Genomic DNA, 56321 nt, shown 5'->3' on the forward strand with positions numbered 1-56321 from the left:
GGGAAGTGTCGCTTCGTGCCATGCAAGCGGCTTCGCGCAGCCTGATGGTCTCACTCAACGATGTGCTCGATCACGCTAGGATGACGAGTGGTCGATTCGAACTCGATAGCACGGTCTTCGATATGGCCGAGGTGCTGCACGCCACAGCCGATCTGTTCCAGGCCAGCGCCAAGGACAAACAGCTGTTGCTGGAGCGTGAGGTTCACGGCGCTCTGGGCGTCATCGGTGATCCCGCAAGGCTGCAGCAGATCGTCTCGAATTTTCTCAGCAATGCGATCAAGTTCACCTCAAGTGGTTCAGTTCGGCTGTCGCTCAAGGAGGAGGCCGATGACCGATTGCTGATTGAGGTGAGTGACACAGGGATAGGCATTGCTCCCTCGGTTCAAGAGACTCTGTTTACTCCGTTTCAGCAGGCCGACCGTTCCATCTCGGGTCGCTTTGGGGGTACTGGATTAGGCTTGTCCATCTGCCGCCTGCTGGCAGAAGCCATGGGCGGTACGGTGGGAGTGGAGAGTCAGGTAGGGGTTGGCAGTCGCTTCTGGTTGCGCGTAACACTGGCAAGGACAGATCTTCCCCTGGTCGCACAACCCGATCTGTCACGTGCGGAGGTGCTACCACGCGTCGCGGGACGATCCCCGCATGTGCTGGTGGTGGATGACACTCAGACCAACCGTCTGGTGGCTGAAGGTTGCTTGAGGGCCATCGGCGCAACCACTGAGGAGGCGAGCAATGGTCTCGAGGCTCTTCAGAAGTTGTGTGCGACGACCTTCGATGCGGTGTTGATGGATAGCGCTATGCCGCTCGTTGACGGTGGCACCTGTCTTCGGCTGATGCGCCGACTGCCACATCCCTTCGCGCATGTACCGGTGTTGGGGTATAGCGCCGGATGTGAAGAAGGTGAGGTTGGTGTTCTCCCGGCAGTCGACGGGGTACTGGGCAAGCCACTCGAGCGCGAGCGCTTGCTGAATCTGCTGGCTCCGTTGCTCGAGTGTTGGGCGGGGGATCACGGCGTTGCTGATGTAAGACTTACGTTTGATGCGGCGGCGGCCTTCAGCCGGTGTCTGGACGCGCTGGGCCAAGCGTTGGTCGAGGAAGACAGACAACAGTCGCAGCAAGCCCTCGCAGAGCTGGCTCAGCTGTCGCAGTCGTCTCAACAAGTGGCGCTGCAGCAGTGGGTAGCGTTCATTGAACACTCCCTACAAGAGCTCGACGCTCCTCTGGTGCAGGTGTTGATGCCTTCCATCGAGCAGCTTCTGGTGCGCCTTCAAGAGGCAAATCGCGGCTTGAGTGGAGAGGTTAGCGCATGACCGGTTTCCCTTCAGACGCTGAGACAATCAGACGACTTGAGCGCCGTTTGCGGCGCTCTGAGGCGGCGCGGGAAGAGGCCGAGGCAATACTCGAACGTCGCAGCCGCGAGCTTCTCCAGGCCAACGAGCAGCTGATGCTGCGCGAAAGCGAGCTGCAGCGTCGCCTGGATCGAGACAGCCAGTTCCTGCTGCGCGCACAGCGTACGGCTCGCATTGCCAGCTTTCACCGAGATCGTGGCCGTCGCCTCGCGACCTCGCCAGAATTTCACCACCTGCTGGGGCTAGCTCCCGGGATCAAGCCCGACGAGCAGACGCTTATCAGCCATATTCATCCTCTGGATCGCGACCGGGTTAGACGTCAGGAAGCCGAATTTCATGGGTCGGCCGAACCTGGCATTGAGCATGGATATGAATTTCGCATCCTGCGCCATGGAGAGACGCGCTGGATGCGTTGGAACATCATTCGTGAAGATGATGAACATGGGCGCTTCAAGTCACTGCTTGGCACGGTGCAGGACATTACCGAGCAGCGCGCATCGGATCGACGGGCTCGCGCCTTGGCGCTGATTGCTGACCGTCGGGTTCGTCAGCTGGTGCGCCTGAGCAAAGAGCTTCAGGCAAGTCGACAGGCCGTGGAGGAGGCGTTCTATGCCAAGGCCGACTTCCTGGCGGCCATGAGTCACGATATCCGTACGCCGCTCAACGGGCTTTTAGGCATGATCGATCTGCTGTCGTTGGGCGAGCTGAACGAGGCTCAGGCCGAGCGCCTTGGCATGGCCCGAGAGGCCGCTCATCAGCTGCAACGTCATATCGAGCAGATCGTCGACATGGCTCACGCGGATGACGGTGGGCCCGTGGCATCGGCCCAGCCGGTCGAGCTGCGGCGTTATTTCGACACGCTCCTCCAGTTCTGGCGCTACGGTCATGAGCGTATTGGTCGGCGCCTGCGGCTGGAGCTTGATGGGTCGGTTCCGGAAGTGCTGACGACCGACCCGACCCGCCTGCGCCAACTGATGGACGCTTTTATCGAGCGACTCGGTGAGGGTGAGGCACCAATCAGCCTGCGCGTCACGGTCCAAGGCGACTGCCTCTGTATCGACATCGTCAGCACCGCTACAGGGCAGGTGCTACGCGAACGCAGGGATCGCCGCCGAGCGCTGCTCCAGCGCTGGGCTGCCGCTATCGAGGCAGACATCACGCCCTGCCAGGCTGAGGGTGTGTCAGGGTTCACGCTGCGTCTTCCTCTACGCCAGGAGGTATCTGACGCCCACTACTGTGTGCCAGCGGCTGAGCAGCAACTTCCTGACAGGGTGTTCAATGAGGAGAACAGACCGCGCTTACTGGTAGTGGATGACATCGAGACAAACCGGGTCGTGCTGTGCCAGATGTTGGAGGTGATTGGCTGTGACAGTGATATCGCGTGTGATGGCCGCGAAGCCGTTGACAAGGCGCTCAGCGAGCGCTTCGATGGCGTGCTGATGGATATCCTGATGCCGCGGATGTCGGGTCTCGAGGCTGTTGCCGAACTGAGGCGGCAGCCGGCAGTTGCCGCCTTGCCCGTCGTCGCGATCACCGCACACACCAATCGAGAAGAGCTCGGCGAACTGACGCGCCAGGGATTTTCCGCGGCCCTGGCCAAGCCGGTGAATCGCCAGCAGCTGGCCGCGATTCTGCTGGAGTTGCTGGACGGCGAGCGAAGGCGAGCCGAAGAACACTCCCCGGCTGTCACTGGCTCCTCAGTGACCAGCCTATCGCCGCCTGGCGTCGAAGCCATGCCATCCTCAGCCCCGGCCGTGGACGAGGAACATTTTCGGGCGATCTTCGCGTCACTTTCCCCGGCGCGGCGGCAGATGTTACTTCAGGCGGCGGTCGACGATATTGAGCGCCTCGTGGCGGAGGTGGTGTCGGCTCATCGTCGTGGCGAGCGAGAGCCGCTTCAGCGCGCGGCCCATAGCCTCAAGGGGGTCGCTGGAAATTTCGGCGCTTTCCCTTTGATGGCAACGGTCAACGCGCTTCGCCATGCTGAGGATGAGCGGACAGACGACTTGTTGAAGACCCTCCAGCAGCAGAGCACGGACGCTGTCACCAGCGCCCGCGAACTGTTTCAGTCCCTGTCGACGTAAGCGTCAGTAGGCGCCGCGACTCGTCAATACCGCAGGAATCGTGCGCAGCATCAGCGCCAGATCGTGAAAGAGAGATTTTCGGCCCAGATACTCGATGTCCATGGTCACTTGGCGTTCGAAGGGGATGTCGGCGCGTCCCGATACCTGCCACGTGCAAGTGATGCCCGGCTTGCCCGCCAGACGCTGCCAGCTACTGCCAGCATACGTCACTACCTCGTCGGGCAGTGCGGGGCGGGGCCCGACGAGAGACATGTCGCCGCGCAGTACGTTGACCAGTTGCGGCAGTTCATCCAGCGACGTCTTGCGCAGCCATGCGCCGATTCGCGTGATACGTGGGTCGCGTTTCATCTTGAAACATACGCCATCTCGCTCGCTCTTGGTCAGTAACTCAGCACGGCGGGCCTCGGCGTCCAGCACCATGGACCGGAATTTTAGCATCGTGAACGGTTTGCCTTGGGCGCCGATGCGCTGTTGCGTAAACAGCGCCGGGCCACCATCTTCGCCACGGATAGCCATAGCGATCAGGGCCAATAGGGGCGAGAGCAGTAGCAGAGCGCTGCCGGAGATAGCGATGTCCAGCACGCGCTTGCCGGCAGCATGGACGACGTGGGTAGGACGGTGCGCCGCGAGTCCTTGGCTGATGGCGTGGGCTATGAAGGCGACGTTGCCGAGGAGGTAGCGCCTTGCGAGTCGTCGCGGCTCTTGTGCCAGCCGCCAGGTCCACTCGCAGCCCAGGCGGCGAAACAGGACGGGAGCGCGAGAGACGTTGCCCGCGAAGTAGTCGAACAGACCACCGACGCCAAGCGCCACGGGAACAGCGAGGGTCGCGCGATGCTTGGCGATCCACTGCTCTTGAAGAGGCACACCGAAGCCGACGAACAGCAAGGCGGGTCGGGCTGAGTTGATCTGGTCTAGGACGCACGAGGTCTCTGAGGCGCCGAAGTACCCGTGCTGGGTGCCTGCGATGATCAACCCGGGATGGCGCCGCTGCATTTCCTCGGCAGCGCGGCGGGCGGTTCCGGGACGGCCTCCCAGGAGGTAGATGGGAAGCCCGTGTTTTGCAGCCTGTTCGCACAGCAGCGGGAAGAGGTCCGTGCCATTGAGATTATCGCCGAGGGAGGCACCTGTCAGCCGGGAAGCCATGCGTATACCCGCCCCATCGGGGAGCAACAGATCGGACTGCTGCAGGTGAGCGCGGTACTGGGCGTCGGCTCGGGCGACGTTGACACAGTGGGCGTTGACGAAGTTGACGATGGCGCGACTCGGTTGGGTGGCGAGCGCGATGATGCGAGACACCACCTGAGCGCGAGTAGCGTTCACCAATGGCAGCCCGAAGAGAGTAGTAGTGGCAGGGGCCTCCGGTGTGGGGCAGGCAAAGTCATCAACTCCAGTGTGAGCCGTGCGGATATCGAGATGGCGGATGGTGTCGGTCAGAAGGCTCATGATGGGCTCCAGCGCGTCGTGGTGTGGAATGCCTAATCCATGTCAAGAACCGTGCCAGTTTTTTTATCCCTTTATTATCATATGTTTATAATTTTTCTTGTGTTCTCGATTGAAGGTTTTTTGCAATTTGCAACAAAGAATGCGATGTCACGTCGCAATACGCGACCTTCGCAGAGATGCCATCCGGCAAGTTGCTGTGGTTTTTTATTAACGTATTGATTAAAGAGAAAAAGGAGAGGTTGGCCCGAAAATTGATAGGTAGGTTAGGCCCCTGACTCCCTGGAGAGAACCATGAACCTTGCTCACCTGATATCTCGCTGGCGCCGTGCCGATGTAGGGCAGCTGTTGAGAGGACTCGCCGCTTTCGGCGGCGCCGAGGTGGCAACGCGGCTTATCCGTATCCTTAGCGTTGTGGTCATCGCGCGGCAAGTATCGCCAACCATCATGGGCGTTGCGGCCTTGGCGCTTAGTCTGTTCGAGGTGGTGCGGGTGCTGGCCAACGCCGGTATTGGCCAGCGCATCATCGCTGAGTCCGAAGACCAACTGGCGGCGACCTGTAACACCGCCCATCGCCTCTTCTGGTTCTGGTGTTGTGGGGTAAGCCTTATTCAGCTGGCATTGGCGGCCTTACTACACTTCCTCGGTATGGGAGAGATTGCCGCGATGCTGGCCGTGCTCTCCGGGGTCTATCTTTTCATGCCAGCCGGACTGGTCCAGGTGTTCCTGCTGATGCGGGGCGGCTGCTTTGGCATCATCGCGCGGATCACCGCCACTCAAGCCATCGCCGATCAGCTGCTGACGCTAATCTTTGTGCTGCTGTGGCCCAGCGCCTGGGCCATTGTCCTGCCGAAGCTCGTCACTGCTCCACTGTGGCTGCTGCTGGTGCGCAGGGCAAAGGCCTGGCGACCTGTGCCGGCGTCGGGGTTGACGCCGTGGCGATCGTTTCTCGGTTTCGCCGCCGGCGTGCTCATTTCCGAACTAGTGAATGTCGCTCGCACGCAGCTGGACAAGCTGCTGGTCGGAGCCCTGTTCGGTGTGCAGGCGCTGGGTATCTACTACTTTTCATTTAACGCTGGGCTTGGCATTACCACATCCTTTATCACGGCCCTGGGGCAAGTGCTGTTCCCCTACATCAGCGCGGCAACGTCAGCCTCGAGCCGCGCCTGCCGATGCCGCCAGGGACTTTGGCTTGGGCTGGGGGCTTTCCTTCCCGTGCTGGTTCTACAGGTAGGCCTTGCGCCCTGGTATGTGCCGCTGGTCTTCGGGGAGCAGTGGCGAGGAGCAGCCCCCCTGGTGTCAGTGCTGGCGCTGGGGGCGGTGCCGATGATCTTCGCCGCTGTGGCCAGCGCCTGGCTCCGTGCTCACAACCGTCCCGCTGTCGAGGCGCTGCTTAACAGCATCGCGACGGCTGCGGCGCTGGGAGGGTTGACGCTGTTTGCGGGACTCGGGCTCATGGCTGCGGCGTGGGCCTACGTTGCCGGCTTGGCGCTGGCGCTGATACCCGCATCGATCCATCTCCTTTCGGGTCGTGAGGGCATCGCGACCCTGGCTGATTTCCAGAGGGTATCCGCATGAAAACGCCAAGGTTTTCCGTGATCATTCCTGTTTTTAATGGGGGGGAGGCAATAGAGGCCACCTTGGCCAGCGTAGTGAATCAGAGCGAGACAGACTTTGAGGTGTGGCTAGTCAACGACGGCTCGACAGATGACACCCTCGAAAGACTCACTCGCTGGCAGCGGAGCGACGCGCGGATACAGGTTATCCATCAGCCCAACGGCGGTGTGGCCCGCGCCCGCAATGTCGGTGCCGCGCACGCCCGTGGCGAGTTGATCGCCTTTCTTGATGCGGATGATCTGTGGGCGCCCGATAAGCTTGAGGCGCACGCAGCCTACCATCAAACGCATAGCGGAGCTGATATCAGCTATGCCCGAATCGCTTTCCTGCATCCGGATGACCACTGCCTGGACGCCGCCCAGACCCATTCGACGATTCCGGCCGGAGCGCTAGCGCTTGAGCAGGCGTTGGGAGAAAACCCGGTCTGCACCACGTCCAATCTGGTCGTCACCCGCGCCTTCTGGAATACGTGCGGGGGCTTTCGCGAGGGCATGCAGCACGCCGAGGATCAGGAATGGATCGCGCGCGCAGTGGCCGGTGGTGCGCGCGCATCGGGACTGGAGCGTGTGCTGGTGGGGTATCGGCTTTCCATAGATGGGCTATCGGCAGATCTTCCTGCCATGTATGCCGGCTGGCAGCAATTGAGCCGCGAGTACGCAGAGAGCTTTGACGTAGCGGGGGCTCGGGCGCTCTACTGCCGCTATCTTGCGCGCCGCGCACTGCGCGCAGGAGGCTCCTCCGCCCAGGCTTTACACTTCGCGCTTGAGGGGCTCAAGAGTTCTCCTGGAGCTTTCCTGAAAGATCGACGGCGGGGCGCTTTGACCGTAATGGGAGCGCTGGTCAGCCCAGTGCTTCCCAGGGCGGCGCGCATGCGTTTGTTCGCCTAGCTCGTGACCTCTTCAGGTCTGGACGCGGACGACCGTTGCACTTTGCAAAGACGTGACTCGGCTGATTGCAGTTTGCATTGCATTGTGCTGAAAACCCAGGCAATTAGCGGTCATGGTCAATCTTAAGATATTGATTTTAATATTAAAGTAAAGTTGGCACAGTTTTTGGAATAAAGAAGGAGAATCTCCCAGTTTTTCCCTTTTTAGGAGCCTTCCCATGAGCCATCCCATCTTCTCCGTAGTGATGCCGGTCTATCAGGTTGAAGCCTTCGTCGGTGAGGCCATCTCTTCCGTACTGGAACAAACCTTTGGTGATTTTGAGCTCATCATTGTCGACGACGGAGGAAGCGATGGCAGCATGGATATCTGCCGCGGTTTCAGCGATGAGCGGATCCGTATCGTCACCCAGAAGAACCGTGGGCTTGCGGGTGCACGCAACACGGGCATCGCTGCCTCCCGTGGTGACTTCATCGCCCTGCTGGACTCAGACGATCGCTGGCATCCCGCCAAGCTCGCGTTGCACTTTATCCATCTCAGAGCCAGTAGCGATGTCGACGTCAGTTACGCTGGCTCGCGATTGATCGATGCGGCGGGATGCTTCCTGGGAGTTGAGCAAAAGCCGCGCCTGACCGCGGTCAAGCCTCACCATGTGTTGATGAGAAATCCTGTGGGCAACGGCTCGGCGGCGGTGATTCGGCGCTCAGCGCTGGAGCGTGTTGCGTTCCCGCATCCCCGCGAGCCTGAGCGTACCTGCTGGTTCGACGAGAGTTTCCGGCAGTCCGAGGATATCGAACTATGGCTGCGGATGAGCGCTGGCGCAGGGTGCACATTCGAGGGTATCGAGGGATGTCTGACCGACTACCGCATTCTTGGTGGAGGTCTGTCGGCCAACATGGTGCGCCAGTTCGAAAGCTGGGAGCGGGCCATCGACAAGGCGCGCGTCTATGCGCCAGCCCTGTTGTCACGTTACGGCCGTCGCGCCAGAGCCTACCAGCTGCGTTATCTGGCACGCCGCGCCGTGCAGCTTGGCGATGGCGGCTTCGCCGTATCGTTGATCGGCCAGGCCTTCGCCGCCAGTCCCTCGATTTTGCTGCGGGAGCCGCGCAAGACGCTGGAAACCACTCTTGGGTCTTTGGCAGCGCGCTGGCTGCCGCGCCGCGCCTTCAAGGCGCTGGCGGCGCGGCGCCTGGGTGCGGGAGCGGTCGCATGAAGCCGCTCAGGGTGATACACCTGCTGGATGATGTCGCCCCAGGTGGGGTCATGCAGGCGCTGGCGATCTACGATCATCCGGGACTCACCGATCTACAGACATCGCGAGTTGTTCAGGTCATGCCTGACCGGCCCTGGGCACCGCGACTTGAGGCTGACGTCATTCTGACCCACTTTCCGCCGCGCTGGCGCGCTCTGCCGTTTCTCGCTGTGCTGCGAGCCCGCAACCCCCAAGCGCGTTTGATCCACGTCGAACACAGCTATACAGGGGCCTGGGAGGCACATTGTGTGCCACATCGTCGGCGCTTTCGAACCATGTTGCGACAGGCCTATCGGCTGTTCGACGATGTGGTAGCGGTCTCCCACGGACAGCGAGAGTGGCTGGAGCAGGCGGTGGGCATCTCGCGTCATCGTCTCAGGGTGATCTCCCCCTGGAGCGATGTACCTGACCTGGCGACCATCGCACCGTCGGATGGGGCTTGTCGTCGGCCTCTGGTGGTAGGAGCTTACGGGCGTTTTGCCGAGCAAAAAGGCTTCGATCGGTTGATCGAAGCCTTTCGCGAGCTTGATCCACAGCGCTACACGCTGCGGTTGGGTGGCTTTGGTCCCCAGGAAGCTGCACTGAGGGCTGCAGCGGCGGATTTGCCCCACGTTTGCTTTGTCGGCGCAGTATCAGATCGTGCGGCCTTCCTCGCCCAGTGCGACGTCATCGCAGTGCCGTCGCGGTGGGAGGCCTTCGGGCTGGTGGCTACCGAAGCACGCCAGGCCGCGCGGGCCCTGCTGGTGGCTAATGTGGATGGCCTCCCCGAACAGCTTGGCGAGGCGGGAGTGCGGGTAGACTTTTCCTCTCCATACGGGCTAAGGGATAGCCTGGCTGCATTGGATGAAGGGGCCTTGACGGAGCTGGGCAAGAAGGCTCGCGCCTCGGTTGTCGGGCTAACCGAGGCACGTCTAGAGGCATGGCGCCACCTGTTGAGCGGTGATGCTCGATGACACGACGTCAGGACACCGGTGTTGAATCTGCCTGGGCGGTAGCGGCGAGTTGGCGTTTGCGGGAGGCGGCGCGGGCGGCAGTGCCGACCAGCAGCAAGGCCGGCCAGTAGAGGTAACTCAGGATTTCGAGGTTTTCGCCGAAGCTGTAGAGCGTCAACAGTAGTAGCATCGATAGGGCGACACGACCAATGGGGTGAGTCAGCGAGAGTCGCGCCGCCATCCAAAGGCTTGCCAGCAAGGGAAGGAGGAGAGCGAACAGGCCGGTGATGCCCTTGACAAAAAGCAGGCCGAACCAACTGTGGTGGCTGCCAATAGGCATGTACTCGACGAGATGTGGGCCATTTTCCACTACGCCGTGACCGAACCAGGGCGCCTCGTTGCGCCAACGGTCAACCGCGATTCTTCCCAATGCAGCGCGCACCCGACTCGAGTCGGCCCGCGCACCCACGAAACGGGCAATTGCCTGATCCAGCAACATTTGCAGCTGCGGTGCGAACAGCCCCAGGCCAAGCACTGCAGGGGCGGCGGTAAACCAGGTCCAAGGCCTGCGCAGCTGGCTGATGCCGAAGGCCAGTGGCCAGACAATGGCAAGCGCGACCAATGCCAGCCGAGACTGACAGAGCAGCGCCATCATCAACCCTGCTCCGACCCCTGTCATTTTCCATCCCAGATGCTTGTCTTCCATGGCACAGAGAATGTGTACCACCGCGACCATGCCGGCAGCCGGGGCCCAGGGGGCGAAGAACTGCCAGCGCGGCACACCGGTGCCAGGCTCCAGAGTGTAGAGGATCACGGCGAAGTACTCAGGGCCCGAGCCGCCCACGATCTTCAGCGGCGACACGTACAGCAGGCCCGGCAGACCGATGAATGGCGCCACGAAAAATAGCGGGAGCAGAATGAGGGTCTGTAGTCCTAGCCGACACACTGCTCGGTAGATGATCTCTGGGCGGATGGCGAGTACCGCGCCGGCAAAGGGAAACAGGGCGATCAATGCCCAGCCCTTGGCCCAGCCGATGGAAGACTTGATCGTCTTGCCAAGCCCCAGCCCGTTGAGCACATGGCCGATGACCAGGATCAGCAGCATGGCGAGCATGCCAATCAGCCACAGGACGATGGCAGGATGCAACGGCGGGGGACGTTGGTGCTGGGGTAAGGCGGGCCCGAGATAGAGGGTGATAGCGGCCATCAACCCCAGGATCCAGGCCAGAGCGGGCCCGGCGATGTAAAGACCGCCGAGTGCCCAGAGCAACCAGGTGCTCTGAATGGCTACCGAGATCAGCTTTTCGGCAGCATTAGCTGGATAAGGGGTTGGCGAAGCCATAGCAGGAGGAAGCCCATGATGACAAGGATCGAGGCTACCACCGCGCCGGCCACGGCCAGCAGGGTGGATGGCGAGGAGGGAGACCGCGGCAGTGAGGGATACTCGAAGGTCTGCACCAGAGGATAGGAGGCGAAGGGATCTGCCTTGTTGGTGTCCAGGCGCGCCAATGCGGATGAGAAGACGGCCTCGGCAACACGCAGTTCGCGCAGCAGGTCCGTCAGATCTGCGGCCTGTTCGACCAGAGTATCGGTTTCGTTGCTCTGTTGAGAGATCTGCTCCCGGACCTCTGCAAGAGCTGCCTGGGCGCCTGCACCGTTGCCCGCTGTGCGCATTAGCTCGTCGAGCAGCCGCTCGCGGCCGTCGCTCACCGAGAGGTCGGCGAAGCCGAGCAGGATCTCCGCCGACAGCGGAGTCAGGGCCGTTCCACGCTGCACCAGCGACTGGCGCAAGGTTTGGCGCTGGGCACTCAGTTCGGTCAGCGTCAGGTGCTGCTCGCCCAGGGTGGCGCGAGCTTGGGTCCAGTCGGCCAGCACGCTGGCATAGCGTTGCAGCAATGACTGGAACAGCGGATCAGCGCGCAGCAGCTGGGCGCTGCGGGCTTCGTCAAGAGTAATATCGAGCATCTCGCCGAGCCTGTAGGCCTGGGCCTCACTGCGCCTTACTGCTTGGCGAAACTCGCGCTCACTGCCCTGCAGATCGTCGACCACGCTCAGGCGCTGATGGAACTGGTCCAGAGTCGCAAGCCCGGTCGTGCCCTGAAACTCGAGGACCCGGCGTTGAGCCTGCTTGAGTTTCTGCTCCAGCTCATCCAGTCGCGCCAGATCGGCGGCCTCTCGCTTTTCGGCCTCGTCTTGACGCAAGCGCTCTAGTCCGGACAGAAAGGCGAGCCTGAGGGCTTCCAGGCGAGCCTGTGCCTGCTCTGGACTGGCCCCGCGCATTGACACCATGATCAGGTTGGTCTGATCGACCAGCTTCACGGTCGGATCGGGCAGAATCTCATCATCCAGACCGGCCGCACCCTGGCGCAGGATCAGGTCTGCGCCTAACAGACGCTTATAGTTCTGTGTCGGGCTCAGAGAGGGGCTCGAGAAGGCCGAGGTGGTCTGCGACGTTGCCTGGCCGATGGATTCGAGATTGATGGAACCGCCCGCACCGGAGCCAGGCAGAACCAGCGTCATGGAGCTTTTGTAGCTGACGGGCGCGAGTATGAGGTAAAGCGCTACCAGACCCCAGATGACCACCAAGCAGGGTAGCAGAGAGCAGGTATAGCGCCGATATCGGCCAGCGGAGGGCAGACCATCCCGCACCAGGTACCAGAAGCGCTGCAGCCGACGAGGCTGTGTCGAGGTATCTACGCTCATTGTGCTAGATCATCAATGAGGATGGCCGTCGCAGCGGAGCCAAGTGCTTCGCCGAACAAGGTGATGGCGTCGCGAGCGTTCATGGCTCGACTGTCGTAGCAGGCGACGGCGTCATTGGGCATAAGGTAAGGGTTGATTCTGTCGCGCTGGGCATTTTCCAGCATCGCCTCGATATCGCGTTGAATCACGACGCTGCGACCGTTCAATGGGTTCTCGGAAATCAGCACGGCCTGACGATGCGCGTTCATCGCTGAGCCTCCCACACAGTTGGCAGAAGCGAGCCCCTGCAGCAGTCGCGTCCCGTAAGGTAGGCTGCTGGCCTCTTTGCCGATAGCGGAACTGGCATTATTGGCAGCGGGTCGAGATAGGTTTGACAGGTAGACACGTATGCCGGGGGGCGTAAGGGGGCTCGGGCGCACCAGTCGCTCATCGAAGCACTTCGTACTTGGCACGATAACGTTGTCGCCCTGAGAGAGCCGAAAGTCTCCCTGCCGCGTTCCGTCGAGCAGTCCACTGAGGTCAAGTTCGGTCCAGCGCTGGCCTCGCACCACTTGGATACGCGTCAGGTCGGCATCGGGCCGCACGCCACCGGCGGCGCGAATGGCAGCTGCTAAGCTTCGCTCTCTGTTGGCATCGCCGCTGGCGGGGCCTTCACGCTGGCCGACCAGCGTTTCCCTCTCGCGCTCGCCAATGCGCACCGTACCAGCCTGGAAGACAGCGCCGCTGACCGGTACCGAGATGCCGGCGCTTTCTAACAGCGACACGTCGACGACCCTGGGCAGCGGGCGAACCAGTCCCGCCGTTACCAGCCTGTCTCCCAGTGCCGTCTCGACCTGGCGGAGGGCCTTGCCTTGGGTGTCCAGTGGTGCGAGGCCTGGAAGCGTAAGCTGGAAGTAGTCATCAATCACGTAAACCTGTGACAGGTGACCGTCATCGCCCACCACTTGAATACGCAGTCTATCCCCGGGACCAAGCTGGTCCCGTTCCTGGCGAAGTTCAGCGGCCGAAACGTAGTTAATTGCCGGCTCTGCCAGGGTAGCGCTGTCGGGCACGCACTGTTGCTGTGACGCCTCAAGCTCCGCCTGCTGAGGCATCCAGCGAGCCTCTGCTTGGTTGTCAGGGGTCGGCGCCGAGGTACAGCCGGTGAGGACAAGACCGAGGATGATCGTGCCGAGGATCGCTCTAGCTTGGCAGACGCTATTGTCCATGAGCTTTCTCCCTCCATTAGAAGAATACTGTAGTAGATTGAATACAAGATTCGGGCCAAGAGTGAAGAAGTTTCTCCTCTTGTGTAGTTATCGACGCAGTGAAAGCGCGGTGGATGGAGAGGGGCGGTGGCATGGTCTGCAGAGTGGCAGGAACATGAAGCGCCAAGTGGGTCTGTTCGCTGTGCCATTGCATTTTGCAATAAAGCTCGTTGCAGAATGCATTCTTTTCGTTGCAGTTTGCGATAACTGAAGGCGATATTCCGGCATGGAGGGGTAATATGGCCTGGCATCTTTCTTGCTTAGTTAATGACATGTATCACGTCACCGGAGACAAGCGGGGCGTCGAGTGCCGCAGAGGCGCGGTGTGTACTCCAGTCTTTCCCGGTCGGTTTACCTGTTAAGCGAGCGACTGCCATGAAAGGAATGATCTTTGTCGAGCTGATGAACTTTATGGATGAGAGCTTCGGTCCAGACTTCACCGAGCGCGTCGTAGAGCAGGCCGACTTGCCCAATGAAGCTGCCTTCACAACAGTGGGCAACTATCCAAGCGAATACGCAGGAGCCCTCGTTGGCGCAGCCTCCACCCTCGCTGATGCAGACGCCGCCGGCATCTGTGAGGCGTTTGGACGTTACCTGTTCCAACGCTTCGAGGTGCGCTTCCCGCACCTGCTTAATCGTTACGCCTCTGCTCGGGAATTGCTTGATCACGTTCAAAGCCATATCCATGAGGAGGTAAAGGTCATTTATCCAGGCGCGACGCCTCCATCGGTCACAACCCATGAGTGCGAGGATGGATTTATCGTGGCGTATCGCTCCCACCGCGCCTTCGCACACATCGCCTTCGGCCTGGTTCAGCAGTGTATTGTTTTCTATAGTGAGAACAGTCGCGTGGAGTGGTGTGCTGACAACGTGTTGAATCAGGCTCGCTTCATCATTCGTCCAGGGACAGGCAGCGATGCGATATGAGTGAAGGTACGTATGTGCTGATCATCGAGGATACTGTGTCGCTGGCGCTGACGTTTGCGGGGCAGCTTGAAGCAGCAGGATGCACGGTGGAAATGGCCGACTCAGGGGCCGAGGCACGTCAGCAGCTGACGCGATCGCAGCGGCCTTTCGACGTTATTCTGTTAGATCTCAATTTGCCAGATGGGGATGGATTGGAGCTGCTGGAATCGACGCCGCAGATGGCGCGAGACTCCAGTGTTGTCGTAATCACTGCTGATGGTTCCATCAGTCGCGCGATTCAGGCCATGCGCTCAGGCGCCTATGATTTCCTGGTGAAACCGGTGGCACCGGAGCGTCTTACCACAACGGTGGTTCGCGCAGGCCAGCACCGAATGCTTGAGCGTGAAGTTCAGGTGGCTCGGCGGATCAAGAAGCGTGATCGCTTCCAGGGCTTTGTTGGCGGCTCCGATGCCATGCAGGTGGTGTATCGCGCCATTGAAAACGTGGCGAACTCCAAGGCCACGGTATTCGTCACCGGGGAAAGTGGCACCGGCAAGGAAGTAACGGCGGAGGCGATCCATGCCATCAGCCAGCGCAGCAAAGGCCACTTTGTGGCGATCAATTGCGGTGCCATTCCTGAAAACTTGCTTGAGTCAGAGCTCTTCGGCCATGTGAAGGGAGCCTTTACCGGAGCCCTGGACAACCGCGTAGGGGCGGCCAAGGAAGCTGATGGCGGCACGCTGTTTCTCGACGAAATTTGCGAAATGGAGCTGAAGCTTCAGGTCAAGCTATTGCGCTTCCTGCAGACGGGCATGATCCAGCGGGTTGGGAGTAGCCGTCCCGAGGCAGTCAACGTGCGAGTCATTTGTGCCACCAACCGCGACCCCATCGCTGAGGTGCAGGCCGGCCGCTTTCGTGAAGATCTGTTCTATCGGTTATCCGTGTTGCCGATCGAGCTGCCACCCCTGCGCGAGCGTGGCGATGACGTCGTGCTGTTGGCACAGGTGTTTCTTGATCGTTTTGCCGCCGAGGAGGGCAAGACGTTTGATCCTCTGGAGGCTGCCGCCATTCGACGACTCCAGCGCTACGGCTGGCCTGGCAACGTGCGGGAGCTGCAGAACATGATGCGGCGTGCAGTGGTCATGAGTCCTGGGCCGGACCTCTCGCTGGCACCACTGTTGCCTCAGGAAGTCAGCTCTGCTCCTCAGGCTTCCCCCCCTAGTCCGGTTGGGTATGGCGCCGCGCAGGCTGCCGAACCTCCTTCCCCAGGCGCGAAGCCCGTTGACGTCGAGGCCTCCTTCGATGGCATGACTCTGGCCCAGATCGAACGGCTGGTGATCGAGCGGGCGATTTCGCTAAACCACGGTAGCGTGCCCGGCGCTGCACGCGCCTTGGCTGTCAGTCCTTCCACCCTATACCGCAAGCTTGAACGCTGGTCGAGCGAGGCGACCGTGGATGGTTGAGTGGCGCGGGCAGTAAACCTTCGGCGCAGACGGGGGGAGTGATGCATGACGACGGAGCATAGCAGCAAGGCCAGAGTGCTGGTGGTGGGAGGAGCCGGCTACATCGGCTCGCACATGGTCAAACGGCTGAGGCGTTCGGGGTACGCTGTCACCGTGCTCGACAATCTCTCCAGAGGCCATCGCGATGCCGTGATGGACGCCGAACTGATGGTTGGAGACCTCGGCGACAGTGCGCTCCTCGACCGTCTTCTTGCATCGCAGGCCTTTGATGTTGTGATGCACTTCGCAGCGTTGATCGAGGTTGGTGAGTCTGTGCGCGATCCCGCCGCCTTCTACCACAACAACGTTATGAAGAGCCTAGTACTATTGGATGCCATGGTCAGGCACGACATTTCGCGCCTCGTCTTTTCTTCGACCGCCGCAGTCTATGGTGTGCCCGGAGAGGGAGATCTCGACGAGAGTCGTGACTGCAACCCGATCAACCCTTATGGCAATACCAAGCACCTCGTCGAAAGGGCACTCGAGGATTATCGGCTTGCCTATGGCATGCAGTCCATCTGTCTGCGCTACTTCAATGCTGCCGGCGCGGATCCCGAGGGTGTGTTGGGGGAGAGGCACGATCCGGAGACTCACCTTATTCCTCTGGTACTCCAGGCAGCCTCGGGGAGACGCTCGCAGATCCAGGTATTCGGCGACGACTATCCGACCGCTGACGGGTCCTGCATACGCGATTTTGTGCACGTAGAAGACCTCTGTCGTGCCCATGAGTTGGCCCTGGAGCGTCTGCTTGCGGGAGGGAGCAGTGAGACCTTCAATCTTGGCTGTGGTGTTGGCTACAGCGTATTCGAGCTGATTCGGACCGCAGAGGAGGTCAGTGGTCGCAAGATCGAGACATCGATCTGCCCCAGGCGCCCTGGCGATCCAGCCCGGCTGGTGGCCAGTATCTGCAAGGCCCAGGAAGTGCTCGGCTGGGCACCGACCTATGACTTGCGTGACATCCTGACCCACGCGTGGCGGTTCGAGAACCGCCACTTTCTGGGGCACCCGCCATAATAATCCCGCTGGACGGAAGAAGAGGAAATAGACACCAGGATGATGCACTAAAGGCCTGGTCGGCAGCGCAATCGTAAGATGTCGTTTTCGATGACGTGGCTTTCTTTTGCCATCCGCCCCGGTGAAAAAGGGGAAGTTCATACCCTTATCGGTGAGCCTTGACGAAGGTGTCACAGCCATAGCCCTGAACACGAACGGTCACCTCGGTCTTGAAGCCGGGTGGCCGTTCACGCTTTCTGCAGCGCTTTATGGCTGCTGGTTCAGCGCTCGGAGATCATTGCTCGGCGATGTCGAAATCGCCATTGGTACGCACGTAGAGCAGTGTCTCGCCGTCGGCACTGGTGGCGATGTCATGGGTGATCTCGCCCTGTGAACCGAAGTAGCTGCCGGTCGTCAGGTGCTGGCTGTCGTTCTTGCCTTCGGTCTCGTGGGTCAGGCCGCCCTTGATGACCACGGCGCGGAATTCGTCGGCGTGGCTTGTGATCTCAACCGAGACATCGGCTGGCAGTTTCACCAGACGGCCACTCATCTGTCCGGCGTCCGGGTTGCCCCACAGGAAAGCGGTCTTCGGGCCTTGTACGGCGTCGTCGCTGCCCGGGAGGCTGATCCAGCGAATGTCATTGGCATCCAGCCATACCAGGTTGTTTTCGGCGACATTCAGCGGCTCTTCATCGTTGTGGAAGGCCTCGGATTCTGGCTGTACCAGATAGGGCCCTTCATCGATCTCGATGTAGGCCATGTTGACCTCGTCACGGGCTGCGGTGATATGAGACTCCCCCGCCGGCTGGATCCAGAATGAGCCTGCGGGCAGCCACTGCTCGTCGGCGTTCTTGTCATCGTTGTGAACCTCGCCCTGGATGACCACACCACGATAGGTGATGTTGTGGATGTGAGGCGGTGAGGAGAAACCTTCATTGAACTTCACCAGGAAGCCGGAAGCGCCATCCTTGGTGCGGTCACCCCACAGGTCGCCTGCGGCCGGGCTCTGGTCACCGCGCAGCGGATTGAGATAGCCCCAGTGGATATCGGACTGCTGGACGACCTCGCTGGTTGGCGTGAGCGAGGACTGGCCATCGGCCTGAGCGGTGATGCTGGTAACGGCGATCGAGAGGCCAAGTAGAGCAAGGGAGAAAGGACGTTTCATGATGGCTGCCTGTCTGTCTGAGCGTTGAAAGGAAAGGCGCATCGCCGATGCGCTGGCAATTGACGCGGTGAATGTTGGAAGGCACAGGCGGCGTGATAAAGCGGCAAAGGGGGGAAACACTTTTCGTCAGAACACGATAATCTGGCGCTGATGCTGGGCGTGGTGCTGTGGGTCGACGCTAGGGTGAAGCCACGACATGCGTCGTTTCTTCTACCTAGAGTCGATGAGAATTCCTCGATAGGTCACGGCGGTGCGCCATCAACACCGTCTGGCATTGCGGGTGAAAGCTGGCCTGGGGCAGTTCCCCTATCTCTGGCTATTGGCTATTAGCGATGTGGCGAGATGGGGGAAGCCTTCGTCTCGACTATTGGATTTCCAGCGGATTAAGCGTCAGCGCGTGCTTTCTCACGACTTCCAGCATGGCGGTGGCAGCGGCGGACTGTAACGAGCGCGCTGGTGTGATGATTCCCAGCGTGCGTGGAACGGTGGGGTGGGTCAGTGGACGCCACTCCAGCCCCTCAGACGAGATTTGTTTAAAGCTGAGGGAGGGTAGGGCGGCGACGCCTTGTCCGGCTGCGACCATGCGCCCTGCTGTGCCGATCTGACTGACTTCGCACATGACGTCCATCTCCGCATCGAGGTGTTGCAACACCTCGTCGATGGCCTGCCGGGTGCTCGAAAGCCGGCTAAGGGCGATGACGGGATAGGCGATCAACTCCTCCCACTTCACCTCGTCCTGGTTCAGCAGGGGATGTCCATGGGGGCAGACCGCAACGAAGTGGTCGTCCACCAGCGATTCGAAATGTATGGCCTCTGCCCCGCTGGGCTTCACCGAAAAGCCGATATCCGCTCGCTGGTCCCTGACGAGTTCATCTACCTGGTTGGCCAGGACATCATGGACGTTGATGGCGATGTTGGGGTACTGCCGCCGGTAGTCCGCCAAGACGGCAGGGAGGAAGCCGGCCGCGAGGGTCGGAAGGGCGGCTAGCGTCACCTTGCCGCGTTCCTTGTTGAAGAGTTCGCCGATATCTCCCAGGGCTTCGTCCCAGTCACTGATCAGGCGCCTTGCGATAGGCAGAAAATAGCGACCTTCCGGGGTCAGCTGGATCCCCCTGGGCGAGCGGTTGAAGAGCATGCCCCCGACCGACTCCTCAAGCTTGCGGATGGCAATGCTCAAGGCCGGTTGAGAGAGGTGCAGGCGTTCGGAGGCCTCTATGAAACTGCCGTGTTCTGCGACGGCCACAAACGCCTTCAACTGACGGATGGATGGTTGCATAAAAAAAGTAAAAGTCTCGTTCGGTTAAATATATTAGACAAATACCGGCATTCTTTCCAAGGTGTGGAGGTCGCAAGACACTCGTCTACTGGACGCCAATAATAGATAACACCAGAGAGAGCTACGCCATGTCCTCATACAAGACGCCGCTGCTGGCTGCCATCCTCAGTGCCGGCCTGATGTCCGCTGCTGCCCAGGCGGAAGATCAGCTGCTTATCGGCTCCACCTCTACCTCCTCCAGCCAGTACGGCTATTTCGTGGCCGTCGGCCAGATCATCAACCAGAAAGTCGAAGGGGTTCGCGCATCGGTCGTCGAAACGGGAGCCACCGTCGACAATCTCCGCCGGATTCTTCGCGGCCAGCTCGATATGGGGCTTGTCACCACCAATGTGGGCTATCACGCCTACTCGGGCGAAGGTGAGTTTGCTGATCGGCCGGTAGATAACCGTCTGCTGTGGGTGTATTCGGCAGCCCCGCAGAATGTGGTCATGCGCGAGGATGCCGGGGTGTCGTCGTTGACCGACCTGAACGGAGTTGGTCTTAACCCAGGTATTACCGGGTCGGCTACCGAGGCGACAACGCTGGCCGTCATGGAGACCTTGGGCATCTCACCCGACTACGTGCGAGGCTCCACCACCGACGTCGTGGCCGGTGTGAAGGACAATCGCATCGCCGGTTACGTCAAGTCCGGGGTCGGCAACAAGCTCGACGGATCCTCCATGGACGTCGCCACCTTTACGCCGATTCAGGTGTTGTCACTGGACGAGGATCAGGCGAACACCCTGCGGGAGCAGATGCCTGACATCTCCGTGGTAGATATTCCAGAGGGCGCGGCCGAAGGTATGCCTGCCTACACCACCTGGAGCTTCGGCCTCGCCATGCATTCATCGCCGGACCTGGATGAGCAGATGGCGTATGACATCGTCAAGGCGGTCATGGAGAACCCAGATCCGCAGGTGAGCGCATTGGCCAACCTGGCGAATGTGGACATCGCCGAACTCACGTTGGAAAGCGGCACGGTTCCCTTCCATCCAGGCGCCGCTCGCTACTTCGAAGAGCAGGGCTACGAGATTCCTGACCACCTGCAGCCGGTGGAATAATCTCAGGAGCCCGGTCCCATGCGTAATAAAAGCTTGATGTTGGTCGCCCTGGTTCTCGGTGGCTTCATTTTCTACACCTCGGCAACAGGGCCATTCGATAGCCTGGTACATCGAAGCGTTTTTCTTGCGCTGGTGATTGGACTGGGCCTTCTTAGCTTCCCTCTGGGCGCAGGCAAGTCATGGCGTCCAGTAGGGATCATCGTTGATGTCATGCTTGCTGTTGGTGCCATCACTTCCTGTCTCTACGTCACGGTAAAGGCAGACGAGATCCTGTCGACGCTGCCTTGGGCGACCACCCAGGACAAGCTCATGGCAGCGACGCTGGTGCTCACCATCCTGGAAGTCGCACGGCGTGCCATCGGCTGGATTTTCCCCATGCTGGTGGCGCTTGGCATTGCCTATGCGCTGTTCGGCAACCTGCTGTCTGGCCCGTTGAGTCATCGAGGTTTCGACACCGCTTTTGTGACCGAAACGCTTTTCCTTGGTGACCTGGGAGTCTGGGGCATGCTGCTTGGTGTCGCGGCGACCACCATCGCTGCGTTCGTCTTGTTCGGATCATTGCTGCTGCATACGGGAGGGGGCCAGACCTTCATTGATCTGTCGATGCGCATCGGAGGCCGAAGCCAAGGCGGAGCAGCCAAGATTGCCACGGTGGCGTCGAGCCTGTTTGCCATGGTGAGTGGCAGTGCGGTGGCCAATGTCGCGACCACAGGCAACTTCACGATTCCGATGATGAAGCGCTTGAACTATCCCGCCGCTTTCGCCGGAGGCGTCGAGTCGGTGGCCTCGACGGGTGGTCAAATTGCACCGCCCATTCTGGGAGCCGCCGCATTCATCATGGCCGAGATCCTGGGCGTCAGCTACGTTACTATCGCTCTGGCGGCGCTGCTGCCTGCCGCGCTCTTCTATGTGGCAGTGTTTTTTACCATTCACGTGGTGGCGGTGCGGCGTGCGCTGCCGCTGGTGCCGGAGGCTGACTTGCCACGCTGGCCGGATGTACTGCAGTTCAGACGAATTGTGCCCATTCTGGCGGCCTTGGGCGGCCTGTTTGGTGGCGTACTGACGGGCTACTCCATCCAGTACTCCGCATTTCTGGGCATAGCGTCGCTACTGCTGTGCTATGTGACCTTCGGCATTCTGGACCGCACACCGCCCGCGCAGATGATTCGGATGCTCATGACCGGGCTTGAAGACGCTGGCAAGGGCATGGTCATCATCGGTGTTCTGCTGGCAGGGGCTCAGATACTCGTCGCAATGCTCAACATGACAGGTATCGGAGTGACGCTATCCACCCTGGTGGTGAGCGTGGCCGGCGAGCAGCTTTTCCTAGTAGCGCTGATCGTTGCCGTCATCTGTCTCATCATGGGAATGGGCATTCCCACCACCGCGGCGTATGTCCTGGTGGCCGCTGTTCTGGCGCCGGCCTTGACGCGTATGGGCGTTGAGCCGCTGGTCGCCCATCTCTTTGTCTTCTATTTTGCGACGATCTCGGTGATTACCCCGCCGGTGTGTATTGCGGTTTTCGTCGCGGCAGGCATCGCTCAGGCCGGGTGGTTGAATGTGGCCGGTCATGCCGTACGGCTTGGCGCCGCCACCTACATTATTCCCTTCCTGATTCTGGCCTACCCCGCATTGATTGGCATGGGTGGTGCGTGGGAAATCACCACCGCAGCCCTGCGAGCCCTGGCGTTTGTCCTGGCCTTCGCCGGAGCCTTGGGTGGAGCCCGATTGACAGGGCGTCGCTGGCTGGATGCCGCCATTCTCCTCATCGTCGGCATTCTAGCGGTCTTGCCGGGCCAGGCTCCGGGCTTGGTTGGCGTCATCGGGCTGTTTGCCCTGTATGGCTGGGCTTGGAATGTGGCACGTCGTAACCAGCTGCAGGGAGCATCATGATGAACGACTCCGAGTCTGTGATAACGCGCATTGCGATAGTGGGATGCGGCACGATTGGCATCTGTTGGGCCGCCTATTTTCTTTCGCGTGGGTTAGAGGTCAGTGCGTATGACCCGGACGCTTCTGCAAGAGCCGCTTTTGCAGATCTTGTGGCTGCCGACATGGACACACTGGGGGGCTCTCCACGTGAGCCCAAGGTATGTGGCGCTTTAGCTGAGGCCGTCGAGCAAGCGGAGCTGGTGGTGGAGAATGCGCCGGAGTCGGCAGAGGTGAAGCGTAGGCTGCTGGCTGACATTCAACGGCTGGCCCCCCCGTCGGCGTTGGTCGTCAGCAGCACGTCGTCGATGCAACACTCCGATATTGCCTTGGATGCACCGGAACCGTCGCGAATCGCGATTGCTCATCCCTTCAACCCTCCCCATCTGGTGCCGCTTGTCGAGCTCTACGGGACGGATGCAGAGGTTGTCGACAGGCTCGCCACCTTTTACCGAGGCATCGGCAAGCAGCCCGTGGTGATGAAGAAGGAAATGGTGGGGCACATCGCTAACCGTCTGACGTCTGCGGTGTGGCGCGAGGCGCTGTACCTGCTGCAGGAAGGGGTCGCCAGTGTCGAAGACATCGACCGGGCGGTGACAGCGGGCCCGGGAATGCGCTGGGCGATACAGGGTCCTTTTCTGACATATCACCTGGGGGGTGGAAAGGGTGGAATCAAGCACTACTTAGAGCACCTGGGTCCGAGTCAGCAATATCGCTGGGCCAGTCTTGGCTCCCCGACGGTGGATGAGGCGCTCAAGAGTCGTGTCGTCGCCGGTGTCGAACAGGCGGCTTGCGGTCAGTCACTGAGCGAACTTTCTGCTCAGCGTGATGCCCAGTTGGTGGCGCTGCAGCACGCCATCGAGGCTGCACCTCAGTCTGCACAACCGCCCGCACATCAGCCCGCAGATCAACCCGCGGAGGTGAAGTCATGACATCACCTTGCTTGTTGATGGTCGCCCCCAACGGCGCTCGACGTACCCGGGTCGATCACCCGCAAATCCCGCTGACGCCGGAGGCGCTGGCCGCCGATGCGCTTGCTTGCCGTGATGCGGGGGCGGCCATGGTGCACTTGCACGTGCGTGAACCTGATGGCCGTCATCTATTGGATGTGGCTGCCTATCGAGACGCGCTAGGCATGATCCGTGCAGCTGTCGGCGATGACATGGTGCTGCAAGTCACCAGCGAGGCGGGTGGGCGTTATGACCCACAGGCCCAGAGGAAACTGCTGGAAGAGCTTCGTCCTGAATCCGTCTCGGTAGCCGTGCGCGAGCTGTTTGGCGATCCTCAGGAGGTCGCAGCGAGTGGCGCCGTTTGCCGTAACCTTCAGGCCGAGGGGGGCAGTGTGCAATACATCCTCTATTCCGTTGAGGACCTGCTGCACTTCAACCAGCTTCGCGATACTGGGGTCTTGCCATCCGGCAAGAGCTTCCTGCTGTTTGTCCTGGGACGTTATGAGACACCGCCGGTGGCGGATCCGGCTCGCCTGCCTGAATTTCTGGAAGCCCTGACACCGGGTGATAGGTGGGCCGTCTGCGCCTTTGGGCCGACGGAAGCCGAGTGCATGGGGTTGGCAGCAGCGCACGGTGGGCATGCCCGTGTGGGTTTCGAGAACAACCTCTGGCGCCCCGATGGCACTCTGGTGAAAGACAATGCGGAGTTGGTGCGCTTGACGCGCGAGAGGATTGAAGCCAGCGGCCGCAGCATCATGAAGCCTCGTCAGGTGAGAGAATTTCTTGGTTTGCCCTTGGTGAGATCCGGGAGGCTCGCATGACTGTTGTCGTAGGCTGTGGGGCGGGTTTCTCGGGCGACCGTACCGACGCGGCCGGGCCATTGGTAGAAGCTCTGCTGCACTATGATGCGCCGCGTGCCCTGATGTTCGAAACGCTGGGAGAGCGAACCCTGGCGGCCGCTCAGTTGGCGCGTCTGCAAGACCCCAGCAGAGGGGTAGAGCCTTTGCTGGAGGCATTTCTTGCCCCGGTGCTGGGTGATTGTTTGCGCAATGCCATTACCGTGTTGGGAAACTTCGGTGCGGCAAACCCGGAAGCTGCAGGTGACCAAGTGGCAGCGATGGCACAACGGGCTGGCGTCAAGGATGCCCGCATCGCGGTGATTCAGGGGGATGACGTTCGCCAGCAGATTCACTCGCTTGACTGGCAGCCGTGGGAGGGCGAGCACCGCGAGCTGCCAGACAGCAACGACGTGGTGGCGGCCAATGTGTACCTGGGGGCGGATGCACTGGTCGAGGCACTGGCGCAGGAGGCACAGGTGGTGGTTACTGGACGTGTCGCTGACCCCGCCTTGGCCCTGGCCCCTCTGCGCTACCACCACGGATGGGCGCGCGATGACTGGGACCGGATCGCCGCCGGGACCTTGGCGGGCCACCTGATTGAGTGTGGTGCACAGGTGACAGGAGGGTACTTTGCCGATCCCGGGGTAAAGGATGTTCAAGGCATGCACTGCCTGGGATATCCCATCGTCGAGGTAGAACGTGATGGCAGTCTGATAGTGACGAAACCTCCAGGTACCGGAGGCTTGGTGACGGAGCAGACGGTCAAGGAGCAGCTTCTTTACGAAATTCATGATCCCGCCGGCTATGTGACACCGGATGTGGTGGTGGACTTGACGGGCGTTGAGGTGCGGCAAGTGGGCCGTGATCGGGTATCGGTCAAAGGGGTGCGAGGGCATCCAGCGCCGGACAGGCTCAAGACGACCGTCAGCTTTCTGGATGGTTATCAAGGGGAAGCGGAAATTTCCTATGCCGGGCCTAACGCAATAGCTCGAGCAAAGCTCGCCCAGGATACGTTGCAGCGGCGGTTGGCAACGCGCTGCCCCGCTGACATGAGGACTCGCTTCGATGTCATTGGTATCTCCAGCGTGTTCGACGGTGATGCAGCAGTGTGGCGAGACAGTCCAGAAAGCTCCTCCGAAGATATTCGCCTGCGTCTGGCGGTCGAGCATAAACAACGTGCGGTGGTCGAGCTCGCGACACAGGAGTTGCTGGCGCTGTATTGCTGCGGCCCCGCTGCAGGTGGCGGTGTGCGTCGACACCTGAACCGCCGGCTCAAGACGGCCTCGTACCTGGTTCGCCGCCAAGATGTCACACCCAGCGTCAGCATCCGCAATGGGAGTTGAGGATATGTCTAGTGAACGACGGTCTCTTTATCACTTTGCCCATGCTCGCGCTGGCGATAAGGGCGACCGACTGAACCTGGCCGTTTTCGTCTACAAGGACGAGCTCTACCGCTGGCTACTGGATCAGGTAACGGAGGAGGGGGTGTATCAGCTCTTTGCTCATCGTGGTGTCACCGGGGTGAAACGCTATCCCATGCCTAACCTTGGCGGGATCAACCTTGTCCTGGAAGACGTCCTTCAAGGGGGCGTAAATGGCTCGCTCAACCTGGATGGCCACGGTAAGACACTCTCTTCCCTGCTGCTTTCGATGACGGTCGAGAGCCCCGTTTCGCGATAAATGGGACGGTTTGGCGACAAGGTTGTTACGGCTACCTTCAGAGGGAACGTGGAGACGTGCCCGAGGTCCGCTGAGTGGGCAGCCAGGTGCAGGCGACGGTGCGGCTTGCGAAGGCAGGGCGGTCGGATCGCCGCCTATACCGATGCAGGCTAGATAGCGAGCGGCAGAGCAGGCATGCTCACCGCTATCCGATACCGAAGAACCAGGTGAGCCCTAGATGTCAGACCCGTTTAAGCAGCTCCGCGATGCGATGGACCAGTTCGCCACCGAGCGTGACTGGGACCAGTTCCACTCGCCCAAGAACCTGGCCATGGCGCTGACGGTAGAGGCAGCAGAGCTGCAGGAGTGCTTCCAGTGGCTGACCGAGGCGCAGTCCAGGGAGCTGGATGAGCAGCAACTGGCCGCCGTGCGCGATGAAATTGCCGATGTTCAGCTCTACCTGATCCGGCTGGCGGGCAAGCTGGACGTGGATATCGAAGCGTCATGCCGGGCGAAGATGGAGAAGAATGCGGAGAAATACCCCGCTGACCAGGTGAAGGGAAGTGCGAAAAAATACACGCACTATCAGGATTGACGTGATGTGTCTTCGCCTGTCGGTGCTGTTTGACCGCTGAGCACGACGCTGGCCCGAATTCCCCGCCACCTGGCCGTCAGGTGGCGGGGCTTTTGCATCATGCCTTTCGTCATGAGCGGGCTGGTGTTACCTGTGATAGCTCAGGCGCTGCGATTGTCGCGCTTGAGAAGATAGGCGGCTAGGTAGAGCACCGTGAAGACTAGCCCTAGAGCGGCCGCGGTTCCGAAGACATTGCGGCCATCGCCCGGAACAAGTTCCAGGAATGAGGTCAGGAACTGTCCCAGGAAGATCGCCATCGTCAGGTAGGAGAGATTGCGACCGCGAACCGAGGGATGGCTGCGTTCCACCGTCATATGATTGAGCAGCGGGATGGAGAAACCGAAGCCCAAGCCGGCTAGCAAGGCCCCGACATTCATCAGGGACATGCTCTCGGCCTGCTGGAAGATGAACAGGCTGGCGGTATAAAGCAGAAAGGCCAGCACCAGAGTCGGCATTTCGCCCAGCGCACGCGACACCTTCGGCATCAGCATTGCGGCCACCACCGCGACCAGTGAGATTGCCGCCAGGAAGATACCGGTGGCTGCCTCATCCAGCCCGAGAAGATTCAAGCGCATGGGCAGCATGACGATGGCCGTGAAGAATAGCGTCATCGAGATGGCTGCTGCCAGATAGGTGCCATTAAGCGAGGATGACGGCGCGGGGGCCTGACTCTGCCCGGGCTCTGCCTCAGGGGCGGATGGGGACTGTCTCGGCACCATTATCCACAGCATGGCCAGTAGCCCCCAGGCCAGCAGGTAGAGTAGGAATGGCATCTGCCAGGCGATACCCGCCAGTACGCCACTGACGAGCAAGAAGATCACCCCACCAAGCTCGATGGACATGCCCTGCTGGGCGATCATCGCCAGACGGGCATGACCGTGATACCACTCTGAGATCAGGGTGGTGCCGCCTGCCATCACCACCGCCGTCACGCCACCCAACAGGATGCGATCGGCAAACACGGCGACGGTGCCCTCCAGCAGCGCCCCGCCTGCTCCCAGCAGGCCATACAGCAGCAGCCCCCCCACAAGCGAGGGATAGGCACCGATGCGATCTATCATGCGCCCGGCGATCGGCGCGAACATCACGGCACCCAACGACGGCAAGGTGATCAGCCAGCTGGCATGACTTTCCACCTGCAGGGCAGAGGCGATGTTCAGAAGCCCGGGGGCTACTACGGTTCCGACCATGATGGTCAGGCAGGCAATGGCCAGCAGTGTGAAACGGCCACCGGCAGAGAGAGTTGGCGAGGACTCGCGTCCACCCTGCGCGACGAGTCCAGTGGTTGATGTCGTCATATAGGCTCCACTCGTGTTCAGGGCCTCCGTATCAGCGGATGCGCGGCATCGGCCTACCCAAATAAGAGGCAAGGAGGGACGCGAAAGGCAACAGCTGATGGAGGAAGGCTTAGCAGGCCCTCAGATTAACGAGTACAGGCTTATAGTAGAAATGACGATAATCGATATGACTTATACTATCTGAGCATCAGTAATCCTCGAGGGCAGTCATGGAACTCCGCACTCTGAAAACCTTCGTCTCGGTGGCGACGCACAGAAGCTTCTCGGCCGCTGCACGTGAGCTGCATACCGTGCAGCCCGCTATCAGCCGCCAGATAGCCGACCTCGAAGCCGAGTTGAACGTGAGTCTGCTGTGGCGCAATACCCGGGAAGTGCGTGTCACAGCGCCGGGAGAGGCATTGCTGGAGGAGGCGCAGCGCATGCTGGCATTGGAGGCGCAGGCACGCAAGCGCGTGGCGATGGCAGCCAGCGGCCAGACCGGCACGCTGCGTATCGGCTATATGAGCTCGGCCTGCGCGAGCTTCGTGCCCGGGTTGATGCGCGATTTCGCCGCCACCCACCCAGAAGTGAGTCTGACCTTGAATGAGATGAGCGCTCAGCAGCAGCTGGATGCATTCGGACGTGACGAGATTGACATCGGACTGTCGCGTCCGCTCCCCGTCGAGCACCGAAACGCCTTGTCTACCCTGCCTGTCTACGAGGATCGTCTGATGGTGGTTGTGCCGGAGGGGCATCGTCTGGCGCACCGCAAGCGGCTCGCCCTCAGCGAGCTGGAGCAGGAAGACTTCGTGCTATTTCAGCGTAAGCAGGCGACCGGGTTGTTCGACCAGATCATCAGTGCCTGCGGCGATGCAGGCTTCTCGCCGCGCATCCAGCGCCAGCCAGCCTTGATGCAGACACTGCTCAGTGAGGTCGCGGCTGGGGTGGGAATCGCCATCGCGCCCGGCTGCATTCGACGATTGCAATGTGATGGCTGCCGGTTTATCCCATTGCGCCCGGCACTCGGGGCAGTGCCGCTGGAGTTGCACTATCCGACGACACCGGGACGACCGGTGATCGACGCCTTCGTCGCACTGGTCGAAGAGCGCCTCCCCGCCATCCGCCAGCAGATGGCGTGAGGCTCAAGCGGGGGCAAGGACGGGCTGGTCGTTGGTGTAAACCTCTGGCCACGGAGGACCATGGCTACTGAAAGTGGCAGCCGCTTAGCTCGCCGTTAGTGTCTCGGACTACGCGCCTGATGGCAGGGCCTTCAGCTTGCAGGAATCGCCCCTAAAGCAAGCGGTCCAGGAGTGGATCGTCGTGTCGCCGAACGAGCTGCCGTTCAGCAGTGAGCTGGTCGACACCTTCGGTGGGCTTAGCACGGTGCGCCCGCGTCGGTTGCAGGCATTGCTGGAGGATGGGGGGCCGGTGAGACCAGAGCGGGCCTCCCTGGTGCTGGCTCGCCACGCCGGGCATGCCTGGTACGGAAGCCTGAAACACATCGACTGGACCTTGGCAAAGGCAAGCGGCAGCTCTGCCAGGGAGGCAATCTGGACAGGGAGTATCACGTGACGGTGCCGTAGGCGTTCTTGCATGCCGATCTCCGTGTGCGACATGTCTAAGATGCCTCTTGGCAAATGCCATTGGTCCATGGTCGGTAGAGCATACTTGCCGATTGCTTCCAATAGCGATTATGTCCTCGCATCTTAAGTCACATTCTTCTAATGTATTTGAGGCGCAAAGTTAGAACGCATAATTACGCCACGCGTAGGGTTTGACATGGCGAACAACAGGTAAGCTCAGTCGCAAAGGGGCATAATCGGGCCCATATTGGCCGTCGGCAGGGAGTACTACCGCGGGCAGGGCATGCACCACGACCCTGAAGAGCAGCGCCTTAACGAGATCATCGACCGGCTTAGCGACCTATACGGCGCCGCGATCACCGCATACATATCTCCCAGCAAGCTGTGGCAAAGAGGCGCCAACGAAAACATTAATGGGCTCATACGACAGTACTTGCCCAAGGGGATGGACCTATCGATCTACAGCCAGCAGGACCTGGATGACATCGGGCTGGAGCTGAATATGCGTCCTCGGAAACGTTTCGACTTCAAGTGCCCCATTGAAATGATGAGTGAGCTGATGATGCAGTACCATGAGGCTCCTCCAATAACCCATTGATCGTGTTGCACTCAGAAATTGCATCCGCCGTTCAGCGAAACCACTATGTTAGTAGCTTCAGATTCTTCAGCATGTGCCCCGCGCTGCGAGGCACATACCTGTTATTCTTCTAGCATGCTTTTAGAAAAATATACTTGTCCATCGGTTTCTTCTCTTAAAAACATTTCTATTTTACGTATTCTGCTCTCTAGGAAGCTATCTGTTTCCTCGGCCGTGCGTGGTTGCTCGTTTAGATCATGGATGAATTGGACTTCAATGACTTTTTTCGATGAAAGAAGTATATCTTCTCTCTTTCCTCGCTTTAGAGTTCGCGCTTCATCCCGAGGAAGAAGAACCATGTTAATGCCTCTTAAGTGAAGAGGCGGTGTTTGGACAGAAACTGGAGAAGTACCATCTAAGAATGGTACAGCCTCTACATCAAGGGAGCCATCAAGATTTTCACCAAAAGCGTCTTTTAAACTGGTGTGGGATTTTCTAACTGACAATGCTAGAGAACAAATTATTCCGCACCAAACAGCTTTTCCACTTTTTTTGTTTGCTTCCTTCAAAACATCAATGCTTATTTTAGGCCAGTCGATGGTGTCAGTCCCTGTATGCGCTCCAGTGAGGTGTAACTTTAGCTCTTTGTACCAGCTGACTAAGCGAGTGTTGGCCGCAACATCAAAGGCTTGTCCCAGTGAACATGCCCAAAACCATCGAGTGATTGTTGACTTGTAAGTATATAAATTATGATCCATCGCTAAAGCAGCTAGCGGAACGATCATGGATCGATAAGGTAAAAAGTCTTTGCCTAGAACGCCGCATTCGGTTGATAAAAAATTGAGCGCCGCGTCTACTGAGTCGACAGCGTTTTCCCAGCTCTTATGCACAACCCTAGGCTGAAGCTTGAGAACTGAAGATTGCCTAATGTCCTCATTATAATATAGTGCTATTGCTTGAAGTATAGGTAGACCGTCGTCCCCCAAAAAATTCTCAAGATTTTCTTTGCTATTTTTTGCAGCTTCCCAAAGCTGCCTTAGGTTCCAATTCTCTTTATATAGTTTTGCCACCATTAAGTCAAAAGAACTAAGCTTCATTCCAGTTCTATTAACCCTTTCGAATATTCTCGCTACAGCAGCTGGCTCAAGTTTGTGGTTTAATAAAACTACGGGAAACCTATATTCATGCAAGGTGCCTAGGCGTTCTCTATATATTGTTGTTAATTCATTTTTAGAGTTTGTTGCTTCATTTGCATCCATTAAAGAGAGTACATTGTCACGCCATTCAAAGAAGTCAGATGGCGAGCTTAGCGCAGATATGGGAATAAGATGGTTGTGACCTTGCTTTGAGGCGCTGCTATAATTTTTGTTCCATTGCTCTCTTTTAAAGCTTATTATTGATTCTTCAAAATCAATATCTGTATCTAGAGCCTTTTTCCAGTCAATTGCAAAAACGCTTGGACCTACACCGCAGATAGCATGGAATAATGAGGTTAATCTTTGCTGTCCATCTAAAACTATATAGTTAACGTTCGAGACCGCTGGTCCTTCCTCAAAGTTTCGAGTTTTTAGAAAGGAGTTGGCCCCATTTTCGATGATTAGTAGACTTCCAGCTGGCCACCCTAACAACACAGTAGAGAGAAGGGAAATAACATCTCCATCAGCCCAGTCGAAATCACGCTGAAAGTCAGGGAGCGCCATTTCGCCATTTTTAATGTGTGATAAAAACCATCCAAGAGGCTGCATTTGAGCCTGGATGTCATGAACTCGATCACTCATGCGGAATCTCATTCTCAAAAGTTGCTGGGATTTCAGAAAGAGCTATCAGCTCAGTTATAAACCAGTTTACTGGGTAGTCCTTTGCCGAGCCATGGAAAGCGATAGAAAAACCTTTATCTAATGGGGCTTTCTGAGTAGGGGAAAAAATAGTTGCCACGATTGACTGATCAGAAGCTATCAATCCATAAGAAGGAAAGTCCTCGAAGTGCGCAATTTTTAAACTTGAGCCAGCTTCAAGTTTCTTGTGTGCTTTTGCTGTGGTCCAACTCTTTTCTACCATGGTTGATGCTTCGTTTATTTGTGCTGCTAGGTCATCGGAGCTAGTTGAAAGAAATTCTGCAATTTGGCTTATTTTTGGCCCTTCAGGATTGGGAAGTAGCAGAGTGATTGTTATGCTTCGTTCTTCGGCCTTGGTCTTCAAGCCATGCCAGTGTTGATGAAGCCAAGATGGTTCGGGAAGTAATATATAAATTTTACTTCCTTTGTTGAATATTTTTTCCCAGGTAACCTCTGACTCTCTGCCTGCCCATGTTATTTGATTCTTGGAGATGCTCTCTTTGATTCCAACTAGGTTGAGCATTTCTTTGCCGACAGTTGCTCGTAAGAAAAATTCGTATAAAAAGGAAACTATGCCTACAGCTAACAATGTAGAAGATACAGCGTTAGCTATTGAATGGCAGATTGAGCCATTTTCTAATTGGCTCCCCAAAGCCATTAATGCGATTGCTAATAAAATAGTTAGCAGAGCTATTATCCAAGCTTTTGAGTTGGATAACGGATAGTCATGCTTGGTTTTTTTTCTTCCCATGCGCTTCCTCCTGAAGCTTATAATCTAGAGTTTTATGTGAGTGACAAGGAGGAGTACCGTTTTTTTCAGGATGTATAGTATCAAGTAAAGGTAGGGTTGGCGAGATATTTAGGTCAATGTAAGAAATGTTCGTTGATACATCGTTTAAGTCTATATGGGTTATGTATGCCACTCATTTTTAGCTCAAAACCCTCTTTGCTTGGCCCAGAGGATGGCATCGCGTTTGCGATGTAGGCTCCTCGTGAGTGGGTGACCATAGAATGATAAATGGCAAAACTGAGTTTGCAGCTTGGTAGATCTTCATCACACCCACCAGGAATTCTCTGAAGCTTGCCGGCAACGTAGTGTTGAAGTGACCCCCTCCCGAGCTGCACAGGCTATAGTGCAGCCATCAGGAGGACAGAATGACTGACGACAACCCCATCAAGCGATGGACCGCGAAGCGCAAGGCCTCCGTGGTCATGTGATCTTACCCAGTAATCGTGGACATCGATCTAAGCGATCATTCGGGCCTCGAAGGCCTCTGGGCTGATCATCCCGATTGCACTGTGCCGGCGCTGCCGGTTGTAGTCCAACTCGATGTACTCGAACACCTGCCGCCGCATGGCTTCCCGAGTCTCGAATCGCTCGCCATGGATAGCCTCGCTGTGGAAGAAGCTCTCGGCGCAGGCATTGTCGTAGCAGTTGCCCTTAGCGCTCATGCTGCACGTGAGGCCGTGCTTGGTCAGCAGCGACTGGTACAGCGTCGAGCAATACTGGCCCCCGCGGTCTGAATGGACGATCACCCCCTTCGGCATCTTCCGGTTCCACAGGGCCATCTGCAGGGCGTCGCCGACCAGGTCAGCGGTCATCCGCTCGCTCATCGCCCAGCCGATCACCTTGCGTGAGTACAGGTCGATCAGCACCGCCAGGTAGAGCCAGCCTTCACCGGTCGCCAGATACGTGATGTCACCAACCCACTTTCGGTTCGGCGCTTCAGCGGTGAAGTCCTGTTTCAGCAGGTTGGGGGCCACCGGCAGCGTGTGACGCGAGTTCGTGGTGGCCTTGTACTTGCGTGCCGCCTTGGCGCGTAGGCCCTGCCGCTGAAGGCTGGCAGCGACCGTCTTCCGACTGATCGATACGCCGGCATTCTTCAGGTCGAGGGTCAGCCTGGGGGCGCCTGAGCGCCCCTTACCCTGTCGGAAGGCCTGAGCCACACGCTGGTCGGTGATGGCCTGCTGGCAGCGCCGTGGAGACGGTTTACCGCCACGCTGTCGCCAGGCGTAGTAGCCACTGCGAGCGACACCGAGAACTGCACACATGCGCTGGATGCTGAATGCCTGACGATGCTGATGGATGAAGGCGTACTTCACTTCAGGCTCTTGGCAAAGTACACCGCGGCTTTTTTTGCGATTTCAAGCTCTTCCGACTTCTCGGGCAGCTGACGCTTGAGCCGGGCATTCTCGTCGGCCAGGACTTGTTCGCGCGCTGAGGCACTTTGCTGCTGCTGGGCCTTGGCGCGCCACTGATAGAGCTGGCTGGGCTGAAGGCCAAGCTCTCGGGCGGCGGCACTGATGCCGACACGGTCGGCGAGAGCCAGGGCCTCGTCCTTGTAGGCCTGGGAGTAACGGGTACGGGTCTTCTTCATCGACGCTGCTTGCCTTGCCATGGGTCACCTCGTTCAGTGTACTGCCTTAACGGGGTGTCCACTGCTGCTGGGCAAGATCAGTCATTACAGTGTCCCTTAGGCTAATGGTTGTAGATATTCATAGACTTGCTTGGCTGTTTTAGTACTCTGGCGGTACACACTCCCGCTTCGTATGCTATCCTCACCTTTCGCTAAGCTACTGATTCCAAAGAACTGTACCTTTCGCTCGATTACGTTTGCTTTTCCTTTTGTTTCAGTAAATTATTGTTTTTACAAGCGAATTCATAACCTCTTGGTCACAGCCCCAAATCCCACTACGCCCACCATCTTAACCAGCGACTTGCAAAGCCCCTCTTTTGAGCCCATCGTTCAAGTGGCCGGTCCCAAGCTACATGGGATGAGAAGGTAGGCGCCGGGCTGTGCCACGCAGGCCCAGCCAGGCATTGATGAAGAGGGTCAACAGAATCAATGAGCCGCCGAGCAGGGTCGCCTGTGGTGGCTGCTCATCCAGCCAGTACCAGACCCACAGCGTGCCAAAGACTGCTTCAATCAAATAGAACAGTGCCACTTCCGCCGATGGCAGGTGGCGGGTTGCGTTGTTGATCAGTGCGGTGGCCAATGGCATCTGCAATAACCCCATCAGCGCCAATACGCCGTAGCTTTGAGTTGTCAGGGCAAATGGGGTTGCCATCGGCCAGGCAGTCAGTGCCGATAGGCCGCCGCCTATGGCGATAAGGGGGAGTCTGTCGAGCTTCGGGTGACGGCGCAGCAGGGTGAGGTTGCCCCCGACAGCCGCCGCCGCGATCACCGCATACATATCTCCCAGCAGTCCTTCGCTGGAAAGCGACCCCGCGAAAACGATCAGCATGCCGGCCATGGCCGCCAAAATCGCTAACCAGGTCCGCATGGCAACCGCCTCACGCAGAAAGTAACGCGTGAAGATGGCAGCAAACAGCGGGGCGGCACTCAGTATGACGACAACATTGGCGACCTTGGTGTTCATGACGGCGAGGACAAACAGACTGGACGTGATCGCCAGCGTGATGGCGGAGCACAGGGCCGCGGCGGGATTCTCTTTCAGTGTTGCCAGCCGTCGGCCGCTTAGGCACAGCAAGCCGAGCGAGAGTGCCATCAAGGCGCCTCTCCAGAAAATGATGTTCCATCCATCCGTCGCCGCCAGGCGGACCAGCAGACTGTCGAAACTGAGAACGGTGACGCCTGCCGCCGCCATGGCAAGGCCGCGTCCGTGGCCATGTATAGGGAAGAACATTCAGTGGGCTCCTGCTGGGGTGTGCGTTGGTCCTGGGGTCAGTCTGGGGTGATGGCGACGATGTCACAACGTCCCAGGCAGGATACGAGCCCTGCGCCTGGTGGGCTGTTCTCTTTACGACAGCATGGTTGTCGTCTTTTCCCCAAGGGCAGCCGCGATCAGCCAGTCCCTGAGCAGGGGCGCGGCGCTAGCAAGCGGGCGACTGCGGTCACGCACGATGTACTCAGTAAGGCTGGTGCTGTCGCTATACTTGCTATCACGCACAAGCTTGCCGCTGGCAATGGCGTCAGCGGCCATGAAAGGCCGCGCCAGGCCGATGTGGCGTGCCCCTCCCGCCGAGCTGAGCAAGCTAGCTACAGTGTCGTAACATCAAGGGTATTGGTGGAGAAGTAGGAAGACGCTGAAATTGTTACGCGAGGCGATATCTTTCTCAGTACTATCGAAATTCTGTGCTTTTCGTTAAAACACTGCTGCCAGCCAGTCCCTTTCTTGCGCTAATACTTCAAATACTTGATTGTTTTGCTATCAAAGTCTCAATCACGGTTTGCGATTTGTCGCTGTGGCCGATTCAGGTCAGAACAGCGCTTCCAGTGCTTTACGTTGAGCTATGTGTTTTTCGGCGTTCTGCTCAATCAGCTTGTTCAGGTTGATCAACTTCCAGCGTACTGCAGGGAGATCGGCAGCCTGTGGGCGGTTGATAGCAGAAAAATCCGGTTTTCCTTCATGCAGGGTCAACAGGAAGCGTTTGATGTCATCGTCCAGACGTGACCTGATATCCGAAAACAACGTTTCACGAGTTGCCAGCAGTTCATCGAGGCTAACTGAGAGCTTAGTCATGCCTTGGAATTCCTGGGCATAGGGCCGGTCAATATCGATGAAATTTGGGTTCAGAAGTTCATGCGCAGGGCGCGGTGAGCTAGCGATATAGATCAGGAAGGTGCGGATCAGGTCGTCGGTCAGGCCTTCATGTTCGTATAGCTGCTTAACGTCATAGAGGTCTCTCGGGTGCTGGCGGTCAACTGCTGCATGAAGCTTGCCGCCAAAAAGATCTTCGAACGAAACGATCTGAATTTCCGCATAACCGAATTCATCCTCGACGGCTTCTGACACTGAGTGGACTTGAGGATCGTGGACGACGCCGCGGGTGACCGGTGATGTTTCGATCTTTATCTCGGCACCGCCAAGACGTGCCAGCACACGGGTGGCATCACCGCCTCTGATGCATTGCGTTCGAGCACCCCTGATCCCGCGCTCGATGGCAGTAGCAATGCGATCCATGGCTTCGTTGATCTCGACAAGGCTTTCTGCACGGTCTTTAACCGGTAGGTAGGTGAGGTCGATATCAACTGATAGGCGAGGGAGGTCACGGTAGAAGAGGTTGATAGCTGTCCCGCCTTTCAGCGCGAAAATCTCTTCTTCTGCCACATAGGGGAGGAGACGTACGAGCAGGGCGACCTGTGCTTTGTAATCTTCACGCGCCATCAGCTGCCTCCGTGATGGCAAATTCTTCCGGGACCATGATGCGGTAGCGCGGGTGTATCTTGCCGCCTGTGACCAGTGCCCGGTCGCCGCTTCCCAGGTTGAATTCTTGCCGGTCAAGGCGCTTACGCCACGGGTGGTTGTGGCGGTCGGCAAAGACGAAAAACAGCCGCGTAACCTTAATCTTCCGACAGCTATGCAACAACGCAGAAAGCGTGCGTGGGCGAAGGGTTGTTAAACTTTCGAAGACCATATCGAGGTTGTGGAAGCTCTCATTGACGGGTAATTCGTCCATGACTTCCAGGATGGCCCGTTCAGGCGATGACGTTTTTAGTTGCCAGTCCCAGGGTAGGGCCCTTGGAGTGTCGGACTCGTCATTGGTAAGGCCGAGCGACGGATCGGAGAAGAGGGACGTTGTACGTGTCTTGAGCGATGCGTTCAGCTGAAGCCTGGTCAGCCAGCTTGGTATCTCTTCGCCATAGACCCAGACCTGTGCATTCCCGCCCAACGGCAAATAATGGCTATAGCCTTGCAGGGCGAGCGCAGCCATGCCGCCGACATGGGCATCGTAGGCCATGATGTGCTGCATCGAGAGCAGACAGGTTTTCCAGTCGAGTGCGTGGAGTTTGCCTGTATCCGGCGCCGGGCGCAGGAAAACGCCACGAGTCACCCGCTCAAGCCAACCGCGATCAACGTATTTGCGCGCGAGGAAGCGGCTGACCTCATGGCGCTCCAGCCAACCAGAATCGACGATGAAGCCGGGAGGGACAGCGTCAAGGATGCGCTTTAGCTTTTCTGATTTATGTGCACTCATAGGTCACATATTGGCATGAGTTCAAAGAAAGTTCACAGCATTCTTTGATTTAATAGTTTTTTGTGAACCAATAGGGCACAAAAAATGCAGAAGGCAAAGAGGCCGGTGTTCGCAAAGGCAGGAAGCAGGCGACCTTGCCTAAAGGGGAACATACCTCGCTGCCCTCTCTGAAGCGTCGACGTTTATCTTTGCACAGCTTGGGGAAGTACTGCATGAATGCCTGGGCCGACGATTCTCTGCGTTGCGCGCTGCTCGAACGCCTCACCTATACCGCATAGGCTCCTGGTTTTTCGCTCCGGGCGCTTAGTGAACTGGTGCCCATCTTCAAGGGGCCGGTCTCAAGCTACAAGGGATGAGAAGGTAGGCGCCGGGCTGTGCCACGCAGGCCCAGCCAGGCATTGATGAAGGGAGCCCACCTGCGCGAAGCGGATGACGAGTGATGAGGTGGGTGGCCCGCTTCCCCCCACGATATCGCCACATTGATATCGTGGGGGAAATCACCGATTCGTCAGCTATCAGACCTTATGCCTTCAGGCTGTCGAGCAACAGCTCGGCGACGCCCTCAGAGGACATCGGGTTCTGGCCGGTGATGATCAACCCGTCCTGAATCGCGAAGGCGGTGAAGTCGGCCTTCTTTTCGTACAGACCACCTTGCTGCTGCAGGCTGTCTTCCACCAGGAACGGCACGATCTCGGTGAGGCCCACGGCGGCTTCTTCGCCATTGGTGAAGCCGGTGACGCGCACGCCATCGACGAAGGGGGTGCCGTCTGACTTCTTCGCCTTCAGCAGCACCGCAGGGGCGTGGCAGACCGCGCTGACGGGCTTGCCAGCGGCGTGGAACTGCTCGATCAGGCGAATGGAGTCTGCATCATTGGTCAGGTCCCACAGCGGGCCATGGCCGCCCGGGTAGAAGATGGCATCGAAATCCTCGACCTTCATCTCGGACAGCACCGCGGTGTTGGCCAGGTCACGCTGGGCTTGCGCGTCCTGGTCGAAACGGCGAGTGGCGTCTGTCTGGAAGTCTTCGCCTTCACTGGCCGGGTCGAGCGGTGGCTGACCACCCTTGGGAGACGCCAGCGTGACCTCGACACCGGCGTCTTTCAGCACGTAGTAGGGGGCGGCCAGCTCTTCGAGCCAGAAGCCTGTCTTCTTGCCAGTGTCTCCAAGGGTATCGTGGGATGTGACAACAACCAGTACCTTGCTCATGGGGCTCTCCTTGATCGTGCGGATGTATCCGCAGGACGTGATGATGGGGTTGACGCCTAGACGTCGTTTAGCGCGTTGGCATCAGGTGCACTTCGCGGATGTTGGCTCGCGGCGCTGCTTGGATGGCGTACAGCACGGCGTCGGCAACATCCTGCGGGTGCAGCTTGTCCGGCTTGGGCTGGTCAAAGAAGGGCGTGTTGACCATGCCTGGGGTAATCGTGGTGCAACGGCCCTGCCACTCGGCCATTTCCAGCGCCAGGTTCTGGCCAAAGCCGTAGGCGAACCACTTGCTTGAGCTGTAGATCGACCCCGCATGGGTGTCACGCCCCGCCACCGAGCTGGTGAGGATGAAATGCCCCTGACGCGCTCTCAGGTGGGGCAGAGTGGTGTGGGCGGTCCACAGCAGTGCGTTGATGTTGATATCGATGACGCGCTTCCACTCTTCCGGGTCTCCCTGCTCCGTACCCGCTTGGCTGATGCCGGTGCCAGCGTTAGCAAAGGCAACGTCCAGGTGGCCGTAGTGGGCCACCGCACGCGCCACGACGTCAGCCATCTGATCGTAGTCGGTGGCATCGGCGGCAATCGCCAGCACCTTGTCGTGATCCAGTTCCTCGGCCAGGGCAGCAAGTCGCTCTTCGCGGCGCGCCGTGACGACCACCTTGTGACCAGCTTCCACCAGCGTGCGCGCCGTGGCCTCGCCAATGCCGCTGGATGCACCGGTAATCAGTACGATCTTTTCGCTGGCAGTGTCTGTCATCTGTCCACCTGTCATGATGGGCTCCTGTGAGTCGAGTGCTGAGTTCACGTGTGGTGTCACGGTAACGTCTGCTCGACCATCGTCATAATCGATAGTGCGGATAGCTGCTATTATCGAGACAAATAGTTGGTGGCTCGCCGCCACGTCAGACGCTGCTGTGGGTGCCCTGGATGAAACTCAACTACGACCTCAACCTGCTGCGGACCTTCCATGCGTTGTACCTGGAGCAGAACGTCACCCGTGCGGGAGAACGTCTACATCTCAGCCAGCCGTCGGTGAGCGCTGCCTTGGGACGCCTGCGGGAGCTGTTCAATGATCCGCTGTTCATACGTGATCGCCAGCGCATGCGTCCGACAGAGAAGGCGGACCACCTCTTTCCCGTCATCGAGGCAGCGTTGACCGATCTGGATGGCCTGATTACCAGCGAGCGGGACTTTTCTCCCGCCACCGAGCAGCGCCATTTCGAGATCGCGGCCAACGACTATTTCGAGGTGTTGATTCTGCCCGCGCTGGCCGGGGTCCTGCGCGAACAGGCGCCAGGCATCACCTTGCAGGTGCGTCGACTGTCACAGGACATGAGCGAGGCTGGAGTCATGAGCGGCACGACCGATCTGGCGTTTGGGCGCCAGGTCGATCCTCCCGATAATCTGGTCGTGCGCGAGGTCATCCGCGAGGGGATCGAGTGTCTGGTCGGAAATGGGCACCCGCTGCTGGAGCGGCTGAAAGGAAGAGGGCAGATGACCAGGGACGATTTCGAGCGCTATGCCCATGTCCTGGTGCAGCCCCATACGCGTTTGAAAAGCGGTATCTTCAAGCAGCTCGAAGGCCAGGGCTTGAGGCGAGAGGTGGCGTTGGCCGTGACCTACTTCATGGCGGTGCCTGCACTATTGGAGCGGTCTTCGCTGATCGCCAGCCTGCCCACAGGGCTTTGCCAGCATTTCCAGCGACAGTTTGCGGTGACCCCGGTGGCGCCGCCGGTGGCCTTTGACACCTTTCCCTTTCATCTCAGCTGGCATCGCCGCTATCAGAAGGACCCGGCACATCGCTGGCTGCGCGAACAGATCATCGCGTGCTGTCGCAGGCTGCCTGATCAGGGCGAGCTGACGTAAATGCGTATGCATCAGCCCGGCTTACCATCCTTCGCGCTAGCGCCTCACGCCAGCTGGCGATACTGGCCCTTGAAGTACAGCAGGGGGCCACGTGGGGAAGCCTCGCCCTGGTTGAGTCGGAGCGCCTTTACCTCGCCAATCACGATAAGGTGATCCCCGGCGACGTGCTCTGCGTGAATGTCGCAATCGAGCCAGTGCAGGGTATCCGGAATCAACGGGTTGCCTAGCGGTGATGCTTGCCACTCGATACCTTGCCACTTGTCGGCCCCCTGGCGGGCAAACTGATTCGAGATCGGCGCCTGTTCAGCGGACAGCATGTTGACCGCGAAGCGGCCGGCCTGGCGGATCTTGGGATAGCTGTAAGAGGTCGATTTGACGCTGAAGGAGACCAGCGGCGGATCCATCGATACGCTGTAAAAGGACTGGCAGGTGAAACCGATTGGCTCACCCTCAGCAAGAGAAGAGATCACGGTGATTCCGGACGCATAGTGCCCAAGGGCCTCGCGGAAGCGGGCCGGCTCGATCACAGCCCTCGGCATATGAACTTGGCCGGTCCTTGCCATAGCGGGTGAGCCAGAAACAGCGGGTGAGCCAGAAACAGCGGATGAGCCAGCGACGGCGGGTGCTGCGGGGTCTGAAACAACGCCTGAAACAACGTCAGAAGGTGGGGCAGGGAACGACATGGTGACTCCGGAAACGTCAGACGGCATGGCCGCCGCGAGGCGATCACGGCGGCCATGGGAAAGAACGGAGGGTGCGCGCCTGGTTTAGCGTGTCAGCTCCTGGCGGACAATCGCTGCCCCCTGACTGAGGGCATCCATCTTGGCCCTGGCGACCTGGCGGGACAGCGGCGCCATGCCGCAGTTGGTGCAGGGGTAGAGCTTGTCGGCGTCGACGAACTGAAGTGCCTTGCGCAGGGTGTTGGCCACCTCTTCCGGGGTCTCGATGGTATTGGTCGCAACGTCGATGGCACCGACCATGACCTTCTTGCCACGAATCAGCTCGATCAACTCCATCGGAACCCGCGAGTTGTGGCATTCCAGAGAGACAATATCGATGTTGGACTGCCTGAGCTTGGGGAAGACCTCTTCGTACTGGCGCCACTCGGAGCCCAGACTGCTCTTCCAGTCAGTGTTGGCCTTGATGCCGTAGCCGTAGCAGATGTGAACGGCCGTCTCGCACTTCAGGCCCTCGATCGCTCTTTCCAGTGTGGCGATGCCCCAGTCATTCACTTCATCGAAGAAGACATTGAAGGCCGGTTCATCGAACTGAATGATATCGACCCCGGCAGCCTCCAGTTCCTTGGCTTCCTGATTCAGAATCTTGGCAAATTCCCAGGCCAGTTTTTCCCGGCTCTTGTAGTGACCATCGTAGAGGGTATCGATCATGGTCATGGGGCCGGGCAGTGCCCACTTGATGGGTTGATCTGTCTGGGCCCGCAGGAAGGCGGCATCGTCCACGAAGACGGGCTTCTGGCGGGAGACGTCTCCGACGACAGAGGGCACGCTGGCGTCGTAGCGATCGCGGATGCGCACGGTCTCGCGCTGTTCGAAGTCGACGCCATTGAGGTGTTCAATGAAGGTCGTGACGAAATGCTGGCGAGACTGTTCACCATCGCTGACGATATCGATGCCGGCATGGCGCTGTTCGTGCAGGGCCAGGCGCAGCGCGTCCTGCTTGCCTTCCACCAGCTCGGCTTCCTGAAGTTTCCAGGGGGACCACAGCACTTCAGGTTGTGCGAGCCAGGAGGGTTTTGGAAGGCTGCCGGCCGTCGATGTCGGGAGCAGTGTTGTCATGATGGATAGCCTTGTCAGAAGTGAATCAGTGAGCGTAATTGGCGGACCATTGTTCAAGAATCGCGCGGTAGGGTTTGATGAAGCACTCTTCAACAAACTTCCCTTGCTCGGTCGCGAGCTGGCTGCGTTCTTCTCTGTCGTAGACGATCTGGGTCAATGAATAGTCCTGCTGCTGCAGGCTCGGCTGGTAGGACTTCCCAGCAGCTGAGTTGGCGTTGTAGATCTCCGGGCGATAGATCTTCTGGAACGTATCCATGGTGCTGATCGTGCTGATGAGCTCCAGGTTGGTGTAGTCGCCCAGCAGGTCGCCCATGAAGTAGAACGCCAACGGTGCGACGCTGCCCGGGGGCATGAAGTAGCGAACCTTCATGCCCATCTTGTTGAAGTACGCATCCGTCAGCGAATGCTCCTCCTGCAGATACTCGACACCCAGCACGGGATGATGATTTTCCGTGCGGTGATAGGTCTTGGTGCTCGACACGCTGATGCAGATGACGGGGGGCTTGTTGAAATGCTCCCTGTAGGTGTCCGAGTTCACGAAGGCCTTGAACAGGTTGCCGTGCAAGACACCGAAGTCATCGGGAACGCTGAAGGTGTCCTGCCCCTTGTTGTGTTCCTTCAGCACCAGGCTGAAGTCGTAGTCCCGGACATAGGACGAGAAGTTGTTGCCCGCGATCCCTTCGATGCGCTCGTTGGTGTGCGTATCGATGATGCGGGTCTTGAGGATTTCAATCAGCGGCAGGGCACCGTCACGGGTGGACGCATCCACGGCCATTTCTACCGAAATGATCTCCAGTTCCAGCCTGTAACGGTCACCCTTGGGGTTGTCCCAGTCAGCCAAGGCATTAAAGCGGTTGTCGATCATGCGCAGGGTGTTGCGCAGGTTGTCCTCGCGCTTTTCCCCTCTGGCCAGGTTGGCAAAGTTGGTGGTGATACGAGTGCTGTCCGACGGCTGGTAGTGTTCGTCGAAACGAAGGCTCTTAACGGTGAATGCAAAGTCGTTGTTCATCGTGGGTGCCATCCTGGTTCCTGAGAGGTGAATCCAAGGCGTCTGGAGATCCAGTCGTCCTTCGACGGTGCCTTTCGGGTCAAACGGTTGATCTCGTCAAGGTGTGCTAGCTCACCGGTAGCTTGCGCGCTGGTCGTGACGAGCTGGTCGTGACGAGCTGACCGTGACGAAATAGTGATGACGATTATCAAGACACTTCTAAGATGAGGCAAACTGAAGTTTCTCATTGTTAACTTCAAATTTATTCATGTAGGTGAGGTCGATGCAGCAGCGTGCAAGAGTGTCTTTATGTTCGATAAAACCGAATGGTCTATCGGATTTATGTCGCTTTTTTTCGATATTGTTGTTGTTTTAATCTTTCTTCAACGCGACAGAGACGCTGATCGCGACACCCACTACACGGTCATGAAGAGAGACACACCATGAAACTCAAGCCCGCACTGTTCACTCTGCTTTTCGCCACTGCCCCTGTCACAGCAGCCCTCACTGCTCCTGCAATCGCTCAGGCAGGTCAGGCTTCTGCCCTCACCGCGAGATTGCATGAGCCGCTCTCCTCTCAGGCGCAGCCGCTTAGCGGTACTGCCATCGAGGCGAATGCCACTAAGGTCAGCATGGAAGGTAGCACTGCCATGGCGCAGGCCCGAGCCAACCTGCAGGCACGCCACCTGCGCCACACCTCGGCGACTGCAGACAGCAATGGGCTGCAGCTGAGCCTTGACGCGACCAAGTAACCCGGAAAGGCGTCGGCCTGGAGGCTTGCGCAAGATCGACCGAGTGCTTCCCTCGGTCGTGACAATACGAACACCGTCAGTGCCACATCCATCCGCTGACTCACCGAGAGTGGAATCGCCGGGATCGCGTTCGACTCTCTATGGCAACCGCCCGGACCCCCGTGCTGTGGCAACCGCCCGAACACTCTTGGAGATATCATGAACACATCAGTCGTTAGCCGAGTCATCAGCAGTTCAGACAGCCTGGCCCCCCTGGCCCTGCGTGTGCCCGCCGGCATCATTTTCATGGCACATGGTGCCCAGAAGCTCTTTGGTTGGTTTGGCGGCTATGGTCTGGAAGGCACAGGACAGTGGATGGCCTCCATCGGACTTGAGCCGGGGTACTTGATGGCGCTGGCGGCTGGCAGCGCAGAGTTCTTTGGCGGTCTGGCGCTGTTGATAGGGTTGCTGGTGCGCCCGGCAGCGGTGGTGCTCGCGTTCACCATGCTGATGGCGATCTTCAGCGTCCACGCTGCAAACGGACTGTTCATGAGCAATAACGGCTATGAATTCGCGCTGTCGTTGTTGGCGATTGCTGTCTCTCTTGCGATCAGCGGCGGTGGACGAGCCTCACTGGATGCGGTCATGGCTCGTAAGGTGTCCTGATTGCCGTTGTGCGACTTTTCCACGCCCCATACTCGACCTATCCACGACTTGATCATGACCTTGATGCGTCGCCACGCGTGATCCTTTTGCGGCGGCTGCGCTTCACCAGGTGCTGCCTGTAGGAGGCAATATGAGACTTCGACATGCCCATGAACGCGGACGTGCCAATCACGGCTGGTTACGCTCTCACCATACTTTTTCGTTTGCCAGCTACGTGGATCCACGGCACATGGGGTTCAGATCGCTGCGAGTCATCAACGAAGATCGTGTGACCGGTGGTGCAGGGTTCGGCACCCATCCCCACCAGGACATGGAAATTATTTCATACGTGCTGTCGGGGACGATGGCGCACCAGGACAGCATGGATAATGGCTCTACCATGCGGCCTGGAGACGTGCAGCGGATGTCGGCAGGCACGGGAGTGTTGCATAGCGAATTCAACGCTTCACCCAGTGAAGAGCTGCACTTCCTGCAGATCTGGATAGAACCTCGAGAGCGAGGCATCGCTCCCAGCTATGAGCAGCGCTCGTTTCCGCCGGAGGACAGGCAGGGCCGCTGGCGCCTGGTGGTCTCACCGCAGGGTCTGGACGATTCCGTCAGCGTGAATCAGGACGTCAACCTGTATGCGGGGCTGTTCGATGCGGGTGAAAGCGCCGAGACGCCGACAACACGCCACGCATGGCTGCATGTGGCCAAGGGCGAGGTTGCGGTCAACGGGCAGCTTATGTCCGCAGGCGATGCGGCGGCGTTTGAACCGGGAGAAGAGGTCAGGGTCGTCGGCATCGCGGCGGCTGAGGTGCTGCTGTTTGACCTTGCCTGAGCCGACCTTACCTGGCTTGGCTGGCACTGGCCTTGGACGGCCACCACCCTGCATGCCGTCGCTAGAGACCCAGGCCGCCGTCGTCGCTCGCGACGTCAGCCTGGGTCGCGCCAACATCACCGTGCGGCTCAAGACCGCTTCAGACGAGCTGCGAGGAGTGGTGGCCAGTGATCTTCCATTCTCCTGCGATTTCTTCAAAGGTGAACAGGAAGCGCGCGGGAATGGTGGTCATGTCACCCTTTATGAGATAGCTGAAGACGTAGTGGCCACCGATGACGACGGTGCCCAACTTGCGACTGACACGGCGAGAGAATTCGCCGAGCTCGCAGCTAAGGTCTTCGTTGGCGAGAAAGGCATCGAAGTAGGCCTGCCTGGCAAGTCGGTCTTCTCTCACGTCGTTGGCGACAGTCGGCACAAGAATGGCGTCTTCGGCGTAAAGCGCCAGCAGGGTCTCCTTCTCTCCACGACTGACGGCAATCGCCCATCGCTCCAGCGTTCGGGTGGCAGCGTCAAGGCAGAACTGCGCGTCCCGTTCAGTCAATGGCGGGGAGGTCGGGTGGGGCATGGTGAATGGCTCTCCATAACAGTGTGGGAATGAACAGACGCCGCCGACAGGGCGGGTGTCGGCGACGTCAGGGCAGGGGAGTGGCCCGTTTGACGCTCACTCCTCAAGCCCTAGCCCTAGCCCTAGCCCTTGGTGCAGTCGGTCATGCCGTCTGCCAGTCGCTGCAGCAGCTGTGAATAGAGACCGGGGCCCAGGTCCAGGTCGACACCGAGGGGGTCCATCACGATGGAGGTGTTGACCTCTGTTCCCTCGAACACGCTGTCAATCAGGGCAGGGTTGAACTGGGGTTCGCGGAAGACGCATTGGATGTTGTCGTCGCTGACACGGGTCTGGATCTCGCGAATTCGCGCCGGGCTCGGGTCTGATGCATCGCCAAGGGAGATGGCCCCGGAGGCAGGGACAGCGAAGCGGTTCTCGAAGTACTGGTAGGCGTCGTGGAACACGATGAAGCGAACCCCACGTGCGTCATCCAGTTGGTTATCCAGCCGCTGAATCAGCTCGTCCAGGTCAGCCTGGCCGTTCGCTGCGTTCTGGCGATACGTAGCGGCGTGCTCTGGGTCCAGTTCTGCCAGGGTGGTCGCAATCGTATCGAGCCATGCCTTGGCATTGACAGGATCAAGCCAGCCATGGGGGTCCATGCCGTCGTGTGCATGGCCATGTTCGTGATCATGAGCGGTATGCTGGTCGTGATCGTGGTCGGCATGGTCGTGATCGTGATCGGCATGGTCATGATCGGCGTGCTGATCGTGCTCGCCATGGTCGTGATCGTGGTCGGCATGGTCATGATCGCCATGTTCGTGACCATCATGATCGTGATCTTCGTGATCTTCGTGATCTTCGTGATCTTCGTGATCTTCGTGATCTTCGTGATCGCCATGATCATGGGCTTCAAAGGTAGCGCCTTGGCGATATGCCAGTGTCACCGTGCCGGGAGCTTCCATCAGCTCCACTTCGCGAGCGCCATCCGCCAGGGAAGTCCTGGCACGCTCAAGCCACGGCGTCAGGCTGTCACTGACCCAGAACACGGCGTCGGCGCTGGCCAGTGCCTGCGCTTCGGAAGGGCGCATGGAATAGCCGTGGGGCGACGCACCGGGCTGGATGACCAGCTCTGGCGATCCCAACTCTCCCATGACCTGGGCCACCAGCGCATGCACCGGTGGGATATCCACCGCCACGTTGGGCACGTCAGCGACGGCAATGGCCGGTGTCAGCAGCCATGGCAAGCAGAGCGGACGCAGTAGCGGTTTTTTCATCGTGTTCTCCCGGAAGGTATCGACGTGGACAGCTGACGTGGTGACGCCACGCTTGTGGAATAAAACGTTATATTATAACATTCACTGCCTGGTCAATGAGAGCCCCGTAAACCTGAGCCTCGTCAATAGCGCCCGCCCTGGTTCGGGGTCGCGTGCACGGGGTCCGCGACAGCTGATCCCTCTCCCGCGACGGCGCGTCCCTGTCTCGTGACAGCACGTCCGTGCGAGTGGCCAGAAGAGCCGTCATGCCGCGCGCGCCGCGCACGGTGGCTGTGAATATCATGTCTCTGCGCGTGAGCGGCGCAGCAATAGCCAGTTGGAGAGCCTCCATGCCCTTGATGTCCATCGACAATTTGTCTGTCGCCCTAGGGGGCCATAGCGTATTGGAGGGCATCGACCTGAGTGTCGATCGCGGCGAAATCGTGACCCTGGTGGGCCCTAATGGCTCCGGAAAGTCGACTCTGTTGCGCGCCATCATCGGTGCAGTAAGGCCATCGCGGGGGCGTGTGACCCGGGAAGCTGGGCTGGTCATCGGCTATGTACCACAGCGGTTGGCCATCGACCCGACGCTGCCGTTGACCGTGTTTCGCTTTCTTAATCTGCCGCGCTGGCATTCGCGTCAGGCGCTGGCTCAGGCGCTGGTGCAGGCGGGAGTGCCGGAGCTCGGGCAACAGCAGGTCGCGGACCTGTCAGGAGGCCAGTTTCAGCGAATCTTGCTGGCGCGAGCCCTGCTGGAAAAGCCTGACCTGCTGTTGCTTGATGAAGCGACTCGAGGCCTCGACCACCGCGGCACCGCGGACTTTTATCGGCAGATCGCCAAGGTTCGCAGCGAGCTTGGATGTGCGGTAATGATGGTCAGCCATGAACTGCATGTGGTCATGCGGGCGTCGGACAGAGTGGTGTGTCTCAATGGCCACGTGTGCTGCCAGGGCACCCCTGAACGCGTGCTCGCATCACCGGTTTACCGCCAGCTGTTTGGCCCTGACACCAGTGATGCGCTGGCGTTTTATCGGCATTCGCATCCACAGCCGTCGTCTTCCCAGTGCCTGGCCCCAGAGGACGCGGGGGCCGAGGCGCCGCCGACCACTCCAGCGAAGGCGGCAAACGACAGGCTGATGGAGGCGTCTCGCTGATGTTTGACGATTTTCTTGTGCGAGCTGTGTTGGCCGGTCTGGGAGTCGCCCTGGCGGCTGCACCGCTCGGGTGCTTTGTTGTCTGGCGACGGATGGCATATTTCGGCGACGCGACGGCGCATGCTGCGATTCTTGGGGTGGCTTTGTCGTTGCTGCTGTCCACCTCCATGTTGGCGGGCGTACTGGCCGTCTCGCTGCTGATGGCGGTGGTGGTCTCTCAGCTGAGTGGACGGGGCTACGCCATGGACACCCTGCTCGGCGTCATGGCGCATTCGGCGTTGGCCTTTGGACTGGTCGCGGTGTCCTTTGTGTCGGGTGTGCGCATCGACCTGATGGCGTATCTGTTCGGCGATATCCTTGCGGTGGGCAAGAGCGACCTGATGATCATCGCCGCTGGCGCGATTCTGGTGGTTAGCCTGGTGGGATGGCGTTGGTCGGCGCTGTTGACCGCCACGCTGGATGAAGACCTCGCCAGGGCCAGTGGTATCGACCCGCGGCGGGAGCAGCTGGTGCTGACGCTGTCGCTGGCGGTGGTGGTCGCGGTGGCACTGAAGGTGGTGGGAGTGCTGCTGATTGCGGCGCTGCTGATCATTCCGGCTGCGGCCGCGCGCCCGCTGTGTCGTACCCCGGAAGCCATGGCGCTGGTGGCGGCGAGCATTGGCGCCTGTTCGACCACTGGCGGGCTCCAGGCCGCCTATTGGCTGGATACGCCGACAGGGCCCACCATTGTCAGTCTTGCTGCGCTGATATTCGTTGTGACCAGCGTGGTGGGGCGTCTTTGCTATTCCCGGTCTAGGGCCGTGCGTGCCGAGTGACGACGGCTTTCAGACGGCGGCTCTCACACTGCAGCGCACGCTTGGTGGTTGACCAAGCGTGCGTTGCTGCATGTGCGCTGGGTGCTTAAACGTCGTTGCCCAGAGTCTTGAGTTGCTCGGGGCTCAAGGCCAGGTCGTCATTGCGGTTGACGCCGATGCCCTGGTCGATGATGGTGCGCGCGATCTCCTGAGCTTCTTCGAGGGAATGCATCAGGTAGGTGCCGCACTGGTGCTCGTTGAGCTCAGGAATATCTTCCATGCGCTTCACGTTGAGCACGTCGTTCATGGCCGCTTGCCAGGCGTCGGCGACGGCTTGCTCGCTGGGGCTGCCCAGCAGGCTCATGTAGAAACCGGTGCGGCACCCCATCGGCGAAATATCGATGATCTCGACGCTGTCGCCGTTCAGGTGCTGGCGCATGAAGCCGGCAAACAGGTGCTCCAGGGTATGAATGCCCTTTTCCCCCATCATGCTCTCGTTCGGCCGGTTGAAGCGCAGGTCGAACACCGTGATGGTGTCACCCGAAGGCGAGCGCATGGTCTTGGCCACGCGTACTGCCGGGGCATTCATGATGGTGTGGTCAACGGTAAAGCTGTCGAGAAGTGGCATGTTGGCTCCTGCAGATATAACGCAAGGGCACGACGTCGCGCGTCGCGCCCATTGCAAGCATGATGCTCAGGCCTCCTGGGGGAGCGTGGCGCAAGCCAGGCGCTCGAGGCGCAGTGCCTGTTCGCGGCGCTGAGCGTTGTGGTCGGGAGCCTGACATTGTTCTTCGAGCAGGGCAATGGCTTCTTGCACTGGCATGCTGCCAAGGTCGCTGCCGTCGCGCAGGCGCACCGTGACCTTGCCCTCGGCGGCTTCGCGATTGCCGACAATCAGCAGGTACGGGATCCGGCTCAAGGTCTGCTCCCGGATCTTGTAGCCGATCTTCTCGTTGCGCACGTCGGCATTCGCCCGTATCCCTGCTCCCTCCAAGGCATCTGCCAGCAGCTCAGCGTAGTCCCGCTGGGCCTCGGTAATCGACATGACCACGGCCTGCTGGGGCATCAGCCAGGCGGGAAGCTTGCCCGCGTGATGTTCGATCAGGATGCCGATGAAGCGCTCGAGCGAGCCAAACAGGGCTCGATGGAGCATGACGGGCCGCTGTCGTTGGCCCTGCTCATCCACGTAGTCGATGCCAAATCGCTCGGGCAGGTTCATGTCGACCTGCAGGGTTCCGCACTGCCAGTCGCGGCCGATGGCATCGCGCAGCACGAACTCCAGCTTGGGTCCGTAGAAGGCTCCTTCGCCCGGGTTGAGAGTGTAGTCCAGCGCCATGGCGTCGAGAGCTGTCGTCAATGCTTGTTCAAGGCGATCCCAGACAGCATCGCTGCCCATGCGGTTGTCGGGGCGGGTCGACAGCTTGATGTGGACGTCATCGAAGCCGAACTCCCGATAGATATCCAGCACCAGCGCGACCACCTGCTGACACTCCTCGTTCATCTGTTCCGGCGTGCAGTAAATGTGGGCGTCGTCCTGGGTGAAGTGGCGCACCCGCAGCAGGCCATGCAAGGCACCGGATGGCTCGTACCGGTGTACCTTGCCGAATTCACCCATGCGAATGGGCAGGTCACGGTAGCTCTTCAGTCCGTGGCGATAGAGCAGCACGCTGCCGGGGCAGTTCATCGGCTTCAGCGCAAGATCCCGTCCGTCCTCGGTCTGGGTGGTGAACATGTGGTCCTGATAGTTCTGCCAGTGCCCGGAGGTTTCCCACAGACTGCGGTCCATCATGTCGGGTGTGTTGACCTCGACATAGCCGCTACTGGCCTGGCGGCGACGCATGTAGGCGATCAACGTCTGCAGCACCTGCCATCCGCCTGGGTGCCAGAACACCGCACCGGGCGCTTCTTCCTGGAAGTGGAAAAGCCCGAGCTGGCGTCCCAGGCGCCGATGATCACGACGCTCGGCTTCCTCAAGACGCTGGACATAGGCCTTGAGTGCCTTGCGGTCCGCCCAGGCGGTGCCGTAAATCCGCTGTAGTTGGGCGTTGCGAGCGTCACCGCGCCAGTAGGCACCCGACAGCTTGGTCAGCGCGAAGTGCTTGAGAAACCGGGTATTGGGAACATGGGGGCCACGGCACATGTCCACGTATTCCTGGTGGAAGTAGAGGCCCAGGGTGGCTTCCTGCGGCATCTCCTCGATCAGGTGAAGCTTGTAGCTTTCGCCGCGCTCGCGAAAGATCTCTATGGCCTGGTCGCGGGGCAGGCGGCGCTTGATGACGTCGTAGTTCTGCGCGATCAGTGACGTCATGCGTTCAGCGATGGCTTGCAGGTCATCAGGGGTGAAGGGCCGTTCGTGGGCGATGTCATAGTAGAAGCCGTCTTCGATGACTGGCCCGATCACCATCTGGGCGTCTGGGTAGAGCTGCTTGACCGCGTGCCCCAGCAGGTGCGCGCAGGAGTGGCGCAGGATATCGAGCCCTTCGGGATCGCTGGGGGTGATCACCTGGACCCGGGCATCCCGGTCGATGGGGTCGCAGGCATCCACTAGCACGTCGTTGACGCGCCCGGCCAGGGTTTGCCGAGCAAGCCCCGGACCGATAGCGGCGGCGATATCTGCGACGGTGGTAGGCGAAGGCAGTGTGAGCTCGCGCTCATCCGGCAGTGTGATGGTGACGTGCGGGGCGGCCGCGGGGGCGCTGTCATTCATGTCGGTTCTCACGATGAAACGTCGTGGCGGTAGAGAAGCCCGGGTTCAGATCGCGCCAGCGCGGTGACCCAGGAGGAGGCTGAGAAGGCATGAGGGCGGCCTGTGGGTGGCATAGGACTGGCCCCAGAGGACATCACGCTTGCTCTCGCCAATTCCACTGGCTACGAGCCACGGCGTCATGGGCATGCAGGCTTTCTGCGTGCACCACCTTCAGATAAAAACCGTCGATACCGGGCTGGTCCCGCAGGACCTGGTGCACGCGACGAGCGGCATCCTCGCAGAACATCAGGTTCTGTCCGTTAGCGAGGGCAAAGGCCTGCTCGTCAACCCGTTTGACGGCGGTCTGCAGGGCAGTGCCGAGGGTCTTTTCCACCCGATCGACGATGGTCTCCAGCGGCAGTTCCGCAAGCTCTGTCGACAGGCGCAGCGACAGGTGCGCCTGACTGCGCTGGCTATGGGGGGTGGCCAGGATGCCTTGCTCACTGCCGAGCCAGGCGTGTACCGCCTCTCGGGTGACGGGGGTATCGGTGAAGTCTTCATCGAACGCCTGCTGAATCAACTGGCGTGCCAGCGCCGCCGAGCAGGGGCAGGTCGATGAATAGCCGATGCTGACGTCGAGCACGGCGCTGACCTGGTCACTGGCGCTACGTCGCATGCGCAGTGCGAAGGGATAGGTCTTCCACCCTGACAGCGGGCTGATCAAGGCGGGGCGTCGCAGCAAGGCCTCGCCCTCCAGGTCCAGATAGGCCTGCTGCGAGAGCTGCTGGTGGCTGTCCAGAAAGTTGTTGAGGACGTCGTTGACGCGGGGCAACGTCAGCGGCACGTCCTCAAGCTCAGCCAGTGCCAGGTACAGGCGTGACATGTGGATGCCGCGAACCGCGGGATCATCAAGGCTGACACCGGCCGATGCGCGGCCCGCAATGGTCTTGCCGGCGACCTGCAGTGGCAGGGCGATGCCCTCCATGCCGACCCAGTCCAGGGGAACTGAGTGAGTTGCAGGGGCGGCGGCGATATCTTCCAGAGGGTGCGATGTCATAGAAAACTCAATGTGTGACTAGGTGGCGTGGGCCATGGCCTCGTGCATCTGCGGGTGGTGCAGCTGGGCTAGCTATCGAAGTAGGTGAACAGCTGCGTCACCGTATCGGCGGCCACACCACTGGTGATGAATACAAAGCGAGACACGCCGTCCGGACAGGCGTCTGGCGGCAACGGGACGGGAGGGTGAAAGATATGCTGGACGCCATGCAGCGCCAGCGGCTGGTCTCGGTTGGCCACGTTAACGATGGCCTTGATCCGCAGCATTCTGTCGCCCAGCAGGCTCAGCAGAAGGTCCAGCCAGTCCTCCAGCACTTCGGCTGCAATCGGCGTCTCGACAGTGAAGCAGAACGAGCGAATCTGCTCGCCGTGGCGGCTTACGGGAGCGTCGTTGGAGACGCTGAGCATGGGCGTCGGCGCGGCGCTGGCGCCAGTCCCGACAGAGACGCTGGAGAACGAGCTGACCTGTAGATAGGCGCCGGCCCCGAGCCAGCCCTGAGCCTGCGGCGCATCCTTGGCCGACGCTGGCAGACGCCGGGCGGTGAGGCGTGCAGCATCGATTTCGCCATTAAGGACCTCGATCTGCTCGGCGGCAGGGTTGATCTCGGCCAGCTGCCTCGATAGATCGTTCAGGCGTGTCCCACCCACCAGATCGGTCTTGGTCAGCAGCAGGCAGTCAGCGACCGCAGCCTGGCGCTGTGACTCGCCATGGGCATGAAGGGTAGAGAGACCATTGGCTGCATCGACCAGGCAAACAACGCCGTCCAGACGGAAGCGCTGGGCCAGCCAGTGATCGGTCATCAAGGTCTGGAGAATCGGCGCAGGATCGGCAAGCCCGGTAGTCTCGATGATCATTCGGGACACCGGGCGCGCCTCGCGTTGGTTCAGCTGCTCCACGGCTTGCTGCACGCTGCGACTGAGGTCGCCGCGAATCGTGCAGCACAGACAGCCACTGCTCATTTCGACGACGGTGTGCTCATCGCCCTCTGCCACCAGCCGGTGATCCAGGCCGATGTCACCGAACTCGTTGATCACCACCAGCGCATCGCTCATGGCCGGCTGGCGCACCAGATGATTGAGCAGTGTCGTCTTGCCGCTGCCAAGAAAGCCGGTCAGCACGGTCACCGGGATAGGTTCGGCATTCTGCATGGTTTACTTCCAGGCGGGGAAGGGGTCGGGCAGCGTTGCCCAGGCGTCCTTGCCCTCCAGCAGCAATGACTCGCTGATCAGGCAGTCATCCAGCGCTTGGCGGATACGCGCTTCGTCGAGGTTCTGGCCGATGAAGACCAGCTCCTGTCGCATGTCGCCGAAGGGCTCTTCCCAGCGTTCCATGATGGAGGCGCGATAGTCGGGGTCTTCGGGCCAGTTGATTTCAGGGATCGCCTTCCAGAACATGCCGGCAAAGCCGTAGTGGGCGATACCCCCAGCCTGGCTCCACTGGCCGGCAAAGGTCGGCCGCGTGGCCAGCCAGAAGAACCCCTTGGAGCGCAATAGCTTGCCGCCAAACCAGTTGCTGTGCAGCAGCTCGAAGAAGCGCTGTGGATGGAAAGGACGTCGTGCGTGGTAGGCAAAGCTGGAGATGCCGTATTCCTCGGTCTCTGGCACGTGCTCGCCGCGCAGTTCCTTGAGCCATCCCGGCGCTTGCTGGGCCCGCTCGAAGCTGAAGCGCCCGGTATCCAGCACCTTGTCCAGGGATACCTTGCCATGGGCGATGGGCAGCAATTCGGCCTCGGGGTTGAGGGCGCGCAGCACGCTCGTCAGCTCTTCAAGTTCGGTCTGGCTAAGAAGGTCAGTCTTGCTGATCAGCAGCACATCGCAGAATTCGATCTGGTCGACCAGCAGGTCGGCCACATTGCGCTCGTCGTCTTCTCCCAGGCTCTCCCCGGCCTCTGCCAGGGACTGGGCCTCGCGATACTGGCTGAGGAAGTTGGCGCCATCGACCACGGTCACCAGAGTATCCAGGCGCGCGACGTCGGACAGGCTACGACCTTGCTCGTCGGAGAAGGTGAACGTTTCGGCGACGGGAAGTGGTTCGGAAATGCCGGTGGACTCGATCACCAGCGTGTCGAAGCGCCCTTCCTCGGCCAGTCGTCGTACTTCGATCAGCAGATCCTCGCGCAGCGTGCAGCAGATGCAGCCGTTGCTCATCTCGACCAGCTGTTCTTCGGCCCGGTTGAGAGTGACCTCGCCTGCCTGGTCTGGTGCACCCCTGACCAGGGCCGCGTCGATATTGACCTCACTCATGTCATTGACGATGACCGCCACTCGGCGACCTTCGCGATTGGCCAGGATATGGTTGAGCAGGGTGGTCTTGCCGGCGCCGAGAAAGCCGGACAGAACGGTCACCGGAAGGGGGGCGGCTGAGGGGGTCATGCGCTTTCTCCTCGCATCTTGCGATAGTGGTGTTCCCGTTGCTCCTGGCGTTCCTTGGCCTCAAGGGTCAGCTTGGCGGTAGGGCGCAGCAGCAGCCTGGGGATGCCGATGGGTTCGCCGGTTTCGATGCAGTAGCCGTAGTCTCCGGCATCGATCCGACGAATGGCTGAGTCGATATTGGCGATCAGGCGGGTTTCGCGATCGGCCTGACGCAGCTGCAGCCTCAGCTCCTCTTCAAAGGCGGCCTGGTCAAGTTCGTCGCTATCCCGCTCGTGGGACGCCATATTGGTCCGTATTTCCCTCAGGTGGGCCTCGATCTGGGCCCTCTCCGACAGCAGCCGCTGGCGGAAAAATGCGAGCTGCTCTTCATTCATGTAGTCGTCGTCCGACATGGCCAGAAGACGGGTCTCTTCAGGAGACGACATCGCGGTGTTCTCCAGCGATAGGGGTGAATCACGGTGTGTTGGCAGCACGCGTTGGCTTGGCTTGCGTCGTGATCACTGGCTGATCATCTGTACCGACCGCCAGGCGTTGACGCCACGGTGTGGATTCGAGCTACCACAGCTCGTCGCGCCCAAGTCGTGGGTGCAAAGTTATAACATAACAAAAAGAGGTTGCGAAGCAGGGCCGAGACGGTCGAAGTACATATGAGGGGCAAAGACGGATAGCGCGATGCTTAGTGTGGTGTTTAGCGCGAGATGGAGGAGAGGGGGAGGC

General features: G+C 59.5%; 51 protein-coding genes and 1 pseudogene (1 of these 52 running past the window's edge). 25 read left to right on the forward strand and 27 right to left on the reverse strand.

Annotation, left to right across the window (positions count from 1 at the left end; all coding sequences use genetic code 11):
- Both KUV86_RS03595 and KUV86_RS03600 read left to right on the forward strand, forming a co-directional pair.
- A protein-coding gene (locus KUV86_RS03595) for a PAS domain-containing hybrid sensor histidine kinase/response regulator (protein ID WP_222483578.1) crosses the window boundary here: on the forward strand, positions 1 to 1307 show its 3' portion. The gene continues 919 nt to the left of window position 1, outside the view; 1307 of the gene's 2226 nt are visible here — the last part of the coding sequence; its start codon lies off the left edge, out of view; the stop codon is at positions 1305 to 1307.
- A gap of 47 nt (positions 1308 to 1354) precedes the next feature.
- Entirely contained in the window at positions 1355 to 3430 is a 2076-nt protein-coding gene (locus tag KUV86_RS03600; RefSeq protein WP_222483580.1) for a PAS domain-containing hybrid sensor histidine kinase/response regulator, read from the forward strand.
- 3 nt (positions 3431 to 3433) lie between these two features.
- Here the strand turns inward: KUV86_RS03600 and KUV86_RS03605 are convergent, their stop codons facing one another.
- A complete protein-coding gene (locus tag KUV86_RS03605) occupies positions 3434 to 4873 on the reverse strand; it encodes a WecB/TagA/CpsF family glycosyltransferase (RefSeq protein WP_222483582.1) in 1440 nt (479 codons plus the stop codon).
- A gap of 291 nt (positions 4874 to 5164) precedes the next feature.
- Here KUV86_RS03605 and KUV86_RS03610 point away from each other — a divergent pair, with 291 nt between their 5' ends.
- The 4 genes from KUV86_RS03610 (at position 5165) to KUV86_RS03625 (ending at position 9576) form a co-directional block, all read left to right on the forward strand.
- A complete protein-coding gene (locus KUV86_RS03610; protein ID WP_222483590.1) occupies positions 5165 to 6448 on the forward strand; it encodes an oligosaccharide flippase family protein in 1284 nt (427 codons plus the stop codon).
- Positions 6445 to 7374: a glycosyltransferase family 2 protein gene (locus KUV86_RS03615; protein WP_224908166.1), complete on the forward strand. Its 930-nt coding sequence runs from the start codon at positions 6445 to 6447 to the stop codon at positions 7372 to 7374. Before KUV86_RS03610 ends, KUV86_RS03615 begins: the two co-directional genes overlap by 4 nt.
- 217 nt (positions 7375 to 7591) lie before the next feature.
- On the forward strand, positions 7592 to 8584 hold the full coding sequence (locus tag KUV86_RS03620) for a glycosyltransferase (protein WP_206943126.1): 993 nt from the start codon (positions 7592 to 7594) through the stop codon (positions 8582 to 8584).
- Complete coding sequence (locus KUV86_RS03625) at positions 8581 to 9576, forward strand: glycosyltransferase family 4 protein (RefSeq protein WP_222483602.1); 996 nt, start codon at positions 8581 to 8583, stop codon at positions 9574 to 9576. The genes KUV86_RS03620 and KUV86_RS03625 overlap by 4 nt, the downstream gene beginning before the upstream one ends.
- A 7-nt stretch (positions 9577 to 9583) precedes the next feature.
- On the opposite strand, the gene KUV86_RS03630 is transcribed toward KUV86_RS03625, so the two are convergent.
- From KUV86_RS03630 to KUV86_RS03640, 3 genes are read right to left on the reverse strand one after another with little or no spacing between them, the layout of a single operon-like run.
- Positions 9584 to 10825, reverse strand: a complete 1242-nt coding sequence (locus KUV86_RS03630; protein WP_224908167.1) for an O-antigen ligase domain-containing protein — start codon at positions 10823 to 10825, stop codon at positions 9584 to 9586.
- A 26-nt stretch (positions 10826 to 10851) separates the two neighbouring features.
- Positions 10852 to 12258: a hypothetical protein gene (locus KUV86_RS03635; protein WP_206943120.1), complete on the reverse strand. Its 1407-nt coding sequence runs from the start codon at positions 12256 to 12258 to the stop codon at positions 10852 to 10854.
- Positions 12255 to 13466 (reverse strand): polysaccharide biosynthesis/export family protein, encoded by a 1212-nt coding sequence (locus KUV86_RS03640; RefSeq protein ID WP_222483603.1) that lies wholly within the window; start codon positions 13464 to 13466, stop codon positions 12255 to 12257. The genes KUV86_RS03635 and KUV86_RS03640 overlap by 4 nt, the downstream gene beginning before the upstream one ends.
- Before the next feature lie 414 nt (positions 13467 to 13880).
- On the opposite strand from KUV86_RS03640, the gene KUV86_RS03645 reads away from it, so the two are divergent.
- Genes KUV86_RS03645 through galE form a run of 3 tightly spaced genes read left to right on the forward strand, consistent with a single transcriptional unit; the run spans position 13881 to position 16927 of the window.
- Positions 13881 to 14432, forward strand: coding sequence for a heme NO-binding domain-containing protein (locus KUV86_RS03645; RefSeq protein ID WP_222483604.1), 552 nt, complete (start codon positions 13881 to 13883; stop codon positions 14430 to 14432).
- On the forward strand, positions 14429 to 15874 hold the full coding sequence (locus KUV86_RS03650; RefSeq protein ID WP_206943114.1) for a sigma-54-dependent transcriptional regulator: 1446 nt from the start codon (positions 14429 to 14431) through the stop codon (positions 15872 to 15874). Before KUV86_RS03645 ends, KUV86_RS03650 begins: the two co-directional genes overlap by 4 nt.
- A gap of 45 nt (positions 15875 to 15919) precedes the next feature.
- Positions 15920 to 16927: a UDP-glucose 4-epimerase GalE gene (gene galE / locus KUV86_RS03655; RefSeq protein WP_222483605.1), complete on the forward strand. Its 1008-nt coding sequence runs from the start codon at positions 15920 to 15922 to the stop codon at positions 16925 to 16927.
- A gap of 274 nt (positions 16928 to 17201) precedes the next feature.
- Here galE and KUV86_RS03660 read toward each other — a convergent pair whose 3' ends face one another.
- Positions 17202 to 18071, reverse strand: a complete 870-nt coding sequence (locus KUV86_RS03660; protein ID WP_222483608.1) for a DUF4437 domain-containing protein — start codon at positions 18069 to 18071, stop codon at positions 17202 to 17204.
- A 364-nt stretch (positions 18072 to 18435) separates the two neighbouring features.
- Positions 18436 to 19347 carry a LysR family transcriptional regulator gene (locus KUV86_RS03665; RefSeq protein ID WP_206943107.1) on the reverse strand — a complete coding sequence of 304 codons (912 nt, stop codon included), beginning with the start codon at positions 19345 to 19347 and terminating at the stop codon, positions 18436 to 18438.
- A 128-nt stretch (positions 19348 to 19475) separates the two neighbouring features.
- On the opposite strand from KUV86_RS03665, the gene KUV86_RS03670 reads away from it, so the two are divergent.
- The 7 genes from KUV86_RS03670 (at position 19476) to KUV86_RS03700 (ending at position 26419) form a co-directional block, all read left to right on the forward strand.
- Positions 19476 to 20447, forward strand: a complete 972-nt coding sequence (locus KUV86_RS03670) for a TAXI family TRAP transporter solute-binding subunit (RefSeq protein WP_206943105.1) — start codon at positions 19476 to 19478, stop codon at positions 20445 to 20447.
- Between the two features lie 18 nt (positions 20448 to 20465).
- The gene (locus KUV86_RS03675) at positions 20466 to 22340 is read left to right on the forward strand and encodes a TRAP transporter permease (protein WP_222483609.1); all 1875 of its coding nucleotides are present in this window, start codon (positions 20466 to 20468) and stop codon (positions 22338 to 22340) included.
- Positions 22340 to 23308 carry a 3-hydroxyacyl-CoA dehydrogenase NAD-binding domain-containing protein gene (locus KUV86_RS03680; RefSeq protein WP_224908321.1) on the forward strand — a complete coding sequence of 323 codons (969 nt, stop codon included), beginning with the start codon at positions 22340 to 22342 and terminating at the stop codon, positions 23306 to 23308. The genes KUV86_RS03675 and KUV86_RS03680 overlap by 1 nt, the downstream gene beginning before the upstream one ends.
- Complete coding sequence (locus tag KUV86_RS03685) at positions 23305 to 24147, forward strand: 3-keto-5-aminohexanoate cleavage protein (RefSeq protein ID WP_222483616.1); 843 nt, start codon at positions 23305 to 23307, stop codon at positions 24145 to 24147. The genes KUV86_RS03680 and KUV86_RS03685 overlap by 4 nt, the downstream gene beginning before the upstream one ends.
- Positions 24144 to 25508, forward strand: a complete 1365-nt coding sequence (locus tag KUV86_RS03690) for an acyclic terpene utilization AtuA family protein (protein WP_222483617.1) — start codon at positions 24144 to 24146, stop codon at positions 25506 to 25508. Before KUV86_RS03685 ends, KUV86_RS03690 begins: the two co-directional genes overlap by 4 nt.
- Before the next feature lie 4 nt (positions 25509 to 25512).
- Entirely contained in the window at positions 25513 to 25845 is a 333-nt protein-coding gene (locus KUV86_RS03695; protein ID WP_224908169.1) for a hypothetical protein, read from the forward strand.
- Positions 25846 to 26062: 217 nt separating this feature from the next.
- Positions 26063 to 26419, forward strand: a complete 357-nt coding sequence (locus KUV86_RS03700) for a nucleotide pyrophosphohydrolase (RefSeq protein ID WP_222483619.1) — start codon at positions 26063 to 26065, stop codon at positions 26417 to 26419.
- Positions 26420 to 26559: 140 nt separating this feature from the next.
- Here KUV86_RS03700 and KUV86_RS03705 read toward each other — a convergent pair whose 3' ends face one another.
- Positions 26560 to 27756, reverse strand: coding sequence for an MFS transporter (locus KUV86_RS03705; protein WP_222483620.1), 1197 nt, complete (start codon positions 27754 to 27756; stop codon positions 26560 to 26562).
- A gap of 209 nt (positions 27757 to 27965) precedes the next feature.
- Here KUV86_RS03705 and KUV86_RS03710 point away from each other — a divergent pair, with 209 nt between their 5' ends.
- The 3 genes and pseudogenes from KUV86_RS03710 to KUV86_RS03720 form a co-directional block, all read left to right on the forward strand.
- Positions 27966 to 28874 (forward strand): LysR family transcriptional regulator, encoded by a 909-nt coding sequence (locus tag KUV86_RS03710; RefSeq protein ID WP_222483621.1) that lies wholly within the window; start codon positions 27966 to 27968, stop codon positions 28872 to 28874.
- 181 nt (positions 28875 to 29055) lie between these two features.
- Positions 29056 to 29307, forward strand: coding sequence for a type IV toxin-antitoxin system AbiEi family antitoxin domain-containing protein (locus KUV86_RS03715; protein WP_315900957.1), 252 nt, complete (start codon positions 29056 to 29058; stop codon positions 29305 to 29307).
- Positions 29308 to 29682: 375 nt separating this feature from the next.
- Positions 29683 to 29916: pseudogene (locus KUV86_RS03720) on the forward strand (transposase); the annotation flags it as partial.
- Positions 29917 to 30017: 101 nt separating this feature from the next.
- On the opposite strand, the gene KUV86_RS03725 reads toward KUV86_RS03720, so the two are convergent.
- The 9 genes from KUV86_RS03725 to KUV86_RS03765 all read right to left on the reverse strand — a co-directional run bounded on the left by KUV86_RS03725 (position 30018) and on the right by KUV86_RS03765 (position 39649).
- Complete coding sequence (locus KUV86_RS03725) at positions 30018 to 31673, reverse strand: DUF262 domain-containing protein (protein WP_222483623.1); 1656 nt, start codon at positions 31671 to 31673, stop codon at positions 30018 to 30020.
- Positions 31666 to 32481, reverse strand: a complete 816-nt coding sequence (locus KUV86_RS03730) for a hypothetical protein (RefSeq protein ID WP_222483624.1) — start codon at positions 32479 to 32481, stop codon at positions 31666 to 31668. Before KUV86_RS03730 ends, KUV86_RS03725 begins: the two co-directional genes overlap by 8 nt.
- Before the next feature lie 494 nt (positions 32482 to 32975).
- Positions 32976 to 34129, reverse strand: a protein-coding gene (locus KUV86_RS03735; protein WP_222483625.1) for an IS3 family transposase whose coding sequence is annotated in 2 segments (ribosomal slippage) — positions 32976 to 33871 and positions 33871 to 34129 — 1155 coding nt in all. Because the reading frame shifts where the segments join, the coding sequence is not laid out codon by codon here.
- A 367-nt stretch (positions 34130 to 34496) separates the two neighbouring features.
- Positions 34497 to 35378, reverse strand: a complete 882-nt coding sequence (locus KUV86_RS03740; RefSeq protein WP_222483626.1) for a DMT family transporter — start codon at positions 35376 to 35378, stop codon at positions 34497 to 34499.
- 114 nt (positions 35379 to 35492) lie between these two features.
- Positions 35493 to 35675: a hypothetical protein gene (locus tag KUV86_RS03745; RefSeq protein ID WP_222483627.1), complete on the reverse strand. Its 183-nt coding sequence runs from the start codon at positions 35673 to 35675 to the stop codon at positions 35493 to 35495.
- A 276-nt stretch (positions 35676 to 35951) separates the two neighbouring features.
- Positions 35952 to 36860: a nucleotidyl transferase AbiEii/AbiGii toxin family protein gene (locus tag KUV86_RS03750; protein WP_222483628.1), complete on the reverse strand. Its 909-nt coding sequence runs from the start codon at positions 36858 to 36860 to the stop codon at positions 35952 to 35954.
- Positions 36850 to 37671 (reverse strand): type IV toxin-antitoxin system AbiEi family antitoxin domain-containing protein, encoded by an 822-nt coding sequence (locus KUV86_RS03755; protein ID WP_222483629.1) that lies wholly within the window; start codon positions 37669 to 37671, stop codon positions 36850 to 36852. Before KUV86_RS03755 ends, KUV86_RS03750 begins: the two co-directional genes overlap by 11 nt.
- A gap of 522 nt (positions 37672 to 38193) precedes the next feature.
- The gene (locus KUV86_RS03760) at positions 38194 to 38877 is read right to left on the reverse strand and encodes a type 1 glutamine amidotransferase domain-containing protein (RefSeq protein ID WP_206943069.1); all 684 of its coding nucleotides are present in this window, start codon (positions 38875 to 38877) and stop codon (positions 38194 to 38196) included.
- A gap of 67 nt (positions 38878 to 38944) precedes the next feature.
- Positions 38945 to 39649 (reverse strand): SDR family oxidoreductase, encoded by a 705-nt coding sequence (locus KUV86_RS03765; RefSeq protein ID WP_261397530.1) that lies wholly within the window; start codon positions 39647 to 39649, stop codon positions 38945 to 38947.
- A gap of 155 nt (positions 39650 to 39804) precedes the next feature.
- On the opposite strand from KUV86_RS03765, the gene KUV86_RS03770 reads away from it, so the two are divergent.
- Entirely contained in the window at positions 39805 to 40743 is a 939-nt protein-coding gene (locus KUV86_RS03770; protein WP_222483631.1) for a LysR substrate-binding domain-containing protein, read from the forward strand.
- Positions 40744 to 40787: 44 nt separating this feature from the next.
- On the opposite strand, the gene KUV86_RS03775 is transcribed toward KUV86_RS03770, so the two are convergent.
- The 3 genes from KUV86_RS03775 to KUV86_RS03785 all read right to left on the reverse strand — a co-directional run bounded on the left by KUV86_RS03775 (position 40788) and on the right by KUV86_RS03785 (position 43548).
- Positions 40788 to 41282: a flavin reductase family protein gene (locus KUV86_RS03775; protein WP_222483633.1), complete on the reverse strand. Its 495-nt coding sequence runs from the start codon at positions 41280 to 41282 to the stop codon at positions 40788 to 40790.
- A 228-nt stretch (positions 41283 to 41510) separates the two neighbouring features.
- A complete protein-coding gene (locus KUV86_RS03780; RefSeq protein ID WP_222161829.1) occupies positions 41511 to 42539 on the reverse strand; it encodes a methionine synthase in 1029 nt (342 codons plus the stop codon).
- A gap of 25 nt (positions 42540 to 42564) precedes the next feature.
- Positions 42565 to 43548: a DUF1852 domain-containing protein gene (locus KUV86_RS03785; protein WP_222237468.1), complete on the reverse strand. Its 984-nt coding sequence runs from the start codon at positions 43546 to 43548 to the stop codon at positions 42565 to 42567.
- Between the two features lie 422 nt (positions 43549 to 43970).
- Between KUV86_RS03785 and KUV86_RS03790 the strand changes: the two genes are divergently transcribed.
- From KUV86_RS03790 to KUV86_RS03800, 3 genes are all read left to right on the forward strand, one after another.
- Complete coding sequence (locus KUV86_RS03790; RefSeq protein ID WP_222483635.1) at positions 43971 to 44279, forward strand: hypothetical protein; 309 nt, start codon at positions 43971 to 43973, stop codon at positions 44277 to 44279.
- 198 nt (positions 44280 to 44477) lie between these two features.
- Positions 44478 to 44924: a DoxX family protein gene (locus tag KUV86_RS03795; RefSeq protein ID WP_222161831.1), complete on the forward strand. Its 447-nt coding sequence runs from the start codon at positions 44478 to 44480 to the stop codon at positions 44922 to 44924.
- Between the two features lie 130 nt (positions 44925 to 45054).
- Positions 45055 to 45744 carry a pirin family protein gene (locus KUV86_RS03800; protein ID WP_222483636.1) on the forward strand — a complete coding sequence of 230 codons (690 nt, stop codon included), beginning with the start codon at positions 45055 to 45057 and terminating at the stop codon, positions 45742 to 45744.
- Positions 45745 to 45883: 139 nt separating this feature from the next.
- On the opposite strand, the gene KUV86_RS03805 is transcribed toward KUV86_RS03800, so the two are convergent.
- Both KUV86_RS03805 and KUV86_RS03810 read right to left on the reverse strand, forming a co-directional pair.
- Positions 45884 to 46309, reverse strand: coding sequence for a nuclear transport factor 2 family protein (locus tag KUV86_RS03805; protein WP_222483637.1), 426 nt, complete (start codon positions 46307 to 46309; stop codon positions 45884 to 45886).
- A gap of 122 nt (positions 46310 to 46431) precedes the next feature.
- Positions 46432 to 47562 (reverse strand): zinc ABC transporter substrate-binding protein, encoded by a 1131-nt coding sequence (locus KUV86_RS03810; RefSeq protein ID WP_222483638.1) that lies wholly within the window; start codon positions 47560 to 47562, stop codon positions 46432 to 46434.
- Positions 47563 to 47891: 329 nt separating this feature from the next.
- Here KUV86_RS03810 and KUV86_RS03815 point away from each other — a divergent pair, with 329 nt between their 5' ends.
- Entirely contained in the window at positions 47892 to 48695 is an 804-nt protein-coding gene (locus tag KUV86_RS03815) for a metal ABC transporter ATP-binding protein (RefSeq protein WP_222483639.1), read from the forward strand.
- Entirely contained in the window at positions 48695 to 49510 is an 816-nt protein-coding gene (locus KUV86_RS03820) for a metal ABC transporter permease (RefSeq protein ID WP_222483640.1), read from the forward strand. Before KUV86_RS03815 ends, KUV86_RS03820 begins: the two co-directional genes overlap by 1 nt.
- An 85-nt stretch (positions 49511 to 49595) precedes the next feature.
- On the opposite strand, the gene luxS is transcribed toward KUV86_RS03820, so the two are convergent.
- From luxS to KUV86_RS03850, 6 genes are all read right to left on the reverse strand, one after another.
- Complete coding sequence (luxS, locus tag KUV86_RS03825) at positions 49596 to 50117, reverse strand: S-ribosylhomocysteine lyase (RefSeq protein ID WP_222161836.1); 522 nt, start codon at positions 50115 to 50117, stop codon at positions 49596 to 49598.
- Positions 50118 to 50183: 66 nt separating this feature from the next.
- Positions 50184 to 52196 carry a threonine--tRNA ligase gene (gene thrS / locus KUV86_RS03830; protein ID WP_222483641.1) on the reverse strand — a complete coding sequence of 671 codons (2013 nt, stop codon included), beginning with the start codon at positions 52194 to 52196 and terminating at the stop codon, positions 50184 to 50186.
- A 133-nt stretch (positions 52197 to 52329) separates the two neighbouring features.
- The gene (gene folE2 / locus KUV86_RS03835; RefSeq protein ID WP_222483643.1) at positions 52330 to 53232 is read right to left on the reverse strand and encodes a GTP cyclohydrolase FolE2; all 903 of its coding nucleotides are present in this window, start codon (positions 53230 to 53232) and stop codon (positions 52330 to 52332) included.
- Positions 53233 to 53300: 68 nt separating this feature from the next.
- Positions 53301 to 54380: a CobW family GTP-binding protein gene (locus tag KUV86_RS03840; RefSeq protein ID WP_222483645.1), complete on the reverse strand. Its 1080-nt coding sequence runs from the start codon at positions 54378 to 54380 to the stop codon at positions 53301 to 53303.
- Between the two features lie 3 nt (positions 54381 to 54383).
- Entirely contained in the window at positions 54384 to 55604 is a 1221-nt protein-coding gene (zigA, locus tag KUV86_RS03845; protein WP_222483647.1) for a zinc metallochaperone GTPase ZigA, read from the reverse strand.
- Positions 55601 to 56029: a TraR/DksA family transcriptional regulator gene (locus KUV86_RS03850; RefSeq protein ID WP_206943045.1), complete on the reverse strand. Its 429-nt coding sequence runs from the start codon at positions 56027 to 56029 to the stop codon at positions 55601 to 55603. Before KUV86_RS03850 ends, zigA begins: the two co-directional genes overlap by 4 nt.
- Positions 56030 to 56321 lie beyond the last annotated feature (292 nt).

Source organism: Halomonas sp. DP8Y7-3, assembly GCF_019801675.1.
Taxonomy (GTDB): domain Bacteria; phylum Pseudomonadota; class Gammaproteobacteria; order Pseudomonadales; family Halomonadaceae; genus Halomonas; species Halomonas litopenaei_A.

What these genes read in the sequence shown, in the direction of transcription:
- KUV86_RS03605 (WP_222483582.1), bottom strand. Translation starts at nt 4,873, where the DNA reads ATGAGCCTTCTGACCGACACCATCCGCCATCTCGATATCCGCACGGCT.
- KUV86_RS03610 (WP_222483590.1), top strand. Translation starts at nt 5,165, where the DNA reads ATGAACCTTGCTCACCTGATATCTCGCTGGCGCCGTGCCGATGTAGGG.
- KUV86_RS03615 (WP_224908166.1), top strand. Translation starts at nt 6,445, where the DNA reads ATGAAAACGCCAAGGTTTTCCGTGATCATTCCTGTTTTTAATGGGGGG.
- KUV86_RS03620 (WP_206943126.1), top strand. Translation starts at nt 7,592, where the DNA reads ATGAGCCATCCCATCTTCTCCGTAGTGATGCCGGTCTATCAGGTTGAA.
- KUV86_RS03625 (WP_222483602.1), top strand. Translation starts at nt 8,581, where the DNA reads ATGAAGCCGCTCAGGGTGATACACCTGCTGGATGATGTCGCCCCAGGT.
- KUV86_RS03635 (WP_206943120.1), bottom strand. Translation starts at nt 12,258, where the DNA reads ATGAGCGTAGATACCTCGACACAGCCTCGTCGGCTGCAGCGCTTCTGG.
- KUV86_RS03640 (WP_222483603.1), bottom strand. Translation starts at nt 13,466, where the DNA reads ATGGACAATAGCGTCTGCCAAGCTAGAGCGATCCTCGGCACGATCATC.
- KUV86_RS03645 (WP_222483604.1), top strand. Translation starts at nt 13,881, where the DNA reads ATGAAAGGAATGATCTTTGTCGAGCTGATGAACTTTATGGATGAGAGC.
- KUV86_RS03650 (WP_206943114.1), top strand. Translation starts at nt 14,429, where the DNA reads ATGAGTGAAGGTACGTATGTGCTGATCATCGAGGATACTGTGTCGCTG.
- galE (WP_222483605.1), top strand. Translation starts at nt 15,920, where the DNA reads ATGACGACGGAGCATAGCAGCAAGGCCAGAGTGCTGGTGGTGGGAGGA.
- KUV86_RS03660 (WP_222483608.1), bottom strand. Translation starts at nt 18,071, where the DNA reads ATGAAACGTCCTTTCTCCCTTGCTCTACTTGGCCTCTCGATCGCCGTT.
- KUV86_RS03665 (WP_206943107.1), bottom strand. Translation starts at nt 19,347, where the DNA reads ATGCAACCATCCATCCGTCAGTTGAAGGCGTTTGTGGCCGTCGCAGAA.
- KUV86_RS03670 (WP_206943105.1), top strand. Translation starts at nt 19,476, where the DNA reads ATGTCCTCATACAAGACGCCGCTGCTGGCTGCCATCCTCAGTGCCGGC.
- KUV86_RS03675 (WP_222483609.1), top strand. Translation starts at nt 20,466, where the DNA reads ATGCGTAATAAAAGCTTGATGTTGGTCGCCCTGGTTCTCGGTGGCTTC.
- KUV86_RS03680 (WP_224908321.1), top strand. Translation starts at nt 22,340, where the DNA reads ATGAACGACTCCGAGTCTGTGATAACGCGCATTGCGATAGTGGGATGC.
- KUV86_RS03685 (WP_222483616.1), top strand. Translation starts at nt 23,305, where the DNA reads ATGACATCACCTTGCTTGTTGATGGTCGCCCCCAACGGCGCTCGACGT.
- KUV86_RS03690 (WP_222483617.1), top strand. Translation starts at nt 24,144, where the DNA reads ATGACTGTTGTCGTAGGCTGTGGGGCGGGTTTCTCGGGCGACCGTACC.
- KUV86_RS03695 (WP_224908169.1), top strand. Translation starts at nt 25,513, where the DNA reads ATGTCTAGTGAACGACGGTCTCTTTATCACTTTGCCCATGCTCGCGCT.
- KUV86_RS03700 (WP_222483619.1), top strand. Translation starts at nt 26,063, where the DNA reads ATGTCAGACCCGTTTAAGCAGCTCCGCGATGCGATGGACCAGTTCGCC.
- KUV86_RS03705 (WP_222483620.1), bottom strand. Translation starts at nt 27,756, where the DNA reads ATGACGACATCAACCACTGGACTCGTCGCGCAGGGTGGACGCGAGTCC.
- KUV86_RS03710 (WP_222483621.1), top strand. Translation starts at nt 27,966, where the DNA reads ATGGAACTCCGCACTCTGAAAACCTTCGTCTCGGTGGCGACGCACAGA.
- KUV86_RS03725 (WP_222483623.1), bottom strand. Translation starts at nt 31,673, where the DNA reads ATGAGTGATCGAGTTCATGACATCCAGGCTCAAATGCAGCCTCTTGGA.
- KUV86_RS03730 (WP_222483624.1), bottom strand. Translation starts at nt 32,481, where the DNA reads ATGGGAAGAAAAAAAACCAAGCATGACTATCCGTTATCCAACTCAAAA.
- KUV86_RS03740 (WP_222483626.1), bottom strand. Translation starts at nt 35,378, where the DNA reads ATGTTCTTCCCTATACATGGCCACGGACGCGGCCTTGCCATGGCGGCG.
- KUV86_RS03745 (WP_222483627.1), bottom strand. Translation starts at nt 35,675, where the DNA reads ATGGCCGCTGACGCCATTGCCAGCGGCAAGCTTGTGCGTGATAGCAAG.
- KUV86_RS03750 (WP_222483628.1), bottom strand. Translation starts at nt 36,860, where the DNA reads ATGGCGCGTGAAGATTACAAAGCACAGGTCGCCCTGCTCGTACGTCTC.
- KUV86_RS03755 (WP_222483629.1), bottom strand. Translation starts at nt 37,671, where the DNA reads ATGAGTGCACATAAATCAGAAAAGCTAAAGCGCATCCTTGACGCTGTC.
- KUV86_RS03760 (WP_206943069.1), bottom strand. Translation starts at nt 38,877, where the DNA reads ATGAGCAAGGTACTGGTTGTTGTCACATCCCACGATACCCTTGGAGAC.
- KUV86_RS03765 (WP_261397530.1), bottom strand. Translation starts at nt 39,649, where the DNA reads ATGACAGGTGGACAGATGACAGACACTGCCAGCGAAAAGATCGTACTG.
- KUV86_RS03770 (WP_222483631.1), top strand. Translation starts at nt 39,805, where the DNA reads ATGAAACTCAACTACGACCTCAACCTGCTGCGGACCTTCCATGCGTTG.
- KUV86_RS03775 (WP_222483633.1), bottom strand. Translation starts at nt 41,282, where the DNA reads ATGCCGAGGGCTGTGATCGAGCCGGCCCGCTTCCGCGAGGCCCTTGGG.
- KUV86_RS03780 (WP_222161829.1), bottom strand. Translation starts at nt 42,539, where the DNA reads ATGACAACACTGCTCCCGACATCGACGGCCGGCAGCCTTCCAAAACCC.
- KUV86_RS03785 (WP_222237468.1), bottom strand. Translation starts at nt 43,548, where the DNA reads ATGAACAACGACTTTGCATTCACCGTTAAGAGCCTTCGTTTCGACGAA.
- KUV86_RS03790 (WP_222483635.1), top strand. Translation starts at nt 43,971, where the DNA reads ATGAAACTCAAGCCCGCACTGTTCACTCTGCTTTTCGCCACTGCCCCT.
- KUV86_RS03795 (WP_222161831.1), top strand. Translation starts at nt 44,478, where the DNA reads ATGAACACATCAGTCGTTAGCCGAGTCATCAGCAGTTCAGACAGCCTG.
- KUV86_RS03800 (WP_222483636.1), top strand. Translation starts at nt 45,055, where the DNA reads ATGAGACTTCGACATGCCCATGAACGCGGACGTGCCAATCACGGCTGG.
- KUV86_RS03805 (WP_222483637.1), bottom strand. Translation starts at nt 46,309, where the DNA reads ATGCCCCACCCGACCTCCCCGCCATTGACTGAACGGGACGCGCAGTTC.
- KUV86_RS03810 (WP_222483638.1), bottom strand. Translation starts at nt 47,562, where the DNA reads ATGAAAAAACCGCTACTGCGTCCGCTCTGCTTGCCATGGCTGCTGACA.
- KUV86_RS03815 (WP_222483639.1), top strand. Translation starts at nt 47,892, where the DNA reads ATGCCCTTGATGTCCATCGACAATTTGTCTGTCGCCCTAGGGGGCCAT.
- KUV86_RS03820 (WP_222483640.1), top strand. Translation starts at nt 48,695, where the DNA reads ATGTTTGACGATTTTCTTGTGCGAGCTGTGTTGGCCGGTCTGGGAGTC.
- luxS (WP_222161836.1), bottom strand. Translation starts at nt 50,117, where the DNA reads ATGCCACTTCTCGACAGCTTTACCGTTGACCACACCATCATGAATGCC.
- thrS (WP_222483641.1), bottom strand. Translation starts at nt 52,196, where the DNA reads ATGAATGACAGCGCCCCCGCGGCCGCCCCGCACGTCACCATCACACTG.
- folE2 (WP_222483643.1), bottom strand. Translation starts at nt 53,232, where the DNA reads ATGACATCGCACCCTCTGGAAGATATCGCCGCCGCCCCTGCAACTCAC.
- KUV86_RS03840 (WP_222483645.1), bottom strand. Translation starts at nt 54,380, where the DNA reads ATGCAGAATGCCGAACCTATCCCGGTGACCGTGCTGACCGGCTTTCTT.
- zigA (WP_222483647.1), bottom strand. Translation starts at nt 55,604, where the DNA reads ATGACCCCCTCAGCCGCCCCCCTTCCGGTGACCGTTCTGTCCGGCTTT.
- KUV86_RS03850 (WP_206943045.1), bottom strand. Translation starts at nt 56,029, where the DNA reads ATGTCGTCTCCTGAAGAGACCCGTCTTCTGGCCATGTCGGACGACGAC.